This is a genomic window from Pseudarthrobacter xylosi, assembly GCF_055412765.1.
The window spans coordinates 1-48,337 of record NZ_JBVAYT010000014.1; the positions used below are offsets into that span (position 1 = coordinate 1).

The following is a 48,337-nucleotide window of genomic DNA, read 5'->3' on the forward strand; positions in this document are numbered from 1 at the left end:
GAAATGAATCCACGCCGGGACATGCTCGAGACGAGCGGGGTGTTCTTGTTCATGACGATTCCTTCGCAATAGCTGAGGGTTGAAGAGAAGGCGCACCGACTCGTTGAATTACTTCGCTCAGGTAGTGATAACTCTTCGTGGCCGCGTCCAAGGACCCGCATTCCACGGATAGAACCACGTCGTGGTCGGCGGCGGCGAGCGTCCTCACGATCCGCTCCCAGTCGATGACTCCCTCACCGCAGGCGCACCCAAGCATTCCGCGAACCTTGCCGCGGTACTTGGCGGCGTCCTGCGCCGAGATGTCTTTGGCATGCAGGTGGGTGACATTGCCGACGATAGCTTCAAGCCATTTGTGCGGATCGTTTTCACTCAGGAAACTGTTGCCGGTGTCCAGATTCACTGTGAGCGCAGGCGAGTCGACCAGCTTCAACAACCGGTCAAGGCCGGCCGGGGTCGCCGTATATGGACCGTGGGTTTCTATCGCAATGGCAATCCCACGGCGTTCGGCGACGAAGGCAGCCTCCTGCAGGGTGTACCGCATCAGGCTGTAGTTTTCTTCCTCGGTCGTCCATGTGGGGACCGGCCCGTCGTCGACCATGATCATGGGCGCTCCGCATTCCGCGGCGTAGCGGATCGATTGCTTGAGGTAGTCAACCGCAATGTCCGGTTTCGCTAGGGGCGCGTGGCTGGATAGCGACGAGATCCGCAGACCTCGGCTTTCGGCGGCGTCCTTGAGGATGAGGGGGTCATCGAGCATCGATCGGCTGTGAAAGTACCCTGCTTCGCTCAGCAGTTCACGGCCCCAGTGGACCATCGGCTCGACGTATTTGTATCCGATTTCCGCCGCACGGTCCATGGCCCAGTTAAAAGAGCCGTTTTCGTATCGTGCGAACTCGAGATTGAGCCCTAGTTTAACCTCGCCCATGACTTTTTTCTCCTGCTTAGAATCCGCGTTTGGCGACGTACTCGTCGCGGGTGTCCCCGTGGTAGGCGGGTACGGCGATGTCCCACCAGCCCGTGGGGTGCATTTCTGTCCACGGGAGCTCGGTTGCGCTCATGGCTTCGATGACGACCGGCCCTTCGGTGGCGAAGGCGCGCTCAATGGCTTCAACGAGCCTTGAGGGGTCCTCCACACGTTCAGCGGTGCAGCCCAAGGATCGGGCAAACTCGGTGATGTTGGCGAAGTACGGTTTGCCGTCGGGGGTGGTCCAGTTGGTTATGAGTTTGCGGTCCGACCCGAACAGGCTGATCTGGAGGTCCTTGATCGCTTCCCATCCACCGTTGTTAAGGACAACCACAACGAGCGGGGTTCCCAACATTACGGCCGTGGAGAGTTCGGTACCGGTCTGGAGGAAGCTTCCGTCGCCGACCAGGGCAAGCACGGGTGTTTCGGGTACGGCGATCTGGGCGCCGATGGCGGCGGGGAGACCGAAGCCGATCCCGGACATGCCTCCGGCGACGATGTTGGTTTTCGGACCATAAATCGGGAATTCGTTGAAGGCCTGGTTGGCGGGGTTACTGGAGTCCGTGACCAGGATTCCTTCCCGGGGCAGCGCCTTGCGGATTTCGACCATGGCCCGGGAGTTGGTCATGGGGAGGTAGTCCGTTTCGCGCATCGGGCGCAGGTGGTTCTCCCAGCGTTCCTTGTACTCCTGGAGCTCTTCGAAGTACTCGGTGCCGTGGTAGTCGGGGCCTTCGCCAAGGGATTCCCGCAGCAAGGCCAGCGAGCTCTTTGCGTCGCCGACGATGCCCACTTCGACCGGGTAATTGCGTCCGATTTCGAAGCCGTCGATGTCGATCTGGACCAGTTTGGTCTTGGACGGAATGTTGAAGGTTATGCCCTCTTTGTAGGAGGAGGTGATGCGGTCACTGAAGCGGCAGCCCACGGCAAGGATGACGTCAGCTTTAGTCGTCATGCTGTTGCCCGGGATTGAGCCCATGTCTCCGCACGGCCAAGCGTAGAGGTCGTGATCTGCAGGGAAGGCGCCCTTGCCCATGAAGGAGTGGGTGACGGGGGCTCCGAGCCGCTCTGCGATGGCCAGGAGTTCTGCGCTGGCTTCGGCGGCGATAACGCCGCCGCCCGCGAGAATCACGGGGCGCTTTGCTGTGGCAAGCAGGGCCGCAGCTTCAGCCATGGACGTTGCGTCACCGGTGGGACGCATGCGGGGGCGCCGGGCTCCGGGGATGTGCTCGTAGTTCCCGTACTCAGCCTGGAGGTCCTGAGGCACATCGACGAGTACCGGACCCTTTCGGCCTTCGTTCATGGTGTTGAATGCCTGGGCCATGACCATGGGAATCTGCTCCAGGCGGCTCGGCTGCCACCAGCGCTTGACCACGGGTTCTGCCATGCGCGGGAAGTTGTTCCCGTGCGGCCGGTCGATCTCCTGAAGTACGCCGCGGTTTTCCATGTACGTGTGCACCGCGCCGGTGATAAGAATGAACGGCTGCGAATCAGCGAATGCTGTGGTCAGCCCGGTAAGCGTGTTGGTGGCGCCGGGCCCAATGGAGGTACAAACGGCAGCGATTTTGCCGGACGCCCGGTAGTAGCCGTCGGCCATATGCGCCGCGCCCTGCTCGTGCATGGCGGGAATGACTTCGATTTCGTCTGCTCGGTCCACGAACGCGTCCAGAAGGGCGGTGTTTCCGTGGCCGGGAACGGCGAAGACGCGGTCGACGCCCTCTCGGATGAGGCAGTCGACAATCATCTGTCCACCGGTCAGTTGCTGATCTGTCATTGTTCTTTACTTCCTGTAAGGGCTTACTGACTAAGAGCTTCCGAGCTTGGAAGCCCGCGAATAGGAGGGATCTTTGGCGCTGAGGGCGACCTGTTCTGCGACGCGGAAGGCGTTCGCAGCGATAGTCAATGCTGGATTCATCACGGGGAGGGACGGGAAGAACGAGGAGTCAACCACAAAGAGGTTGTTGACATCGTGGGAGCGGCAGTTGGGGTCAAGTACCGACGTGTTGGGGTCCTCGCCGGCGCAAATGGTGCCGGCCTGGTGCGAGTTGACCTCAATCCCTGTCGTTTCGCTGAACACCAGGGGGTAACCCAGCTTGTGGAGGATCCGTTTCATTTCGCGGACCAACACCTTGTGAGCCCGGACGTTGTTCGGTACCCACCGAATCTGGATTCCCTTGTCGGATCGCAGAGTTACCTGGTTCTTCGGATCGGGAAGGTCTTCGGTGAAGAGCCACCAGTCCACGCTGTGCTTTGCGGCCTCGTTTAATGCCCATTTTGGTATCAGGGGCTTCTGGCCGACGAGCATGGCGCCTTGCAGTTTGCCGATGAGCTGTACGTGTCCGAGGGGGTAGGGAAAGTCCTTTGTGCCCTTGGTGTAGTAATCGTTGATGTACAGGGTCTTCTGGAATTCGACCTTGTTTCGTTTCGGGTGTATCGCGATCATGATGCTGTTGTTGTGCACCATGTAGTTGCGGCCCACCATTCCGGATGAGTTGGCCAGGCCCTCTGGGTGTTGCCCGTTGGCTGACCTCAGCAGCAATGCGGCGGAGTTAACTGCGCCGCATGCGACCACAACCGTGGCAGCGCCGATGACGAAGTCCGAGCCGTTTTGAACGATTTTCACGCCGGTCGCGCGCTGTCCGGTCTCGTTTGTGAACACCTGGTCCACATATGCGCCAGTGATGAGTTCGACTGTGCCTGCTGCTACCGCGGGGCGCACGCATGCGACGTCGGCGTCCATTTTGGCGAGCACCCTGCAAGGAAAACCGTCGCACGTGCGGCATCGGATACAGGTTCCGCCCTGACGCAGGTCTATGCCGAGGGGAATATTTGAGGGGGTTAATCCTGCTTTGCGCAGGCCGTCAGCGACCCACTGGACCTCGGGCTCGTGACCAATTGCAGGGTAGGGAAATGGTTCTTCCCTGGGGAGCGTCGGGTCATCCTCCTGGTCGCCATGGACCCGGTACACCTGTTCAGCAAGGGTGTAGTAGGGCGCCATCTCGTCGTACCCAAACGGCCAGGCAGGTGAAGTGCCCTCTTCGTGTTCAGTTGCCAAGAAGTCCTCACGCCGGAACCGGACGAGCGAGGAGCCGTAGAACTTGGTGTTTCCGCCCACGTAGTAGTACGTACCCGGGCTAAAGGGTTCCCCCGCTTGCGAATACCAATTTTCGGCATTCTTGTAGCGGCCTTTTTCGAAAACGGCTTCCGGACTCCAGTTCTGCTTCTCCTGAGGGACAAACCCTCCCCGTTCCACGAGCAGAACGCTGCAGCCGGAGTCCTTCAGGGCATAGGCGAGAGTTCCCCCACCCATGCCGCTGCCGATAATGACAACGTCATAGGTGGTCTTGGTCGGCCCCTGATGGCGGATTGGGGTCTCAACGGTCATTTCTAATACCTCTCGGTTGCAGCCAGGCGGGGTGAATGGTCCAGCAACTGCGTACTTGCTTCGGAAAGAGGCTGAGTAGCTCAGTGAGAGCCGCATCACCTATAAGTAAGAGTACACAGATTATTGATTTACTCAAGCCTGGACTTTGGGTAACGTTAGAACTGCGGAGCGATTGGGGCGAGGGGGCCAGCCATATACTTTGTGACCCTTCTCATTTCCTCTGCCTCTAGTGTACGATCGTACGCATCGAAGGTAAAGAGTGTACGACCGTACATTACGATCAGCTCTCTTAGCCTCTGAAAGGGCTCGGTGACAAGTGCTGACGCATCTCTCGCGAGACCATCCCCACCTAGGCAGTAAGGGAAGGAGGCGGCCCGTGAGTACCCGCCGCTTTGATCCATCCCGGAGGGATCGAATAATCGAGGCCACTTTAGGCCTTATCGCCGAGCAAGGAGTAGCCGGGGCAACGTATCGAAAGATAGCGATCAAAGCAGACATTCCACTGGGATCGCTGACGTACCACTTTTCCGGCGTTGATAACCTGCTCGATGCTGTCTTCTCAAGATTCATCGAACGGTCGGCCGCCAGTTATCTGGATCGATTCAGCGAGGTTCACGAGGGCGAGCCTGCCGGCCCAGTCATCTTAGAGATGATCGGGGCAGGAGGATTGGCTGGACACCCCCACCAGCTTGTCCTGTCCGCCGAACTTCAGGCCCTGGCAATGAGAAAGCCCGAGTGGCGAAGGCTCTATCAATCGTTGATGGCCACAAAAGCCCGGTCGCTTGAGAAGCACTACGACCCTCTAACAGCAGCTCTCATCGAAGTTGTCATGGATGGCCTCGCGTCCCGTATGGCTCTGGATCCTTCATTCACAACCGGTCAATTAGCGGTCGAAGCCCTTCAGCGGCTGATACCCCCACGACCTGGCTCCGGCCCGGCAGGCTCAGGAAAAGCCAGTGCTCCGAGGCATTCAGAGGCGTAGGGCCCGCCGGGCACCAACACCCCGCGCCCAGTGTCCGCTGTCGGTACTCATTGAAAGGAGTAGCCAAGTATGGAGCCACTGCTCCGGCACCCAACCACTAACAACCGCCACGCCTTCGACACTCCTTTTCATCGATCCGTTTGCCGAGCCGGCGGCGGTGATGCCTGCTGGCCGCCCCGTTACGCCTCGAAAGGTACAAAAGGCAAAGCCTCGCCGGGACTCAAAGGCAAACAGACTTGAAGCAATTAATGCTGTCAGTCTGGAACTTGAGCGAATGGCACGGGAACGCACGTCAATGTCGAATAGGGCCCAGCCCTGCGGTCTACCTTCCGGGCATCCGTAGATTTAGGAAAGCGAGCCACCGCTGCTGCTGGCAGAAGGATCGTCGGAGAACTGCAATTCATTTACCGGTTCACCGTGAACCCCTTTTGGGACGGCCGGCTGACCGTCAGCCGAGTTCTCAACGGCAACGTTAACTACCCTGCTTTTGGCCAACAGATTTTCTACCGCTTCCGCCACGAGTGGTCGGTCATATCCGCCGGGCTCAAAAGCACGATGAATGGATAGACCTTCCACAAGTGCGTCGAGTTGTCGCGATACCGTTGGATCGAAGTGACGTTCAAAAGCCTCGCGGCTGCGCAGCATCCAATCATGGGTCAGGTGGCGGAACTTCTCTTGACGTGCAGCCAACGTGTAAAGCTCCAGAGTCAACACGAGTGAGTCCGTGTCCTCATACGTGTCTTGGACAATCATTTCCACGATAGCGTCCCTCACTTCGCTCACGCTCCGTGCTTCTCGCATTCTGCGCTCGAAGCGATCGCTGATCCTGGTGGCAAAACGTGTAAATGCTTCGTGTAAGAGGTCGTCCATGCCGTCGAAATGGTAGGTCATAGATCCCAAGGGAACGTCAGCCTTCGCGGCTATTTTCCGATGGGATGTTCCTGCCACTCCTTCTGCCGCTATAAGCTTCAGGGTCGCGTCAATGATGCGATCCCTCCGGTCAGGGTCAAAGCGTCGTGCAGGCATTCTTCGCTACTCCCCAATGACCCTGGCAACTCGCGCAGGGTTGCCCATCGCGACGACATTAGGCGGCACGTCCCTAGTGACGACAGAACCGGCGCCAACCACGCTGTTTTCTCCGATCGAAACCCCGGGTAGGACGATTACTCCACCTCCCAGCCACACGTTGTCGCCAATGACGATGGGCCGGGCCGCTTCCAATTTGTCGCGCCTTGGACCAGGTTCCACCGGATGAGTGGGTGTCAGCAGCTGAACGTTTGGGCCAATCTGGCAGTCCCTGCCCACTGTTATCGCCGCAACATCCAGAGCGACGAGGCCGTAGTTCACGAAGGTTCCCTCCCCGATTGAGATTTGGCTCCCATAGTCTACGAACAGGGGCGGACGGATGTGTGCCCCGCTACCCAAACTGCCGATGAGCTCCCGGATAATAGGCTGCGCTTCATCGATGTCCTCAAGGTATGCGGCGAGGTACTCCCCGGCTAACCTGATAGCCCGCTGCTGCTGCTCAAGAATCAGGGGGTCATCCGAGACATATAAGTCACCCGCGAGCATCCGTTCGTGGTTGCTTCGGTCATCTCCCGCGAAGTAGTCCGTGGCCATGTGTACAAGTGTACATATGTAGGCGCCCACTGATACTCCAAATATTACTGATCGGGCACTATGCAAAGGGTGCGTCAAGCGCTGAGGCGCTTTGCACCCGAATTGCGGACTCTAAGTACCATGCTGTTGCCACTGCCAGATCTGCATCATTTGAATTCTGCATCGTGCCCCACGACTCGATTCGATCTAACTTTGGACCATACCTTGGTCCATTCCCGGTCGCCGTCCAAGGCCCGGGCGGTTAGAACTACCGCTTGCCCTTTTTGCGTGAGCCCTTGCCTCGGCCCTTGTCCGGATTCGGGGCGTAGCGCTGGGCCACCTTTGGCTTCTTGACGGCTGGGCCGCGCCGGTCCGGCTTCGGTTCCTTCTTGGGCTTCTCCTGCTGGGCCGAGGGCTGCCGGGAACTCGCCGCGGTGCGGCCGCGGACAATCCCGATGAACTCCTCGATGATGTCGTCCGTGGAATCACTGGGCCAGGCCAGTGCGATCTCCGTGCTTGGCGCGCCTGTCAGCCGGCGGGCCACGGTGTCCTTGACATTGAAATGCCGGGCCACGGACATGGGCAAGATCACCAGGCCTGCGCCGGACGCCACCACCTGCATGGCCGCTTCCGGGCCACCCATTTCAGCGACATCCAGGAAAGTCTCTGCCGACAGGTCGGCCAGTGCCACTTCCTCAAACACTGAAATCTCGTGCCCCTTGGGCGCCACCACCACGGGCTGCTCCTCATACAGGGGAATCACGTTCAGGCCCTCGCGCTCCACCGGAAGCCGGACAAAGCTGAGGTCCGCAGAACCGTCGCCTAATACGGAAAGCTGGGCGCCGTCGTCGGACATAAACGACTCCAGCGGGATGTCCAGCACGCGCTCTTCCCAGCGGCGGATCCACTTGCCCGGGGTCACGCCGGCCACATAGGCGAAGCGGAGCACGCGAGGCGCCTCCTGCGCGGCATCGTCGGACGGGGCCGAGTGGTCGGGACTTGCGTTCTGCGGGGATTCATTGTCTGCGGGCACGTCTTCACAGTACCGCCCGCGCGGCCCCGCGATGCCGGAACGGGTGCGGGGTTGATGCGGGACTGGTACTGAGATGGTGCTGGACTGGTGCTGTTTTGGTGCCTTTCAGGCGGGCAGCCAGATACCCTTGAACCATGACCTCTGCAAACTCCCAGTCCATGAAACCGGCCACCGTTGCCAAGAAGCTTGGCATCTACCTGCCGGCAACACCGCAGGAGTTCCAGGATTCAACCATCAGCCGCGCCGATTTCGCCGAACTCCAGGCCAACCCGCCGGAGTGGCTCGCGGAGCTCCGCCGCAACGGCCCGCACCCCCGCCCGGTGGTGGCCCAGAAGCTGAACGTCTCCATCAGCGGCCTGGCCCGCGGCGGTGTTGAGGAAGCGCTGACGACGGCGGAAATCACCGCGCTGCTGCAGGCTCCCCCGGCGTGGCTGGTCACCGAGCGCTCCACCCACGCCGCCGTCCGCACCGAAGCCCAGCGGGTCAAGGACGAGGCAGCCAAGAAGGACGCCAAGAAGGCCCGCGCCCAGGCCGAGTAGCCTCCGCATTTCATAGGCTGGCAGTCAGTCCTGGTGCAGCTGCACGAAGTTGCCGCAGCCGTCGTCGAACACTGCGCTGATCCCGGACGGATCCTCTGACGGTTCGCCCTGGAACGTCACGCCGGCAGCCACCAACCGGCGGTACTCGGCCTGCACATCCGGAACCCCGAACGTGATGGCCGCGATCCCGGCGTCGTGCAGTGCGTTCATGTAGTTCGCACCGATCGGGTTGTCACTGGGCTCCAGCAGCAGCCCCACAGACCCGGCATCGGCGCCGGGATCCTTGATGATGAAAAGGTTGTACTCGGGCATCGCCATCAGGGTCTCGAACCCGAGGGTCCCGGTGTAGAACGTGTGGGCCGCGGCCGGATCCTGGACATGGATGCTGCACATTTTCAGTCTCATGGTCCCAAGCTACCCGGCAAGCAGCCAGCGCGGGAACCTCCAATCCGACGCCCCGCCGGTGCGAGAGGTCCCCCCATTGACCCCCGCGTCCGGAGGGGTTGCAATGGAAGTAGCAACCCGGAATCCTGGGCCGGGCCTGACGCGGGGAGGTGCCGCAGTGCCGGCATTCGCAGAATCCGTCCTGTTTGGAGCGTTGCAACTGGGTTTCTGGGGTGCAGTGCTGGTGTGCGCGGTGACTGCCACCGTCCTGGCTGTCCGCCGGCATTCCACACCGGACCCTGCCGTCCACGCCCCGGACCCCGTGTTCTGGGACGTCTTTATGGGATCCGCTGTAGCACTTCCAGCAATCCTCATTCCCACGCTCGCATCACCCTTGTCCGGCGCGGCTCTCGCCGTTCTGGGGACAGGGACGGGCGTGGCCGCCTACCGGGGCAGTCCACAGATCCTCGCCTGGCAGGAACGCCGCCGGCAGCAGCGGCAGGACCGGCCCGTTCACCACGCGGCGCAGGCTGAACATGACGCACTCCTGACCCGGTGGAGCCGCTACGAACTGGACCCTGCCAGCTGCATCGACTATCCCGCCATGACGGACGTCCGGATGCCCGAAACCTCCGCCCTGATCCGGGCCATGAGGGAGGCAGAGCAGCTGCGGGCGGTGCCGCACGAAGGGTACGCTCCCGCCGTCGTCCGCTTTAGTGTTGCCCTCGCCGCAGCGGAACGGGCTGCCGGGATCCCTGCCGGAATTACCGCCGGCGGACATTAACTGCCGTGTCGCCCCCACTGGAGTCCGGCGGCCGGGCACCGTAGCATCCGAGGATGGAACCCACAGAAGCGGAAATCCGTGACCAGTTCGGCAGGCGCCTGGAGGACAAAGGCGCCTGGCGGCAGGCCATCACCCTTGCAGCCGCCGGGGAACTGACGGCGCGCTGGCTGGAGGGCAAGAGCGAGTACCAGGCCGCCACCTTCACCGCCCGCTACGACGCCGAAACAGAACCCATCGCGGCGGAGCTGTCCGCCCTGAACAGGAGCGGGCTGTTCACCAAGGAATCCCAGCCCGGCCTGCGGACCGAAAACTCCGCCCAGCGGCAGTACGTGACCGGCTTCTGCAGTGCAGAGGCGGCCGTGGAACTCCTGGCCCTTTCCACCCGGACTGAGCTGGTGACTGTGGCGCACGCCCCGGGCGAGGCCAGCAGCGCCGCCATTCCGGTAACGCTCGACGGCGACGAGGTAGTGACCGTCCTCGGCTCCAGTGAGACTCCGGTGGAGGAAGAGCAGATCCGGGACTGGGCGGACGAAACCAACGAAACGCTGGCGCTCCTGCTCGCCGACTCCTGGTACGTGGAAATCCTCGATCCGGTCTGGGGCCGGAACGATGTGCTGCTGCCGGCCGTCCTCGCCGCACTTGCTGCCCGGCAATAGCTGCTGGAAGAAACCGACGCTTTAACCAGAGGACGGGCCGACCGCTTACGCGGCCGGCCCGTCCTCTACCGCTCCAATTCCTAAAGCTCTACCGTGCCGCTGTCGCCCACACTCATCCGGCTGTGCGTCACTTTGGACTTCACCCACTGGAAGACCGTGGCCGCGGTCCCGCCAGGGCTGGTCCAGTATTCCGCGGAGTCCGAGTCGACGCGAAGCAGGCACACCTCAGGAGTGTCCGGCCCGTCCGGGAACCAGGCTTCAACAGTCTGGTTCCACATTTCGTGGATCTTGGCGCGGTCGGTGACCACCTCGGCCGTGCCGGCCACCGATACCCACTCGGTGCGTTTGCCGAAGGAAACATTCACCCGCGGGTTGGCCTGTACGTGAGCTACCTGCGAGGTGCCAACGCTCGTGAAGAACCACAGGTCACCGTCCTCCTCCACGTCCTGGACGGCGAGGGGACGGCTGACCAGGGCGCCTTCTTCGTTGATGGTGGTCATCATCCCGATGTGGGAATCGTTGATGATGCCCGTAACTTTGCTGATGTTCTCAGTGTCCGTCATGCTCACCTCGTTCTGATCGAAAGGGAAGTTCCCGCGTCCAGCCTATTGGTAAGCATGCTTCTTTTCTAGTGACGGTGAGCGCGCCGGCCTATGCGTGAGCCGCCGCCTTGACGGCCAGCACCGGCCGGTCCGCCTGCATCAGGATCCGTTGCGCGTGGCTGCCGAGGATGAATTTGCCCACCTGCGTGCGGTGGCGCAGGCCGATGACAATCAGCGACGCATCGGCCTCCCGGGCGAATTCCAGGAACTCGTCAGCAAGATCATTCAGGTACGGCGGCTGGATAGCGGTGGCCTTCACACCGGCTTCGGTGGCCCGCTGGGCTGCCTGTGCGAGGACGTCATCGGGCGCCACTGACTTGTCCACCAGTGCGCCTTCCCTTGCGGAGTTGACGATCACCAGGTCCTCGTTGCGCAGCTTGGCTTCCGCGATGCCTGCCGTCAGAGCGGCTTCCCCTGCGGGTGTTGGGACGAATCCGACAACGATGCTCATACCTTCTCCTTGATTTCTGAGGTTGACGGGCCGGCCTGGATGGAGGCCTTGCGCTTGGCTGCGGCATCGCCAATAACCGGCAGCACGGCTACCAGGACGAACACCCCATTGGAACTCCTCGTTGAGATTCGGGGCGAGGCCGGGTCTTCGCGTGTGAACCGAATCCCGGGGCGAGGCCCGGTCTTCGCGTGTGAACCGAATCACTTCTGGCTCGCCCAACGACCATAGTGAGGCCTTATGATGCATGTCTAAGCCCCAATAAGCATCAGGTGATACCCGGAAGGCATCATGTTTACGTTTGACCAACTGGCCGGATTCATTGCCGTGGCGGAGGAACTCCACTTCGGACGGGCAGCCGAAAAGCTGAATATGACCCAGCCGCCGCTCAGCCGCCAGATCCAGAAACTGGAAAAGAGCATCGGCACGGAACTGCTGGAACGCGACAACCGCAAAGTGCAGCTCACGCCAGCCGGGAGCGCGTTCCTGGACGAAGCCAAGCGGCTCATGGCTCTGGCCAACCGCGCACCGGTGACCGCCCGCCGGATCGCCACCGGCCGTTCCGGGGTGCTGCGGGTGGGTTTCACCGCCGCCAGCGGGTTCAGCATTTTGGGTCCCCTCCTGGAAGAGATCGCCTCCATACTTCCCGACGTGGACATCGACCTGCAGGAGCTCGTGACCGGAGAACAGATCCAGGGCCTGCTGACGGGCGAGCTGGATCTGGGACTGGCCCGGCCACCCTTCGACCGCGACGTCTTTGATTCGCATCTGCTGTACCGGGAGTCCATGGTGCTGGCCGTGCCCACGGGCCACCGCTTGGCCGAGCTGTCCCGCCCCGTGGAGGACGAAGACATACGGGACGAAGCGCTCATCATGCATTCGCCCACCAAAGCCGCCTACTTCTACGACCTGGTCATCCGTAAGCACTCCATCCAACACGGGAACGTCCTGCATACCGTGAGCCAGATCCTCACCATGGTCTCCCTGGTCGCTGCCAAGCGAGGCGTAGCCTTTGTCCCGCATTCAGCCACGCTCCTGGCGATCAAGGGCGTCGAATTCCTGCCGCTGGCCGGCAGCAGCAGCGACGAACCGGTTGAACTGCACGCCATCTGGAACCGCAAGGTGACCAACCCCGCCCTGCGGCGGCTCCTGCAGAACCTGGAGTTCCGGACGGAGTAGTGGCCGCCGTCGGAAGTTCAATACCCTTTTGGTATCAACGCATACACAAAAACACTTAGACAGGCATCACGCCGCCTGCCTACTCTGGACAGGAATCAGCATCCGGCCGCCCGCGGCATTCATCTGGCGGCATTCAGACAGAGGACAACATCGTGGCAAAATACACTCCGCAGGAACTGGCAGACACCCTCAAGGAAGGCCTGCTGTCGTTCCCGGTGACGTCATTCGATGCCCAGCTGCAGTTCGATGAGGAAAACTACCGCAAGCACCTCGCCTGGCAGGCAAGCTTTCCGGTAGCCGGCCTGTTCGCGGCAGGCGGCACCGGCGAGGGTTTCTCCCTTACCCCTGCAGAATCCGAGCGCGTGGTCCGCGCCGCCGTCGATGAAGTCGGCAGCATCGTCCCGGTACTCGCCTCTGCAGGCGGCTCCACGGCCCAGGCAATCGAGAACGCCCAGGCAGCCGAAGCCGCCGGCGCCGACGGCCTCCTGCTCCTCCCGCCGTACCTGACCGAAGCAGACCAGGCCGGGCTCATTGACCACGTCAGCGCCATCTGCCGCTCCACCTCGCTGGGCGTCATCATCTACAACCGCGCCAACGCCATCTACAAAGACACCACGGTGGCCACCCTCGCGGACCGCCACGAAAACCTCATCGGCTTCAAGGACGGCGTGGGCGACCTCGAACACGACGCCCGTGTCTACGCCAAGCTCGGCGACCGCCTGTTCTACCTGGGCGGCCTGCCCACAGCCGAAACGTTTGCCCTCCCGCTGCTGCAGCTGGGCATGAGCACCTACTCCAGCGCCATGTACAACTTCGTTCCGCAGTTCGCCCTGGACTTCTACCAGGACGTCCGCAATAACGACCGCGTCGCCGTCAACAAGAAGCTCAACGAGTTCGTGATCCCCTACCTGGACATCCGCGACCGCGTGAAGGGCTACTCCGTGTCCATCGTCAAGGGCGGTCTGGATGCAATCGGCCGCTCCGCAGGCGGTGTCCGCCCGCCGCTGCAGAACCTGGCACAAAAGGACCTCGCAGACCTCAAGGCGCTCATCGCCACCGTCTCCTGATCAACGCCTCTCCTAAGGAGTCAGCACTATGACACTCACCGGACATTCCCTGATCGCCGGACAGCCGATCGTCGGCGGCGGCAAAACTGCCTTCGGTTTCAACCCCGCCACCAACGAACAGCTCCCTCCCGCGTATTCGCTGATCACCGAGGAACAGCTGACGACGGCGACCTCCGCCGCCGCGGCCGCCTACCCTTCCTTCAGTACCCTGGATCCCGAGACGCACGCCGGCTTCCTTGACGCCATCGCCGACAACATCGAGGCCATCGGCGATGAACTGATCACCCGGGCCGGCCAGGAAACAGGCCTCCCAGCCGCCCGCCTCACCGGCGAACGCGCCCGCACCACCGGCCAGCTGCGACTCTTCGCCACAGTGGTCCGGCAGGGCGACTTCCGCGGCGTCCGCATCGACCCAGCCCTACCGGAACGCACGCCCATGCCGCGCGCCGACATCCGCCAGCGCCAGATCCCGCTCGGACCCGTGGCCGTGTTCGGTGCCAGCAACTTCCCACTGGCCTTTTCGACGGCCGGTGGAGACACCGCGTCCGCCCTCGCCGCCGGCTGCCCCGTCGTCTTCAAGGCCCATAACGCGCACCCCGGCACCAGTGAACTCGTGGGCCAGGCCATCGTCAAAGCCGTCAAGGACTTCGGTCTGCACCCCGGCGTGTTCTCCCTGATCTACGGCCCCGGCGCCAGCATCGGCCAATCCCTCGTGGCCGACCCCGCGATCAAAGCCGTCGGCTTCACCGGCTCCCAGGCCGCCGGCATCGCCCTGATGCGCACCGCAGCCACCCGCCCCGAACCCATCCCCGTCTACGCCGAAATGTCCTCCCTGAACCCGGTGTTTGTGTTCGACGGCGCCCTCAAGGGCTCCGCCGAACAAATTGACGCCCTCGCTGCCGCCTACGTCACCGCAGTGACCGGAAGCTCAGGCCAGCTCTGCACCTCCCCCGGGCTCCTCTTCGCCCCGGCAGGTGAGCTGGGCGATAAACTCGCTGCCGCCGTCGGCCGCGCCATCGCCACCTGCGCCGGGCAGACGATGCTCACGGAAGGCATCGCCGGATCCTGGAACGCCGGCGCTGAGGCGCTGGGCTCCGCGGACGGCGTCACCGTCGTCGGACAGGGCACCGCAGGCCCCACCCAAAACGCCCCCGCCCCCACCATCTTCGGCACCCAGGTCAGGGACTTCGTCACCAACCACGTCCTCCACCAGGAAATCTTCGGCGCCGCGTCGCTGGTGATCCGCTACTCCTCCACCGAGGAACTCCTCGAAGCCATCGGCCGGCTCGAAGGCCAGCTCACCGCTTCCCTGCAGCTCACCGAAGCGGACTACCCGACGGCGGCGCCCCTGATCCCCGCACTCGAACAGAAAGTGGGCCGCATCATCGTCAACGGCTGGCCCACCGGCGTCGAAGTAGGCCACGCCATGGTCCACGGCGGACCCTTCCCCGCCACCTCCGATACCCGCACCACCTCCGTGGGAACCCTCGCCATCAACCGGTTCCTGCGGCCCGTCGCCTACCAGAACCTGCCCCACGAGCTCCTGCCCACAGCACTGCAGGACACCAACCCCTGGCAGCTCAACCGCCGCATCGACGGCACCGTTGTTGCTGCAGATGCAGAGGTCAGCGCATGAGCACACAGCCCACCATCGCCCGCGTGGAAGTGGTGCCGGTGGCCGGCCACGACAGCATGCAGACTGGTCCTTCGATCCGAAGCGGCCCTGCCTGGTTCGCTAACCGCCGCTACTTCATCGAACTATTTCAAGCACTTCCGCACGGCCGGACCTCCTCGCGCAACAGGAGACGGCCGTGCGGATTCCCAACAGTTAAATAGAAGGGCGCACAGTGGGCGGCGTTGTCTCCGGAATCCTGATCGTCTCCGTCGTCATTTTTGTGGGCTACCTTGCTGCCCGGCTGGGGATCCTGGGACCGGAAGTCCAAGGTGCGCTGACCCGCACTGCCTACTACGTCACCAATCCCGCCCTGCTGTTCACGGTGGTTGCCGGCAGCGACATCCGCGCCGCCCTCGGAACCGATGCCCCGCTGGCGCTGCTCTCTGCGGCGATAGTGGGGCTCCTTTATGCTTCTGCGAGCTTCCTGTTCTTCCGGCGTCCGGTGGCGGAGACCGCCGTTGGGGCCATGGCCAGCAGCTACGCCAATGCCAACAACATCGGCATCCCCGTCTCGCTGTACGCCGTGGGGACGGCGCAGCATGTGGCGCCCGTATTGCTGGTGCAACTCCTGGTGATGGCGCCGTTTTACCTGACCGTGATGGGGCTGGCCTCCGGGTCCAAAGTTTCGTGGAAGAAAATGCTGCTCACGCCGTTCGCGAATCCCATGATCATCGCCTCAGCACTGGGAGTCGTCGTCGCGCTGACGGGCTGGAACGCTCCGGACCTGCTGCAGAAACCGATCGACATGCTCGCCGCGGGGGCCGTGCCCATGGTCCTGCTGGCTTTCGGGCTGTCCCTCGCGGGCCGGGCGCCGCTGCAAAAGGGCGATGGCCGCACCGAAACGTTCGTGGCCACGTTCCTCAAAATTGCCGGTATGCCGCTGATTGTGTGGGTTCTTGGGCGCTATGTGTTCGGGCTCGAGGGGCAGCATCTGCTCGCCAGCGTGATCATGGCCGCGCTGCCCACAGCCCAGAACGTCTTCCTCTTCGCGTCGCCCTACGGCCGTGGCATGACCGTGGCCCGCGACGTCATCCTGTGCACCACGGTGCTGAGTGTGGGCGCACTGGTGGTCGTTGCCTGGCTGGTGGGATAGGGCTCAGCACTCGATCACGTTGACGGCGAGACCCCCGCGGGAGGTCTCCTTGTATTTGGTTTTCATGTCCGCTCCTGTCTCGCGCATGGTTTTGATGGCTTTGTCGAGGGATACCTTGTGGCTGCCGTCCCCGTGCAGGGAAAGACGGGCGGCATTGATTGCCTTCACGCTCGCAATGGCGTTCCGTTCGATACAGGGGATCTGCACCAGGCCGCCCACGGGATCACAGGTCAGCCCGAGGTTGTGTTCGATCCCCACTTCCGCGGCGTTCTCCACCTGGGCCGGGGATCCGCCCAGCACCTCGCAGAGCCCGGCGGCCGCCATGGAACAGGCGGAGCCCACCTCGCCCTGGCAGCCCACTTCGGCGCCGGAGATGGAGGCGTTGATCTTGAACAGGATTCCGACGGCGGCTGCGGCCAGCAGGAAGCGGACCACACCGTCGTCGTCAGCTCCGGGAACGAACTTGATGTAGTAGTGCAGGACGGCGGGGACGATTCCGGCCGCGCCGTTGGTGGGTGCGGTGACGATGCGCCCGCCGGCGGCGTTTTCCTCGTTGACGGCGAGGGCGAACAGGTTCACCCATTCCATCGCCCGCAGGGGGTCGGTGACCCCTGTGTCCGCGGTCAGGGTCTGGAATAACGACGGCGCGCGGCGCTTCACGTTCAGCCCGCCGGGAAGGATCCCTTCCGCGGCGCAGCCGTTGTCCACGCATTCGCGCATGACCGCCCAGAGTGCCAGCAGCTTTTCGCGAAGCTCCGCCTCGCTGCGCCACACGAGCTCGTTGGCGAGCATAACGTCGGAGATGGACATGCCCTCGCGTTTGCAGATCGCCAGGAGTTCGTCGGCGGTGGTGAACGGGTAGGGCAGGACGGTGGCGTCGGCCACCACGCGGTCGCCGGCATCGGCGTCGCCGTCCACCACGAAGCCGCCGCCGATGGAGTAGAAGCTCCGTTCACTGAGGGTGGCCCCGGTGTGGTCCAGGGCGCGGAAGGTCATGCCGTTGGGGTGGGCCGGGAGGGACTTGCGCCGGTGCAGCACCACGTCCTCGTCCCAGTTGAAGTCCACCCGGTGGTGCCCGCCGATCAGGAGTTCGGCGTCGAGGGCTGCGGCGGCCACCTGGTCGTCTGCCGTGGCGGTGTCCACGGTTTCGGGGTCCAGTCCTTTGAAGCCCAGGACAACGGCCTTGTCGGAGCCGTGGCCCCGGCCGGTGGCACCCAGCGAGCCGAACAGTTCGGCTTGGACGCGTCTGGTGGAGCTCAGGTGTCCGTCGCCTTTGAGTCCGTCAGCGAACAGCTTCGCTGCCCGCATCGGGCCGACCGTGTGTGAGGACGACGGCCCGATGCCAACGGAGAACAGGTCCAGGACGCTGAGGGCCACTTAGGGGACCTCGGGCGAGGCGTACTCGCGCATGGCATCGAGGAGCCAGCGGCCCAGGAAGTCCGCGAACGAGGCGCGGGGGAAGATCCGGTAGCTCTCCCCGCCGGTCTTCCACAGGATCACGGGGATGTTGCCCACCTCGGTGGACACTGCCGTTCCCGGGGTAAAGCTGCGGGGGTGCAGGTCCAGGGCGCAGCCCTTTTCCAGAACGGCCCGTGCGCGGGGACCCGTGAGGTCGAAGGTGGTGCGGTTGGCGGACAGGTCCACCATCTGGCCCTCGCCGTCGGCGAGGGCTTCCCGCAGCGCCTGGATGAGGTCGCCGCCGAGGGACTCGTGGGCTTCCTGGGGTGCCACCACCAGGAATTCTTCGGGTCCGAGCCAAAGCACGGTGGTGTCGCCGGTGCCGCTGACGGCGCCGCACACTGCGGGCAGCCCGCCGGTGACGGACGCGACCCGCTGCCCAGCTTCGGTATTTCGGTCCACTCTCAGGCCGAGCATGGTCAGGAAGGTGATTTCACTCAGTTCCACGGTCCCGCAGACGGAGCCGGTCTCAAATGCTGCCCTGAGCAGCGCAGCGGGGCTGGTGCGGAGTGACAGGTTCGTCTCGGAGGAGGCTTTGGGTGCTGCGGAGTTAGCCATCTTTGCGGGTCCCTTCGGGGTCAAAAAGTACGGTTTCTGCCACAACAACGTCAACCAGCTGGTCGCCGGCGGCGGCCACGAGGGTCTCGCCGATGCGGTTGCGGCCATTCTTGATCAGGGCCAGTCCAAACGATCTGCCCAGTGCGGCGCTGTGGTAGCTCGAAGTCACGAAGCCCTGCATGGCGACGGGGCCGTAGGCGGGGTTCGTTGAAATCCCCTTTTCCACGAGCTGGGTGCCTTCCGGCAACCGGAAGGTGCCGTCAACAGGCAGGACGCTGACCAGGTGCTTGCGGTCCTCTCGCCGGGCATCGGCCCGGACGTAGGAGCGCTTGCCGATGAAGTCCTTGGCCTTGGAAACCACCCATTCCATCCCCGCGTCCTGCGGGGTGACGGTGCCGTCGGTGTCCTGCCCGACGATCGGGTAGCCCTTTTCGGCGCGGAGCACGTGCATGGTTTCGGTGCCGTAAGGGGTGATATTGAATTCGGCCCCCGCCGCGGCCACGGCTTCCCAGGTGGTCAGCCCGTACCAGGCAGGCACGTTGATCTCGTACGCCAGCTCGCCGGAGAAGGAGATCCGGCAGACCCGGGCGCGGACCCCGGAGGCGAGGGTGGTTTCGCGGAAGGTCATGAACGGGAAGGCTTCGGTTTCCAGTCCGCCGTTGGCGGCCAGCTCCGGCGCCACCTTGGCGAGGACCGCCCGGGATTTGGGCCCGACGACGGCAATGGTGGTCCACTGTTCGGTCACCGAGGTGCAGTGCACGTCCAATTCCGGCCACTCGGTCTGCAGCCATTCCTCCAGCCAGTCCAGCACCTTCGCGGCGCCGCCGGTGGTGGTGGTCATGAAGAAGCGGTCCTCGTCGAGGCGGAGCGTCACACCGTCGTCGAAAATCATGCCGTCCGCCATGCACATCACACCGTAGCGGGCGGAACCCGGGGCGAGCTTCTTGAACGCGTTGGTGTAGATCCGGTTGAGGAACTCACCTGCGTCCTTGCCCCGGATTTCGATCTTGCCCAAGGTGGTGGCGTCCATAAAACCCACGGATTCGCGGACGGCGGCGCATTCACGCAGCACTGCCTCGTCCATGTCCTCGCTGCCCTGCGGGTAGTACCAGGGACGCTTCCACTGCCCCACGTCCTCGAACAGCGCACCCTTGGCCTCGTGCCACGGGTGGATGGAGGTTTTGCGGGCGGGATCGAACAGTTCGCCACGCTGGCGTCCGGCGAGTGCCGCGAAAGCCACCGGCGTGAACGGTGCCCGGTAGGTGGTGGTGCCGATGTCGCCGATGCCGCGGGAGGCTTCGCCTGCCTGACGGAGTGCCGCGGCGATGACGCCGATCGCATTGACGCCGGAGGTCTTGCCCTGGTCGTTCGCGGTGCTGATGGAGGTGTACCGCTTGATGTGCTCCACGGACCGCATCCCGGCTCCGGTGGAGCGCAGGACATCTGCCACGGACTGGTCTCGCTGGAAGTCCACGAAGTGGTGGTGCCAGTCATCCGGCGTGCCGGCCTGGCCGGGGACCAGCCAGAGCTGGCGGGTCGGGCCGGAGGCCTTCGGTGCGCTGATGGCGGACGGCTTTGTGCCGGATTCGAAGCCAGCCGCAATGGCAGCTGCGGCACCGGCGGAGATGCCCTCGGCCACGCAGTCCTCGAGTTCGAAGCTGCCGCGGCCGGAGCCGATGCTCTGCTGGTTCGGGACCACGGTGCTCGGCACAAAAGCGGCGAGCTCATCGTCCCAGCGCAGCTTGCCCTGGCGCTGGGAGTGGAGGTGGACCAGCGGGCTCCAGCCACCGGAAACTGCCAGCAGGTCGCAGGCGATCTCTTCGACGCCGGAGGTGAGCTCGCCGTCGTCGTTAATGCTGCGGACGGTCACGGCGTTCAGCCGGCCTGCGTTTGTTCCGGCCGGGCCGGCGGCGGTGTTGGCAACCGCGCTGCCGATCAGTACCCGGGTGCCGGCTTCGACGGCGGCCGCTGCCATCCTCGAGAGCTGCGGGCGGGCGTCGATGACCGCCGCTACCTTGACGCCGGCGGCGCGCAGGTCCGCGGCGAGGGCGTAGGCGCTGTCGTTGGTGGTGCTGATGACCACCCGCTGCCCGGCGGCCACAGCGTAGCGGTTGAGGTAGCTACGGACGGCAGAGGCGAGCATAATGCCGGGGCGGTCGTTGTTCTCGAAGACCAGGGGCCGTTCGTGGGCGCCGGGAGCCAGCACCACCTGATTAGCACGCACGTGCCAAATCCGCTGCCGGGAAACGCCGGGGGCGGCCGGGCTGGACAGGTGGTCGGTGCGGCTCTGGACCGCGATCACGTAGTTCGCGTCATACGCGCCGAAGGCCGTGGTGCGGTTCAGGACCGTGCTTTCGGCTCCCGAAATGAGTTCGGCTTCCACGTCCGCTACCCATTCCAGGGCCGGTTTGCCTTCGATGGTCTCGGCCAGCTCGGGGGCGGTGGAGCCGGACAGGAGGGAGCCGCCCAACTCGGGCTGGTCATCCATGAGGATCACGCGGGCGCCGGTGCGGACTGCCTCGCGGGCGGCGGCGAGGCCGGCGGGGCCACCGCCGATCACCAGGACGTCAGCGTGGACATACTTCTTGTCGTACTCGGCGCGGTCCTCCTCCGGGTCCAGCTTGCCCAGGCCGTTGAGCAGTTCCGCCTTCAGGCCGTCCACCAGGGTGACGGTGGTGGCGGGGAGCATGGACTCGGCAACGTCGCCGGGGAAACGCGGTGAGATCTTGACCATCGCGTTGGATTCCTCCACGCCGGCGGACATGATGCCCCGGGCGCGGTCCTCGTACAGCGAGTTGCCGGCGGCGATCCTGCCGTTGGCAATCAGGGCCGAGGCGAGCGTGTCGCCGGGGTGGCCCGTGAACTCCTCACCGTCCACGGTGAAGCGCCAGGAGATGGTGCGGTCGATGCGTCCGCCGGCGGCGAGCCGGGCGTTCTGGGAAGTCACTTGGTTGCTCCTTTCGGGGCGGTGGTGCTGGCGGAGGCTGTGCTTGTGGCAGTGCTGGTCGCAGCGATGCTGGGAGCCGCGGTGCCAGTGGTGGTGCTGTCCGCAGCCAGGCTCGCTGTGCCGGATTCCGGGGCTGCTGGGGCCGACACATCAGGCCGGGGCGCGCCCATCGGGTAGACGGCCTGGATGTCGTACGTGACGGTGTCGCGGAGCATGTTGAACCACTGGCGGCAGCCGGTGCTGTGCAGCCAGCGTTCGGCGAAGGCGCCCTTGGTGTTGTCGCGGTAGAACAGGTACTCGGCCCATTCGCGGTCGTTCAGTTCGTTAGGGTTCTCCGGATAGGGCACGTGGGCCTGGCCGCCGTAGTGGAACTCGGTCTCGTCGCGGGAGCCGCAGTTGGGGCATGAAATGAGGAGCATGTCCGGACTCTCTTCTAGTGGGCCACGGCGGCTGCGCCGTGTTCATCGATCAGGGCGCCGGTTTCGAAGCGTTCCAGCGCAAACGGCTTATTCAGCTTGTGAGGGGTCCCGGTGGCGATGGTGTGCGCGAAGGTCAGCCCAGCGGCGGGGGTGCCCTTGAAGCCGCCGGTGCCCCAGCCACAGTTCACGAACATGTTCTCCACCGGGGTGGTGCCCACGATGGGGGAGGCGTCCAGGGTTGTGTCCACAATCCCGCCCCACGTTCTGAGCACGTGCGCCCGGGCAAAGATGGGGAAGAGCTCGACGGCGGCAGCCATCTGGTGCTCGATCACGTGGAAGGAGCCGCGCTGGCCGTAGCCGTTGTAGGAGTCCACGCCGGCGCCCATGACCAGTTCGCCCTTGTGGGCCTGGGAGACGTAGACGTGCACATGGTTGGACATCACCACGGTGGGGTGGACCGGTTCATGCAGTTCGGAGACCAGTGCCTGGAGCGGGTGTGACTGGATGGGGAGCCGGAAGCCTGCCATTTCCGCCAGGACCGAGCTATGCCCGGCGGCGCACAGGCCCACCTTTTCGGTGTTGATGGTGCCCTGGTTGGTCTTCACGCCCACCACGCGGTTACCGTCCTTGACGAAGCCCGTGACTTCGCAGTTCTGGATGATGTCCACGCCGAGTTCGTCGCATTTGCGGGCGAAAGCCCAGGCCACGTGGTCGTGCTTGGCGATGCCGGCGCGCGGCTGGTACGTGGCTCCCATCACGGGGTAGCGGATGTTGTCGTTGATGTTCAGGATGGGGCAGAGTTCCTTGACCTGTTTCGGGTCCAGCCATTCAGCGTCCACGCCGTTGAGCTTGTTGGCGCCGACTCGCCGGATGCTTTCGCGGACGTCGCCCAGGGTGTGGGCGAGGTTCATCACGCCGCGCTGGCTGAACAGGAAGTCGTATTCGAGCTCCTCCGGCAGGATTTCCCAGAGCTTGAGGGCGTGCTCGTAGATGGCCGCGCTCTCGTCCCAAAGGTAGTTAGAACGGATGATGGTGGTGTTCCGGGCCATGTTGCCGCCGGCGAGCCAGCCCTTTTCCAGGACGGCGATGTTGGTCATCCCGTGGTTTTTGGCCAGGAAGTAGGCCGTTGCCAGGCCGTGCCCGCCGCCGCCCACAATCACGGCGTCGTAGGAGGACTTGGGCTCCGGGTTCCGCCAGAGGAAATCCGGGTGCTCCGGGAGCTGATCGGCCATCATGCCACCTCGGTCGTGTCAGAGGAGAGGTTGGGGTAGAGGGGGAACTTTCCGGCCAGGATTTCAACCCGCTGCCGGAGTTCCACCACGGTCTCGTCGCTGAACTCGCGCTTGAGTGCTGCGGCGATGATGTCCGCAACCTCGGTGAATTCCGCCTTCCCGAACCCACGTGTGGCCAGTGCCGGCGTGCCGATACGAAGACCGGAAGAGACCATGGGCGGACGCGGGTCGAAGGGCACGGCATTGCGGTTGACCGTGATGCCGATCCGGTGCAGGCGGTCTTCGCCCTGCTGACCGTCCAGTTCCGAATTGCGCAGATCCACCAGGACCAGGTGCACGTCGGTGCCACCGCTGACTACGGTCACGCCGGACTCTGCAACGTCGGCGGACAGCATGCGTTCTGCGATGATGCGGGCGCCTTCCAGGGTGCGTTCCTGGCGGTCGCGGAACTCCGGCTCAGCAGCGAGCTTGAACGCAACTGCCTTCGCGGCAATGACGTGCTCCAGCGGGCCACCCTGCTGTCCGGGGAACACCGCGGAGTTGACCTTTTTGGCGATGTCGGCGTCGTTGGACAGGATCACACCACCGCGCGGGCCGCCAAGGGTCTTGTGGGTGGTGCTCGTGACGATGTGGGCGTGAGGCACGGGGTTGGGGTGCAGCCCAGCGGCCACCAGGCCGGCGAAATGCGCCATGTCCACCATCAGGTAGGCACCTACCAGGTCCGCGATACGGCGGAACTCGGCGAAGTCCAACTGCCGGGAGTAAGCGGACCAGCCGGCGACGATCAGCTTCGGCTTGTTCTCAACCGCAAGGCGCTCGACTTCAGCCATGTCGATCAGCATGGTGTCTTCGCGGACTCCGTACGGGACCACTTTGTAGAGCTTGCCGGAAAAGTTGATTCGCATCCCGTGGGTCAGGTGGCCACCGTGTGCGAGGTTCAGCCCCAGGATGGTGTCGCCGGGCTGGATGAGGGCGAACATCGCCGCTGCGTTGGCCTGGGCGCCGGAGTGGGGCTGCACATTGGCGAATTCGGCGCCGAACAATGACTTAAGACGGTCGATGGCCAGCTGCTCGACCACGTCAACGTGTTCGCAGCCGCCGTAGTAACGCTTGCCCGGGTAGCCTTCGGCGTACTTGTTGGTCAGGACGGATCCCTGCGCCTCCATGACTGCAGTCGGCGCGAAGTTTTCGGAGGCGATCATCTCCAGGGTGTCCTGCTGGCGCAAAAGTTCCTGCTGCACGGCGGCGTGGATCACAGGATCGGTCTCTGCAAGCGAGCGGGTCAGAACGTCGACCATTATTTCTCCTAAGTCTGCCATCTAATATCCTGTTGATATATTAGTTTCGTGACTCAAGTATGCTATCGGCTCCGGAGGGTGTCAACAGATTTCTGAGGGTTTCGCCGGCAGAGCCAAGAGTGGCCGCGCAACAGACGGAAGGCTTAAACGCCTGAGGCGCAGCCCTTCCGGGCTGCGCCTCACTCCCGGCGTGCAGACCTGGGCTAGGCGGCGAAAAGAGCTTCGCGCACAGCGTGCTCAAAGCCACTGACGTGGATCCGCGCGAGCTCCGCGGCCCGGGCCTCATCTCCGTCGATAACGGCACGGAGCAGGTCCACATGCTCATGCACGTGACGGGAGAGGTCGGGAAGGCGATCCAGGACCATGCACCAGATTCTTGTCGCGAGATTGTCGTAGCGAATCAGGACATCTTCGAGGTGGGGATTGGCGGCGGCCGCGTAAATGCCTTGGTGCACACGGGCATCAAGGCGCAGGGTTTCAACGACGGAGGCCGCACTTGCGTCGAAAGACTCCACAGCGTGCATAACGGCCCGCAGTTGCTCTCGCATCGACTCCGTGGCCACCCGCGCCGCCCGGGAGGCGGCAAGAGGCTCAAGCTGGGTGCGGATTTCGGAAATGAACGCAAGATCAGTGACCTCCACCCGCGTCGCGAAGGTACCCCTCCGCGGATAGGAAACCACCAGGCGATCCAGCTCAAGCCGCTTCAGGGCTTCACGCACCGGAGTCCGCCCGACGCCAAGGTCCTTGGCAAGGTCGCCGTCATTGAGGAGGTCGCCAGGCTTGATGTCAAGCATCAGCAGCCGGTCGCGGATGCGCTCGTAGGCTACGTCAGCCAGCGACCTCTTTGCCGCATCATCAATTGCCAGAACTTCAAATGCCATAGCGTGGACCCCTTTTTCACTCAAGCCTAGAAGGCTATTGACCTCCACCACTGACCAGTATACGCTAATTGCCAGTCCTAATATATCAGTTCTAAATCTTGGAATATATCTAAAGGAGGAGACATGACCCTAGTGGCGACAAACTCATCTACCAGCACGCTGCCTCAGTCGGAGGCCCGCGTGAAAGACCAGACGCAGAAGTTCGTGCTCACACTGTCGTGCGGCGAACGCGCGGGCATCGTCCAGGCGGTCACCACCTTTCTCTTTGAGCGTGGCTTTAACATCGACGAACACCAGCAGTTCGACGACGGCCTCCGCCAGACACTGCATCTGCGCACCGCCATCTCCGGCTCGTCCACCTACACCCCGGAGAGGCTCCAGGAAGAATTCCGTTCGATCGCTGACCGCTTCGACATGAAGTTCAGCTTCCATGACCAGACCAAGCAACGCATCCTCGTGATGGTGTCCAAGTTCGGCCACTGCCTGAACGACCTGCTCTTCCGCTGGCGCGGGGGAAGCCTCGGCGGCGACATCGCCCTTATTGTTTCCAACCATGAAACCCACCGGGCCATGGCCGAGGCCGCCGGCCTCCCCTTTATCTATCTCCCGGTGACCCCTGGGACAAAGTCAGATGCTGAACGGCGCCTGCTGGAACTGGTGGACGAGCACAACATCGACCTCGTCGTGCTCGCCCGGTACATGCAGGTACTGTCCGACGACCTCTGCCGCTCCCTGGAAGGCCGGGCTATCAACATCCACCACTCCTTCCTCCCGGGATTCAAGGGTGCACGCCCTTACCACCAGGCGTACGACCGTGGAGTCAAGCTGGTGGGCGCAACGGCCCACTACGTAACCGCGGAACTGGATGAGGGGCCAATCATCGAACAGGAAGTCATCAGGGTCGACCACAGCTACGGACCTAACACCCTGTCAACAGTCGGACAGGACGCCGAAGCACTGGCGCTCTCCCGCGCCGTGCGGTGGCACTGCGAACACCGTGTGCTCCTGGACGAAACCAGCACCGTAGTGTTCCGCTAAGCACCCGCCACCCGCCCAGCAGAGACAACACACGAAAATCAGCAGGAGAAACCACATGGCATCGACGCCAAGCATTGTCATTATCGGAGCTGGAATCGTCGGCACAAACCTGGCCGATGAACTGGTTACCCGCGGTTGGAACAACATCACCGTCCTGGACCAGGGACCGCTGAACATGCCCGGGGGCTCCACGTCCCACGCCCCGGGCCTCGTCTTCCAAACGAACCCTTCAAAGACCATGGCTACCTTCGCCAAGTACACCGTTGAGAAGTTCTTGTCCCTGACCGAGGACGGCGTCAGTTGCTTCGACCAGGTCGGTGGCCTCGAAGTTGCCACCACCGAGACCCGCCTGGCGGATCTGAAGCGGAAACTCGGATACGCCGCCGCGTGGGGAATCGAAGGCAAGATCGTTTCCCGTGCTGAGTGCAAGGAGCTCTACCCGCTCCTGAACGAGGAAGACATCCTGGGAGGGCTCCACGTTCCCAGCGACGGCCTGGCACGTGCCGCCCGCGCCGTCCAGCTGCTGATCAAGCGCACGGAAGCCGCAGGCGTCAAGTACCTGGGCAACACCACGGTCACGGGCATTGAGCAGTCCGGCCGCCGCGTCACCGGTGTCGAGACCTCCGAAGGCGTCATCCCCGCAGACATCGTGGTCTCCTGCGCAGGCTTCTGGGGCGCCAAGATCGGCGAAATGATCGGGATGTCCGTCCCCCTTCTCCCCCTCGCCCACCAGTACGTCAAAACCACTCCGGTGCCGGCACAGAAGGGACGCAACGAACTTCCCAACGGGGCTTCCCTGCCGATTCTGCGGCACCAGGACCAGGACCTGTACTACCGCGAACACGGCGACCGCTACGGCATCGGCTCCTACGCGCACCGTCCCATGCCCGTGGACCTTGCGGACCTTGGCTCCTACGATGCCAACAGCATCAGCGAGCACAACATGCCCTCCCGCCTCGACTTCACCCTGGAGGACTTCCTCCCGGCATGGGAGGCCACCAAGCAGCTGCTTCCAGCGCTGCGGGAAAGCGAGATCGAGGACGGCTTCAACGGCATCTTCTCCTTCACTCCCGACGGCGGGCCCCTGGTGGGCGAGTCCAAGGAGCTCGATGGCTTCTTCGTCGCCGAAGCCGTTTGGGTGACCCACTCGGCCGGCATCGCCCGGGCTGTTGCCGAACTCCTGACCACCGGAAAATCCCAGACCGATCTTGGTGAATGCGATATCCACCGTTTCGAAGACGTCCAGCTGACCCCTGAGTATGTCAGCGAAACTTCCCAGCAGAACTTCGTGGAAATCTATGATGTCCTGCACCCCCTGCAGCCCAAGCTCTCCCCCCGCAACCTTCGCGTCACCCCTTTTCACGCCCGCCACAAGGCACTGGGCGGATTCTTCCTGGAGGGCGGCGGATGGGAACGCCCATACTGGTTCGAAGCCAACGCGGAACTGCTGAAGGAGATGCCGGCTGAGTGGCAGCCCCCGGCCCGTGATGCCTGGTCCGCGATGTTCAGCTCGCCCATTGCAGCCGCTGAAGCCTGGAAGACCCGCACCGCGGTGGCCATGTACGATATGACTCCGCTCAAGCGTCTCGAGATTTCCGGCCCGGGAGCACTGAAGCTGCTGCAGGAGCTCACCACGGCGGAGATGGACAAGAAGCCCGGGGCAGTCACCTACACCCTCCTGCTGGACCACGCCGGTGGCATCCGAAGCGACATCACCGTCGCCCGGCTGAGCGAAGACACCTTCCAGCTCGGTGCGAACGGAAACATCGACACCGCCTACTTTGAACGGGCGGCACGCCACCAGACGGAAAGCGGAACCGCCAGCGACTGGGTCCAGGTCCGCGACACGACTGGCGGCACCTGCTGCATCGGTTTGTGGGGGCCCCTCGCCCGGGACCTGATCAGCACCGTCAGTAGCGACGACTTCTCCAACGACGGTCTCCGCTACTTCAGGTCCAAGAAAGTCATCATCGGTGGCGTCAGCGTGACCGCGATGCGGTTGTCCTACGTCGGCGAGCTGGGCTGGGAGCTGTATGCGAGTGCAGACAACGGCCAGCGCCTCTGGGATGCCCTGTGGAAGGCCGGTCAGCCTCACGGCGTCATCGCCGCGGGCCGGGCCGCCTTCAGCTCGCTGCGTCTTGAAAAGGGTTACCGCTCATGGGGCACCGACATGACCACCGAGCACGACCCCTTGGAAGCCGGTCTCGGATTTGCCGTGAAGATGGCCAAGGCAGACTTCGTCGGAAAGGCCGCCTTGGAGGGCCGCACCGAGGAGAACTCCGCCCGCCGCCTGCGCTGCCTGACGGTCGACGACGGCCGGAGCATCGTGCTGGGCAAGGAACCGGTCTTCTACAAGGACCAGGCAGTCGGCTACGTCACCAGTGCCGCTTACGGTTACACCGTCGCCAAGCCGATCGCCTACGCGTACCTCCCCGCCGCTGTGTCCATCGGTGACTCGGTCGAGATCGAGTACTTCGGCCGGCGCATCCAGGCCACAGTCACCGCAGATCCGCTGTACGACCCGACGATGACCAGGCTCCGCGGCTAACCACCCGCCAGACCGTTCAAGGGCACGCGGCCCGGACTCTTCACCTCGCAACCAGAGTCCGGGCCGCTGCCCTTCATCACGTCTCAAACCCTGCCCAGTCGACTCAAGCTTCAGCCCAGGAAGACACATGATCAGCTCAGAAACAATCAACGAATACCTCGCCAAACTTGCCTCGCGGGAACCCACCCCAGGCGGCGGTGCGGCCGCCGCCCTCCACGCCGCCCAGGGGGCAGCGCTCGTCGCCATGGTTGCCAGATACACCACCGGCCTGAAATACGAGCAGCACGCCGAACTCGTCCAAAGGATCATCAGCTCCGCCGACGGACATGTCCACGAAGCCCTGTGCCTGGCGGACGCTGACCAACATGCGTTCCAAGGCGTCATCGACTCGTACAAACTTCCGTCCGGGACCGAAGACCTCAAAGCCGCACGGACGGCATCCATCCAGGATGCGCTCATCCTGGCCGCACACACCCCCGCGCAGCTCATCAGGCTCGCCGGCGCCATCCTGGATCTTGCCACGGAACTCTTCGAGGTCGCGAACGCCAATGTGATCAGCGACATCGCCGCTGCCGCCGACGCAGCCCGCGCAGCCGCAAGCACCGCCCGGGTGAACATCGACATTAACGTGGTGGCCATTAAAGACGCCGCGGCCCGTTCGAGGTTGGCTGATCAAACCGACGGGCTCGAGGAAAAGGTCATCCTGGCAGCAGACTCCCTCGTGGGGCGCGTACGTGGAAGGATTCTCGGTTGAGCGCCGTACTCCTCTCCGGAAAAGCACTGGCAAAGACCATTCAGCAGAGGGCCCACCACGAGGCGCGGGAGCTCGAAGCCGACGGGCTACGCCCCACACTCGCGGTGGTTGTGGCCACCGACGACGGCTCCACCCACTGGTATGTCCGGTCCATCGAACGGGCCGCAGAAAGCGCCGCCATCAGTTGCCGGATCGTGGACCTTGGGCCCGATGCCACCGGACAGGTCCTGGCCTCAGTCCTGAAGGAACTCAGCGAGGATCCATCCGTTAACGGCATCATTCTTCAGACGCCCCTGCCTCCAGGCGTTGGAACAGATGAGCTGGTAGGGCACATTGCCCCGGAGAAGGACGTCGATGGCGCGAACCCGTTGAGCCTTGGCCGTCTGGCCGTTGGCCAGCCCTCGTTCGCACCCGCCACGGCTCGCGCCGTAATCGAGATCCTAGACCACTTCGACACCCCGCTGGCAGGCCGGAATGTGGTCGTCATTGGCCGTTCCGCCGTAGTGGGAAAGCCGCTGTCCCTGCTGCTGCTGGAGCGCGACGCCGCGGTCACCGTCTGCCACTCCCGGTCAGGTCCGTTGGAGAAATACACCAAGGCCGCCGACGTCGTGGTGGTGGCAGCCGGGCGGACCGGCCTGTTGACCGGCAGCCATGTCTCGTCCGAGGCGGTGGTGATTGACGTCGGCACCAACGTTCTTCCTGACGGCTCACTCGTGGGGGATGTCGACGAGGCCAGCGTGCGGGGCATCGCCGCGGCGCTGACTCCGGTCCCGGGCGGCGTCGGGTCCGTCACCACATCCCTGCTTCTTCTGCACACAACCGAGGCCGCGCGGAAACAGTCACGGGCCTTGGTCCCGGGAACCGCCGGATGATCCACCGCGGGCCTATTCGGGTGAATTTACAGGACTGCCCTGATCAGATTTTCGAAGTCGGCGACGTGCTGTGTGGTCAGCCGTGCAGCTGCTTCGGAGTCGCCCTCCGCGATGCACTCAAGAAGCTCTATGTGCTGGGCGATATGCTCCGACACCGGCGGGAGCTTTTCCAGCACCAGGCTCCAAATCCGCGTTGCCAGGTTGTCATACCGAATCAGGATATCTTCAAGGTGCCGGCTTCCAGTGGCTCGGTAGATCATCCGGTGGACCCGCATGTCCAGGCGCATAAGATCCCGTTGCGAGTGCATTCCGGGCAGAAGCTGGCCGACTTCCCGGGCAAAGTCCCTCAGCTCCTGCCGGCGCTGCGGCGATGCCATGCGGGCAGCCCGCGCTGCTGCTGCCGGCTCCAAGAGCTGGCGTATCTCGGAGATTTCAGCCAGGTCAGTTATGTCAACGCCCGCGGCAAATGTTCCACGCCGGGGATAGGCCACCACTAAATGGTCGCTTTCGAGCCGCTTCATAGCTTCCCGGATGGGCGTTCTGCCAACACCGAGGCGCCTTGAAATGACTTCATCGTTGAGCGGCTCGCCCGGTTTGATGTCCAGAACAATCAACTCATCGCACAAGACCCTATAGGCGAAGTCGGCGAAGGACTCGTCGTCGTGCCTCAGCGGCACTAACGAAACCCCCGCCTCCGCCGGTAATCCGCCAGAGTGTGCCATGTCCAAGTCTCCTTCTGTGTGCGTCCGAGCCTTGACGCCCCGGCTCACAATACATAGTATTCCTATAACTGATATATCAATACGTATGCATAAGAATGTCAAGGGGCCCAGTGCCTACCAAGATAGACCCTCGACTGAAAGCCTGTGTCCAGGGGAGCACGCCTCGGTGTGGGCCGCTCGCTCAACCCGGCCCGCAGGTTCAGGCATGGACCACCTTGAAGCCATCAAGCAACCCAAGCCCCCTGCTTCCTGCCCAGATCTGAAGGAACCGTCACATGGCTTCAAAAGCCCCCCTGCATAACATCGACGAGTCAAAGCTGACTGTCACCAAACCCAAGACCAAAGCCGTCGGAATCCCCGCGGTGGTGAACTCGCTGAAAATCTCCCTCGAGCAGATGGGTCCGCTGCGCAGTGTCCAAACGCTGCTGGCAGTCAACCAGGTCGACGGGTTCGACTGCATGGGCTGCGCGTGGCCCGAACACGAAAAGCGCAACGCAGCCGAGTTCTGCGAAAATGGCGCGAAGGCAGTGGCCGAGGAGGGCACCCGCCGCCGCGTCACCCCCGAGTTCTTCGCCGCACACTCCATCGAGGACCTGAAAACGCGGGACGACTACTGGCTGGGTCAGCAGGGCCGGCTGACCCACCCCATGCTTTTGGCCGAAGGAGCCACGCACTACACACCTATCGAATGGGACGCAGCCTATGAGCTGATCGCCCAGGAGATGAAAGAGATGGACCATCCCGGCCAGGCAGTTTTTTACACTTCCGGGCGGACTTCGAATGAAGCCGCCTTCCTTTACCAGCTGCTCGTGCGGGGACTGGGCACAAATAATCTCCCCGATTGCTCCAACATGTGCCACGAGTCCACGGGTTCAGCCCTCGTTGAAACGATAGGCATCGGCAAGGGCTCGGTCAGCCTCGTCGACCTGGAGACAGCCTCGCTGATCTTCGTTGCCGGGCAGAATCCGGGTACAAACCACCCGCGCATGCTCAGCGCCCTGGAAAAGGCGAAGAAGAACGGCGCCGTCATCATCTCCGTCAACCCGCTTCCCGAGGCCGGGCTCCTCCGGTTCGAGAATCCACAGACGATCTCCGGAACGCTGGTGGGCACGCAACTGACCGACGACTTCCTGCAGATCCGGGCCGGCGGGGATCAGGCCCTTTTCCAGGGGCTTGGCAAATACCTCCTCGAGGCGGAGGCGCAGGGGAGGAGGACCCCGGGACTGGCTACGGTCCTGGACCACGAATTCATCAATAACCACACCGTGGGGATCAACGAATACCTGCGGCACCTCGAGAAAGTCCAGTGGAGTGAAATAGTCGAAGCCACGGGCCTGAGCTTGGAGCAGATCAAGGCCACGGGCGAACGCCTGCTGGCCTCCAATGCCACCATCGTCTGCTGGGCCATGGGCCTAACCCAGCACAAGCACTCAGTTCCCACGCTCCGGGACGTCGTGAACGTGCTGCTTCTCCAAGGCAACATCGGTAAGCCCGGAGCAGGAGTATGCCCCGTCCGCGGCCACTCGAACGTCCAGGGCGACCGCACCATGGGCATCTTCGAAAAGATGCCAGAGGCGTTCCACGACAGGCTAGACCAGGAGTTCGAGTTCCTCTCCCCTCGCGAGCACGGCTACGACACCGTTGCGGCGATTCGTGCCATGCGGGACGGCAAAGTCCGCGTCTTCATTGGAATGGGTGGAAACTTCGTCCGGGCGGCCCCGGATTCCGAGGTCACGGAGCGGGCATTGGCCAACACAGACCTGACGGTACAGATCTCCACGAAGCTGAACCATTCCCATGTGTCCACGGGCCGACGCGCGCTGATCCTCCCGACGCTGGGTCGGACCGAAAAGGACGCGCAGCGCACCGGGGACCAGAGGGTGACCGTGGAAGACTCGATGAGCGCCGTCCACGCGTCCCGCGGACGCATTAAGCCGGCCAGCGAGCACCTCCACTCAGAGGTGGCCATAGTGTGCAACCTCGCCCATAAGCTCTTCACCGACAGTGACAGCCTCCCACTGCCCAACACGCCTAAAGCTGCCTGGCTCTCGATGAAAGACGATTACTCCCTGGTCCGGAAACACATCGAGGCGGTCGTCGAGGGCTTCGAAAATTTTGAGGAGCGGATCCAGCACCCTGGCGGCTTTGTCCTCCCCCACCCTCCGCGGGACGCCAGACAGTTCAAGACCGCGTCGGGCAAGGCCCACTTCACCGGCAATGAGCTGGAATTCATCAAAGTACCGGAGGGGCGGCTGGTCCTTCAGACCCTGCGCTCACATGACCAGTACAACACCACCATCTATGGCAAGGATGACCGCTACCGCGGTATCCACGGTGGGCGTCGGGTGGTTCTTGTCAACGAGGCTGACATCGCTGAGCTGGGCTTTCGGGACGGTGACATGGTTCATTTGATTTCCGAGTTCCGCGGGACAGAGCGGCGGGCGGACAACTTCCGGATCGTTTCGTACTCGACGCCGAAGGGCTGTGCGGCAGCATACTACCCAGAGACCAACGTGCTCGTGCCGCTCGATTCGGTAGCTGACACCAGCGGTACACCGACATCCAAGTCCGTCATCGTGCGGCTGGAACGGGCCGACGCGTGAGCGCCGACATGACGACGGCAACAGCCTCCAAGGGTGTGGACGGGCCGCGGGTTGAGCAGGCCGTCCGCGAATATCTGCTTGCGATCGGAGAGGACCCGGACAGGCCAGGGCTTATGGATACGCCCGCGCGGGTGGCCCGGTCGGCTGCGGAGATATTTGGCGGGCTTCATGAGGACCCCCTGGCCGTGCTGGATAAGACCTTTGACCTTGGGCACGGAGAGATGGTCATCGTCAAGGACATCCCCTTCTACTCCACCTGCGAGCACCACCTGGTGCCATTCCACGGCGTAGCCCACGTTGGCTACATCCCATCGGCTGAGGGTCTCGTCACGGGACTGAGCAAGCTGGCCCGGCTCGTCGATGTCTTTGCACGCAGGCCCCAGGTCCAGGAAAGACTTACAACCCAGGTCGTTGATGCACTGGTCAGTTCGCTGCGGCCCCTGGGGGCCATTGTGGTCGTCGAGTGCGAGCATCTCTGCATGTCTATGCGCGGTGTCCGCAAGCCCGGGGCCAAGACCATCACTTCAGCCGTCCGCGGGGAGCTCCGCCTGCCGGCGGCCCGGGCTGAGGCACTCAGCCTGATACACGGCCGCTAAGAAATCTCTGGACACACAACCAGTCCTGCAATACGATGTAACTGATATATCTTTACTGACCATTAAAGCATATCAGTAGTTGATTTGGAGGGAAGCTATGTCTGACCTCACCCAGGCCCATGCCGACCCCTTTCTGAGCGCAGCTCGAAAGAGGTGCCCCACGCACAAGCCTGCCCGCCCAGTGAACTCGCTGCACCTCCGGCCAAACTGCGGGTACGCACCCACGGAATGCAAATCGTAGACGGCACCATCATGATCATCGAATCGGACGAGGCCCCCAACCTTCCGCCCGGTCTGACTCCCGAGGGCCATATTTGATACAGGCCCATGCCTCACCGAGCAAAGGACCCGCTCATGACTTTTAATAGTGACCTAAAATCCCATACACCCGAGGAGTTGCCTGCTGGCAACTGGGTGGCAAAGGCTCCGCCTAACGAACAACCTGGACGTGGGGAGAAGAGCAAACCAGTCTTCCCTGTCTCCGTGGATATAGAGACAAACCCCGCTGTCCTCGATCCGGCGGAAGGAGGCACAACCAACTTGCCGGACGTCGAAGAGCACGAGCAGATCCTCGAAGAGCTGCGTCATGCCAAGACAGTGCAAGCAGTTGCGGATCGCCGTAACCATAAGCTCATTCTCGACAAGGTCACGTTCGGGATCACGGGCGCCATCGCCATTGCCTTTGTTATCTGGGGCTTTGTCGGCCGGGACAGCCTCGCCTCGTCCTCTACGGTTGCCCTGAACTGGGTCATGGAGTACACCGGATGGCTGTTCATGCTCCTGGCCTCGCTCTTTGTGGTCTTTGTCCTGTGGCTGGCCCTGGGCAAGTTCGGCAACATCCCGCTGGGCAAGGATGGCGAAAAACCCGAATTCCGTACCGTCTCCTGGGTGTCCATGATGTTTGCCGCCGGCATGGGCATCGGGCTGATGTTCTACGGCGTGGCCGAACCGCTCTACCACTACATCTCTCCCCCGCCCGGCACCGTGGACGGACGGACACCCGAAGCCATCCAGACGGCCATGGCCACATCCATCTTCCACTGGACACTGCACCCGTGGGCCATGTACGCAGTGGTAGGCATCGCCATGGCCTACGGGACCTACCGCCTGGGCCGCAGGCAACTGATCTCTGTCGCCTTCACGTCGCTCTTCGGCGTCAGGAGGGTCGAAGGGCCAATCGGGAAGTTCATCAACATCCTGGCCATTTTCGCCACCTTGTTTGGTACCGCAGCATCGTTGGGCCTGGGCGCCCTGCAGATCGGCAGCGGCATGACCTCCAACGGCTGGTTCGGCGAAATCGGCACCCCCGTGCTCGTGGCGATCGTCGCGGTCCTGACCTTATGCTTCGTCGCTTCGGCCGTCTCCGGCATCAGCCGCGGCATCCAGTGGCTCTCCAACATCAACATGGTCCTGGCCGTCGTCCTCGCACTTATCGTCTTCATTGCCGGCCCCACCCTGTTCATCCTCAACCTGATCCCCTCCGCGGTTGGCGACTACGCCCGCGACCTGGCCGAAATGTCGTCCCGGACCGAAGCGGTCGGCGATGAGGCCCTTCGGAGCTGGATGACCAGCTGGACCATCTTCTACTGGGCCTGGTGGATCTCCTGGACGCCCTTCGTAGGACTTTTCATCGCCCGCATCAGCCGCGGCCGCACCATCCGCCAGTTCGTCACCGGAGTACTGCTGGTGCCCAGCGTCGTCAGCGTGATCTGGTTTGGTATCTTCGGCGGAGCCGCTTTCCATGTCCAGCAGGAAGCCGATAAGGCAGGCACGCCCGGGCTGGTAACCATGGTCAACGGGACACCGTCCGTCAACTTCGACGGTGCACTCTTCGACCTGGTCAAGAACCTTGGCATGCCCGGCTGGCTTACTGCTGGTGTCATCTTGCTGGCTATGGTCCTCGTGGCGATCTTCTTTATCACCGGCGCCGATGCCGCTTCCATCGTGATGGGATCGCTCAGCTCCAACGGCGCCGAGCACCCCCGCCGCGGAGTAGTGATCTTCTGGGGCAGTCTCACCGGCGCTGTGGCGGCGGTCATGCTGCTGGCCGGCGGCGACGAACCCTCGGAAGCCTTGGCCGGACTGCAACGCCTCACCATCGTCGCAGCGCTACCGTTCGTCATCGTTATGCTCCTGCTCTGCTTTGCCCTCGCCAAGGACCTGCGTCGCGATCCCCTGTCCCTGCGACGGCGCCTGGCCACATCCGTCGTCGAACGCGCCATCCGCACCGGCGTGGAACAGCACGGCGGCGTCCAATTCGACCTCGTCACGAGGCATGACTGCGCTGATTCATGCCCGGACCCTGACTCCCACCAGGGCGGCACGCATACGGGCAGCATCCCAGCCGTCGAGCCCCAGCATCGGCACCCGGACAGTAAATAGCTGCGCACCTTAAGTACCAACCCACCTCGGCGGCACGCGGCTTGTTCCGGCCCGTGCCGCCTGGGCACACCCACCCCCAACGCATAGCAAGGTTTTCTACATGTCCCAGCACCACGACCAAGAACAGACTCTCCGGGTTAGCAGCGAAGGGAAGGAGTTCGTGAATATCCAGTTGGAGTCCTCAAGTCCAGTGACTGTTCGGCTGCAGGTGGATGGGGGCTGCAATTGCCAACACGGCAACGGAAACCGCCCCGGCTCGTATGTTGACAGTGACCTCAGTCCCCGCTGACTGCGGGCGGCGTCGTGCGCCCGAGGGCAACGAATCGCGGCCATGCGATTTCAGAGGCCGTCTTCGGGCCGGGCGCTGAGGATCCGATTGGCACTGGCCTGCAGGATGGCGAGCGACTCCTGGATCAGGGGCGCTGCGATGCTGCCCCTGCGTACCGCAGCGACAATGCGGCGCGTGGGCTTCCCCTTGCCAGTAATGCGAAGTCGAACCACGTTTTCGGCACTGTGCAGGGGTGCCAGTCGTGGCAGCAGTCCCACGCCCAGCCCCGCACCCACAAAGGCGATTTGGGTTTCCCATTCAACGGCCTCATGGGCAATCCGCGGTGTCACCCCGACTGCCGTAAACGCCGCGGTGAAGAGGGAATGGTAGGTGGAACCAACTGCCTCTGTGATCCAGGGTTCGGACGCCAGCTCTTCGAGCGTCACCGTTTCCCGCGATGCCAAAGGATGGTCGGCGGGAATGATCACGTCCAGCGGATCGTCAAGCAGGACAGTCTGCTCGAAGCGCGGATCGTCCTCGCCATAGGTGTCGGACTGCATGGCAACGATGACCGCGAGATCGATTCGCTCGGCAACCAACAAGTCGAAGCAGCGGGCCGGGTTGGCCTCAAGCACCTGCACCTCCACCAGGGGGCGCGTTGAGCGCAGGGTTGCGGCCAGCGGCGCGAGCAGCTGGGCGGCCGCCGTGGAGAATCCGCCGAGGCCAAAATGGGACTGCACCTGGTCGCCGGCCTCCATGGCTGCGGCGCGCAGGCTCTCCCATTCGGCAATGAGGGTGTCCGAGCCCGCCACGAGAAAGCGGCCCGTGGCGGTCAGCCGCACCCCTCGTCCGTCCTTCGTCAGCAGCTGCATTCCAAGGATGCGCTGGAGCTCGCGCAATTGAGCGGAGACGGCGGACGGAGAATAGCCGGTGAGCTCCGCGGTTGCGCCAATGGTGCCGCACCGGGCAAACACTCGCAGTGTGATGAGCCTTGCATCGATCATGCACCTATTGTGCACGGTTATCTTCTAAATATTGCGCTTTTGTCGCAGGTCAATCATCCCTAATCTCATGATTACAAGGTTTTCTAAAACGCCCGGGTTGCGCCCCAACAACCTGGCCTCCACGAATCGCACACTTAACCACGCCTCCCGGGAGGAAACACATGACAGCTCCAGTCTTGCCCATCAATTCACGCGGAAAACTCGCTTCATCCTTGCCTGCAGCGCAGCTGGCAGAAATCAGCGAGCTGTTCGACTTCCGGCGCGTGGGATATTCCCTCGATGCGCCCTTCTACACCGATCCCACGATTTTCAACATCGATATGCAGGCCATTTTTGGCCAGCACTGGATCTTTGCCGCCAGCATCGCCGAAGTGCCGGAGCCGGGAGACTACGTCACCGTCGACTATGGTCCCTACTCCCTGATCCTGCTGCGCAACGATGACGGCGGCGTGAACGTCCTGCACAACGTGTGCCGCCACCGCGGCGCCCGCGTCCTGACCGAGCCCGCCGGGTCAACGGGAAACCTGGTATGCGGATATCACTCCTGGACCTACTCCCCGGAGGGCAATCTGATCCACGCCTCGGCCCCGGGGGAGACGAAGTTCGACAAGGGCTGCTTCGGCCTCAAGCGCGCCCACGGCCGCGTGGTGGCCGGACTCATCTTCGTCTGCATTGCGGACGAGCCGCCGGCGGATTTTGACGAAACCGCCAAGATCTTTGAGCCTTACCTGGCGCCCCACGATCTGTCGAAGACGAAAATCGCCTACCAGCAGAACATCGTCGAGGAGGGCAACTGGAAGCTCGTCATGGAGAACAACCGTGAGTGCTACCACTGTGACGGCCACCCGGAGCTCGCCTGTTCCCTCTTTCCCACCTGGGGCCTGACGGAGGGCCTGATCCCGGCCCACCTGGAAGAAGTCTGGGACCGCAACAAAGAAGCACAGTCCTCGCTCGAGGAGCGTTGCCGCCGCTATGGCCTTCCCTACGAGGTGGTGGAGGAGCTCGACACACGGGTAGCTGGTATCCGCATCTCACGGGAATCGCTCGACGGTGAAGGCGAATCGTTCTCGCCCGATGGGCGCCGGCTCTCCAAGAAGCTGCTCGGCGACTTGCGGGACTTCCGCCTTGGCCGCTGCTCAATGCACCTGCAGCCCAACAGCTGGTTCCACTTCCAGGGGGACCACGTCATCACGTTCGGCTGTTTCCCCATCAACGAACATCAGACACTCGTCCGCACCACCTGGCTGGTAGCTGACGACGCCGTGGAAGGCGTCGACTACGACCTGGACAAACTCACCTACACCTGGAAGCAGACCAACCTCCAGGACAAGGCATTCGTAGAGCTGTGCCAGAAGGGCGCCGGCAGCCCCGCCTACGAGCCCGGCCCGTACATGAAGAGCGAATACCAGGTGGAGGCGTTCATCAACTGGTACGTGCAGCGCGTGCAGGAGCACTTGGCATGATTGAACTCCTCACCGAGACCGCCATCCAGGAACCACAGCGCATCCGCGGTCTTGAGATGCCGTGGAACAGGGTGATGGGCAGCACGGAGGGACCCGCGGGCGCTGCCCGCGCGTTGGGGCCTTGGCATCCGCAGGAGTTCATGGCCGAATGTGTGGAGGTCGTTCCCGAGGTGGGCGGCATGATGACCTTCATCTTCCGCCGCTGCGACGGTGCGCCCCTGGCGTTCCGTGCGGGTCAGTACGTCAACGTCGCGTTCCCCGTGAACGGCGAGGACCAGGAAGCAGCGGACCGCAGCTACTCACTGTCCAGTTCGCCCACAGAGCCGTGGACCTTCAACATCACAGTCAAACGCGACTCCACTGGACTTGTCTCACCGTGGGTGCACCAGAACGTCACACCCGGCACGGTCCTCGAAATGCTCGGTCCGGTCGGGGCATTCCACCTGCCTGATGCCGACCGCCGGGCACGGTACCTTTTGCTGGCTGCTGGCGCAGGGATCACACCCATCATGTCGATGGTGCGGACCATCCACTCCCTGCCCGGTCAGGCCGATGTTGTGGTGCTTTATCACGGTGCGGAAGCCGGAGGCTTTGCCTTCCACAAGGAACTGGCCTACATCGCCTCCGTGGACTCGCGGGTCAAGGTGTTCTACTCCCTGGGCGACCGCGGCAAACCCGAGGGATGGGAAGGGCTCACCGGTAGGCTGACGGCGGCCATGCTCGACGAGGTGTCCCCCGATGCCAACGGCCGCCAGGTCTATGCCTGCGGCCCCGAGGGTTACCTGAACATCGCCACCGAGCTCCTCGAGAAGGTCGGCGTCGACGACACATCCATCCATATGGAATTCTTCTCGGGAGACCGCCAGACGATCCTTGAATACCAGGCGGAGCTCGCGCTTGCAGTGGACATTGCGGAGGAAATCGCCGAGGAAATCGCCGACTCCGCCGAGGACTACTACGAAAGCCAGCCCAGCGCGTTCGGCCTCTACGAGCCCGGCTACGACGCCGAGGGAACCCTTAGGGCCACGGGGCTGCCGCTGGAAACCGTCGACCCGGAGGCGCCCTCTTCCGAAGCCTCCGACGGCAGTTCGGACGTGGGGGCGGAGCCATTTTCCCCTGATGCGTCGCGCTTCGACACGGTGGGAACGGGAAGCCTCACCCTGTCCTTTATGCGCACCGGCATCAACGTGCGCATCGATCCCGCCGAACACATCCTCGGGGCGGCCCAGCGTGCGGGAGTCAGGATCGGCGCGAACTGCAAGGAAGGCATGTGCGGCTCCTGCAAGGTGGTCAAGCTTTCCGGGGAGGTCGAGATGAACCACCAGGGCGGGATCCGCGCTCGGGAAATCGATGCCGGCAAGTTCCTGCCCTGCTGCTCCACCGCACGCACCGATATGGTGATCGACGCGTAGCCGCCAGCGGAACGCCTTCGTTGCCCCGTAGCGATATGCGCTGCACGTATCAATTGACCCAGCTTCACAAAACTGACAACAACTTCCTCACAGACAATCTGATGCGACCAGCATCGCCGTGAGGGTTCGATCGCCAACCCATAGGAGCCAATCAATGTCAGGTAACAAAGCCGTTGCATACAAGGCGCCGGGGATCGTGGAAATCATCGATACCCCGTTTCCCACCTTTGAATTGCAGGCCGGCCCCGGCGTCAATCCCGTCAATGTCGGCCGGAAGGTCCCGCACGGGGTCATCCTGCGCACCGTGAGCACCAACATCTGCGGCTCGGACCAACACATGGTTCGTGGCCGCACAACCGCCCCGGCCGGTCTCGTCCTGGGGCACGAGATCACCGGGGAAGTCATCGAGACCGGGCCCGACGTCGAGTTCATCAAGGTCGGGGACATCGTCTCGGTCCCCTTCAACATCTCCTGCGGGCGCTGCCGGAACTGCAAGGAGGGCAAGACCGGGATCTGCCTGAACGTGAACCCGGACCGGCCCGGGTCCGCCTACGGCTACGTCGATATGGGCGGATGGGTCGGCGGGCAGGCGGAGTTCGTCCTGGTCCCCTACGCGGACTGGAACCTGTTGCGGTTCCCCGATCGGGACCAGGCCCTGGAGAAGATCATGGACCTGACCATGCTCTCGGACATCCTCCCGACCGGTTTCCACGGTGCCGTCACAGCAGGGGTCGGCGTCGGGTCCACCGTCTATGTTGCCGGAGCCGGTCCCGTGGGGCTTGCCGCGGCGGCCAGTGCCCAGCTGCTGGGGGCCGCGGTGGCATCGTGGGGGATCTCAATGAGGATCGCCTGGCCCAGGCCCGATCCTTTGGCTGCGAAACCGTCAATGTGGCCAACGGCGACCCGGCTGACCAGATCGAGCAGCTTCTCGGCGTCCGGGAGGTCGATGCCGGTATCGATGCGGTCGGTTTTGAGGCCCGCGGACACGGACACGGTGCCGGGGCCCAGGAGGCGCCGGCCGCCGTGCTTAATTCGCTGATGGATCTCACCGCCGCCGGTGGGTCCTTGGGCATTCCAGGCCTTTATGTCACCGGGGATCCGGGTGCCACGGACGAGGCGGCCCAGAAGGGCAGCCTGTCCCTGTCCCTTGGCACCGGCTGGGCGAAGTCCCTCTCCTTCACGACCGGCCAGTGCCCGGTGATGAAGTACAACCGGCAGCTGATGATGGCGATCCTGCATGACAGGATCCAGATCGCCAAGGCGGTCAACGCCACGGCCATTTCGCTCCAGGATGCCCCGCGGGGGTACGCGGAATTCGATGCCGGAGCAGCCACGAAGTATGTCCTGGACCCGAACGGCTACCTCAGCAACAACTAGTCCGACGTAAGAAGGGGTTCCCTACAGGCAGGCCAGAGGGGTCGTTGCACCACCCAGACCGTGAGGGTGGTGCAACGACCCCCGGTCAACAACTGGTAGCCCCAAAGAATAGCGCTTCTTGTAATACAAGTAGTCTACTTGTATCATAAGGCTTAGGGCACTGCAGCCCGGACAGCCTGCTTTCGAGGAGCATCAATGAGTACCGTCGACTTCATCCGGCACGTCAAACTTTCCACCGCTCGGCTCCCGCTGGCCGTCCCCATCAGTGACGCCAAGGTGTTCACCGGCCGCCAGAAGCCCATGACCGAAGTGGTGTTCCTGTTCGCCGAAATCACCACCGAACTGGGCCACAGCGGCATCGGCTTCAGCTACTCCAAGCGCGCCGGCGGCCCCGCGCAGTACGCGCACGCCAAGGAGGTGGCCGAGGGACTCATCGGCGAGGACCCCAACGACATCGGCAAGATCTACACCAAGCTGCTCTGGGCCGGCGCCTCCGTGGGCCGCTCGGGTGTGGCCACCCAGGCCCTCGCCGCGATCGACATCGCGCTGTACGACCTCAAAGCCAAGCGCGCCGGCCTCTCGTTGGCCAAGTTCCTTGGCGCCTACCGGGACTCCGTCCAGACCTACAACACCTCCGGCGGTTTCCTCAACGCCTCCCTCGACGAGGTCAAGGCCCGGGCAACTGTCCTCCTGGAGGAAGGCATCGGCGGCATCAAGATCAAGGTTGGCTTGCCCGATTCCGCCGAAGACCTCCGCCGCGTAGCCGGCATCCGCGAACACATCGGCTGGGATGTTCCCCTGATGGTGGACGCCAACCAGCAGTGGGACCGGGCCACCGCCCTGCGCATGGGCCGCCAGTTGGAGCAGTTCAACCTCATCTGGATCGAAGAGCCGCTGGATGCCTACGACTTCGAGGGCCACGCGCACCTGGCAAACGTCCTGGACACGCCCATCGCCACGGGCGAGATGCTGGCATCCGTTGCTGAACACAAGGGCCTCATCAACGCCAACGGCTGCGACATCATCCAGCCGGACGCACCGCGCGTCGGCGGCATCACCCAGTTCCTGCGCCTCGCGGCCCTCGCGGACGAGCGCGGATTGGGCCTGGCGCCGCACTTCGCCATGGAGATCCATCTGCACCTCGCCGCGGCGTACCCGCGGGAGCCGTGGGTGGAGCACTTCGACTGGCTCGACCCGTTGTTCAACGAACGCCTCGAAACCAAGAACGGCCGGATGATTGTGCCGGACCGTCCGGGCCTGGGCGTGACCCTCAGTGACCAGGCCCGCGCCTGGACCACCGAGTCCGTGGAGTTCGGCGCGTAACCTAGAACGCATGAGCCGGAACCTGACCGCGGACCTCGCCGCCGACCTTCGCACCCGCATCGTGGACGGCGTCATCCAGCCCGGCGACAAGCTTCCCAGCGAAAACACGCTGATGGGCGACTTCGGTGTCAGCCGCACCGTGGTGCGCTCGGCGCTGACGCGCCTCCAGGCCGAAGGGCTGGTGGAAACCGAACGCGGGCGGGGCAGCTTCGCGCTGACCCCGCCCGACGACGGACCCCAGCCAGTTCCGGGCAGCCGGCCGGTGGCCAGCGTCGAAGACCGCCTCCACCTCCTCGATTTCCGAATGGGTGTTGAGGCCGAGGCCGCCGCCCTCGCTGCCCGAAACCACTCCGACCGCCAACTCAGGGCAGTCACGGCCGCCCTGGAACAGTTCACCTCCAGCGCGGACCATCCCGGCCACGCCATGAAGGCCGACTTCGAGTTCCACCGCGCCATCGCGGCCGCCTCCGGCAACCCCTTCTACTCGGACTGCCTGGCAGCACTCGGCCAGACGATGATCGCGATGCCGCGCACACGGCTGCTCACCGGCGCCGAGCATTACGCCCGCGACCACTTCGACCAGGTGGTCCACGAGCACCGGTCCATCGCCGCCGCCATCGCGGACGGCGATGAAAGCGCAGCAGCAGCCGCCATGCGGAGTCACCTGGCAAATTCCCGACGTCGTTTCAAGGCTTCGGTTCGTCCACCCGCCTAGGCGGGACGTTCAGTTCCCGCGGGCCAGCACGTGCCCCTTGAAGAACTCGGGCCGCAACCGGGACATCACCAGCATGATCAGCACGCCCAGCAGGATCACACCCATGCCCAGGATAAACACCATCCCCAGCCCGCCCACCGATGATCCGGAGCCATACTCGGGGTCCATGGAATCGGACGCGGTCTTGAAGAACATCACCAGCAGGATGACTCCGCCCAGCAGCGGCGCGAGGAATTTGAAGAAGAAGGCGCGGCCAGTGCTGAACGCCTGTGCCCGGAAGAACCAGACGCAGGCCAGGGCTGTGATGCCGTAGTAGAAGCAGATCATCATGCCCAGTGCTGTGATGGTGTCCCAGAGCGCGTTCTCTGAGGTGGTCCGGGTGACGACGTAGAAGGCTGCAGCGGCAACGCCCGCGGCGATTGTGGCGTAGTTCGGGGATTTGAAACGCGGGCTGACCTTGCCGAAGCGGGCCGGAAGTGCCTTGTAGTGGCCCATCGCCAGCATGGTCCGCGCCGGGGAGACAAACGTGGACTGCAGCGAGGCGGCCGAACTGCTCAGGATGGCGAGGGACATCAGGATGGCGAACGGTCCCATCACCGGCCCGGCGAGGACCGCGAAGATGCTCGACTGGTTGTCCGGATTCCCGGCGCCCAGGCCGGTTTCGCCCACTCCCGCAAAGGAAAGGGTTGCCAGCGCAACGGTCATGTAGATCACCACAATCACCACCACGGTGACAGTTGCCGCCCGCCCCGGAGTCTTCTCCGGATTCCTGGTTTCCTCGTTCATGGTCAGGGTGACGTCCCAGCCCCAGTAAATGAAGATGGACAGCGAGACCCCGGCAGCAAAGGCTGAGAAGGATCCAACCGCGAACGGGTTGAACCAGTCCGGTGAAATAGCGGTCGCATCAAATGCCGAGCCGTTGGCCACGTGGCTGAAGGCTGCAACGGCAAACCAGCCCAGCACCAACAACTGGAACGCTACCAACACGTACTGCACGCCCTTGGTGGCCTCCATACCCCGATAGGAAATCCAGCAAGCAAGGGCGATGAACACGAGGGTGGTAGCAATGTTCAGCGGCAGGTTCTTGCTCAGCTCGCCCAGCTCCGGGTTTCCGAACAGCTGGGCCAGCATGAGATAGAAGAAATCGACGGCGACAGCTGCCAGGTTGGACAGCACAATGATGGTGGCCGCAATCAGCCCCCAGCCACCCATCCAGCCGATCCACGGACCAAAGGCACGCGATGCCCACGTGAACGAGGTACCGGCGTCGGGCATGGCGTTGTTCAACTCGCGGTAGCCGAACGCCACCAGGATCATGGGGATAAAGCCCACCAGGAAGACCGCCGGCAGCTGAACCCCCACTTCCGAAACCGTGGGCCCCAGCGCCGCCGTCAGCGTGTACGCCGGCGCGATGCAGGAAACCCCGATCACGACGGCGCCCACCAGCCCCACCGCTCCAGCCTTCAGGCCCTTCCCGCTCAGGCCCTTGTCGGCCAGGCCCTTGTCGACGCCGCTGGCTGGCTGTGCTGTCACTTCTTTGGGACTCATGGCATTGCCTCTCGTATATCATTCGACGCTGAATGGGCTGGAGCTGGTGCTGGTGCGCTCAGCCGACGGCGGCCGCGACCGCGACCGCGTTTGCGTCACTGGATGCGCCCGCTTTGGCTGCGACGCCCGTCGCAGCCACGATGCGCGCCGCCGTGCGCTGGCCCATGCGGACGGCTCCGTCAACATGCTGGTAGCCTTCGGCGGCGAGGTCTGAGGAGCACCAGTAGATCGGACCCACAGGGGCATGCTGGTCCTTGCCGTAGCGGTGCAGGCCGCCCAGATCGTAGCTGGCGGCGTACGCGCCCCGGGTCCATTCCTCGGAGCCCCAATCGGATTCGTAATAGACCTCTGGCTCCAGGGCCCTATCCCCCAGGAACCCGGCAATGGACTCCAGCACCACGCGCTTCCGTTCGGCGGCACTCAACTCGAAGACGGCGTCGGCCTTTTCGTCCGAGATGAAGCCCACCAGCGTGCCGCGCGAATCGCCGTGGTTGGTGTTGTCGTAGACCTCCTGGACCAGCGAGCCGGCGCCGAATCCGGTTCCGGAGAGTCCGTCTTCACGCCAGAACGGCGTGTTGTAGACGGCGTGCACCTTGATCACCAGGCCCAGCGACTGGTGCTGGTGCATCTGGTGCTGCCGCCGCGGAAGCGGTGGATCAAACGAAACGCGCGAGTAGAGGTTCGGGGGAACAGCCATGATCACAAAGCGCGCATTCACGGTTGCCCGCTCCGATACAACACTGACGCGGTGCCCGCCTTCACCGTCATCGTCCCAGTGGACGGTGCGCACCGGACTGTTAAGTACGACGTCGGCACCCAGTTCCGCTGCCTGGAGCAGGGACACCTGCTGCATCCCGCCGATGACCCGCTTGTCCAGGATGAAGTCCTCGTCGGTGAGGTGGCTGAAGGACCCGGCGGAAGCTGCCATCAGGACCGCTTGCAGCGCCGAGAAGGCGTGTGCGGGCTTGGTGAGCATGCCGCCAGCGATGAACAGGCCGATGTTGTTGCACGCCTCTTCGTCGGCAGAATTGGCGCGCAGCCAGTGGTGGAAGGAGATCGTGTCCAGTTCACGGGCCTTGGGGTGCGCCCAGGGTTCGGTGGCGCCGATTTCAGCGGCGAGGCCGTCCAGGATGCCGATCAGCTTGTCCATTTCCGCGCCGGTGGCTCCACTCACCGGGAAGGAATCACCGGTGTAGCGGGTCTTCTCGCCGTGGGCGCCGATATAGACGGATTCGCCCTCACGGTAGCGGGAGTATGTCTGCAGGCCAAGCTCGTCCAGAAGCTCCAGCAGTGCAGTCTGGTCCGGGGAGACCCACTGGCCGCCGATTTCCAGCATGGCCCCGTCAATGGTGTCGGTCCAGGTCCGGCCGCCCACTCGGTCCCGTGCCTCCAGCACTGCCACACTGAGCCCGGCCTTCTTCAGCTCGCGGGCAGCGGTGAGCCCGGACGGTCCAGCGCCGACGATAACGACGTCGCGGTCAAGATTCAGCATGATGTCCTCTCTGTGGCCATTCAGTGATGAATACCACTAAATGAATGCCATTCATTTATTAGAACTATAGCTGTTGCGCGGCCCGCGAGGAAGAGGCCGGTGGAATAATGCTGGGGATACTGCACGCAGAAAGGCCAGCAATGCCGGCATCACCCGCCGATTCACTCAGCACCAGGGAGCACGCAACCGCGCCGAAGACCGGTGTGGCACGGCGTCGCGCGGGGCGGCCCGCCGCTGCCGTCCTGGACCTTGCGGGCATCACGGCAGCGGCCCTGCACCTCATCGGGAGGAACGGCTACGACGGCCTCACCATGGCAGCACTGGCCCGCTCACTGCACGTGGCGCCGTCGGCCCTCTATAACCATGTGGAATCCAAGCGGGAGGTGCTCCTGCTCGTGGAAGACCACCTGACTGCCCTGGTGGACGTGACCGCGTTCGCGGCGGATCCCTGGGAGTCGGCGGTGCGGAAATGGGCCTGGAGTTACCGGGATGTCTTCGCGGAACACACGCCCCTGATTCCTGTCATCGCAGTACTTCCCGTGACGGACGCACCCCAGACCCTCGCCATGTATGAGACCGTCAGCGCCGGATTCCGGACGGCCGGATTCCCGGAAGAGCGGATCGTGTCCGCCATCGTGGCCCTGGAATCATTCATCTTCGGATCCGCTTACGACGTCACGGCCCCAGCCGACATATTCGAATCCGGCAGCATGGCGGAGTCGACGCCGAGCTTCACCGGAGCAGTCCGGAGCCTCGCCGCGCAAGGGCACGAGAAACCGGCGGACGTGGCTTTCAGCTTGGGGCTTGAGGCACTTATTGCGGGTTTCGGGGCGTTACGGGCGTAGTCGCAGGACCTATTGGCGGCCTGACAACAATTCGGCCCCAGGGTTAAAAGAAAAGAACCCCGGTCCGAAGACCGGGGTTCCTTTGATTGCGTGCGCGAGGGGGTGTCTAGTTTCACGACATAGTTCACAGGTGAGTCGGGACATCGTTCACAGTTGACACTTCACCGGTGAGTCGGGACATCGTTCACACTTTGG

40 protein-coding genes and 1 pseudogene are annotated in these 48,337 nt (G+C 63.5%); 21 read left to right on the forward strand and 20 right to left on the reverse strand.

All coding sequences use genetic code 11. The features are described 5' to 3' along the window. Positions 1 to 49: 49 nt before the first annotated feature. Genes ACZY1F_RS20290 through ACZY1F_RS20300 form a run of 3 tightly spaced genes read right to left on the reverse strand, consistent with a single transcriptional unit; the run spans position 50 to position 4,346 of the window. Positions 50 to 925: a sugar phosphate isomerase/epimerase family protein gene (locus ACZY1F_RS20290; protein WP_463944232.1), complete on the reverse strand. Its 876-nt coding sequence runs from the start codon at positions 923 to 925 to the stop codon at positions 50 to 52. Between the two features lie 16 nt (positions 926 to 941). Beyond that, positions 942 to 2,735 (reverse strand): thiamine pyrophosphate-binding protein, encoded by a 1,794-nt coding sequence (locus ACZY1F_RS20295; RefSeq protein WP_463944233.1) that lies wholly within the window; start codon positions 2,733 to 2,735, stop codon positions 942 to 944. A gap of 30 nt (positions 2,736 to 2,765) precedes the next feature. After that, a complete protein-coding gene (locus ACZY1F_RS20300; RefSeq protein WP_463944234.1) occupies positions 2,766 to 4,346 on the reverse strand; it encodes a GMC family oxidoreductase in 1,581 nt (526 codons plus the stop codon). A 376-nt stretch (positions 4,347 to 4,722) separates the two neighbouring features. Between ACZY1F_RS20300 and ACZY1F_RS20305 the strand changes: the two genes are divergently transcribed. Beyond that, a complete protein-coding gene (locus ACZY1F_RS20305; protein WP_463944235.1) occupies positions 4,723 to 5,328 on the forward strand; it encodes a TetR/AcrR family transcriptional regulator in 606 nt (201 codons plus the stop codon). Positions 5,329 to 5,673: 345 nt separating this feature from the next. On the opposite strand, the gene ACZY1F_RS20310 is transcribed toward ACZY1F_RS20305, so the two are convergent. The 3 genes from ACZY1F_RS20310 to ACZY1F_RS20320 all read right to left on the reverse strand — a co-directional run bounded on the left by ACZY1F_RS20310 (position 5,674) and on the right by ACZY1F_RS20320 (position 7,960). After that, positions 5,674 to 6,354, reverse strand: a complete 681-nt coding sequence (locus tag ACZY1F_RS20310) for a TetR/AcrR family transcriptional regulator (protein WP_463944236.1) — start codon at positions 6,352 to 6,354, stop codon at positions 5,674 to 5,676. Positions 6,355 to 6,360: 6 nt separating this feature from the next. Beyond that, on the reverse strand, positions 6,361 to 6,948 hold the full coding sequence (locus tag ACZY1F_RS20315; protein WP_463944237.1) for a sugar O-acetyltransferase: 588 nt from the start codon (positions 6,946 to 6,948) through the stop codon (positions 6,361 to 6,363). Positions 6,949 to 7,195: 247 nt separating this feature from the next. Beyond that, positions 7,196 to 7,960: a LysR substrate-binding domain-containing protein gene (locus ACZY1F_RS20320; RefSeq protein WP_463944238.1), complete on the reverse strand. Its 765-nt coding sequence runs from the start codon at positions 7,958 to 7,960 to the stop codon at positions 7,196 to 7,198. A 134-nt stretch (positions 7,961 to 8,094) separates the two neighbouring features. Between ACZY1F_RS20320 and ACZY1F_RS20325 the strand changes: the two genes are divergently transcribed. Continuing rightward, entirely contained in the window at positions 8,095 to 8,499 is a 405-nt protein-coding gene (locus ACZY1F_RS20325; RefSeq protein WP_463944239.1) for a DUF5997 family protein, read from the forward strand. A gap of 24 nt (positions 8,500 to 8,523) precedes the next feature. On the opposite strand, the gene ACZY1F_RS20330 is transcribed toward ACZY1F_RS20325, so the two are convergent. Further along, positions 8,524 to 8,904 (reverse strand): VOC family protein, encoded by a 381-nt coding sequence (locus tag ACZY1F_RS20330; protein ID WP_463944240.1) that lies wholly within the window; start codon positions 8,902 to 8,904, stop codon positions 8,524 to 8,526. A gap of 103 nt (positions 8,905 to 9,007) precedes the next feature. Here ACZY1F_RS20330 and ACZY1F_RS20335 point away from each other — a divergent pair, with 103 nt between their 5' ends. Further along, positions 9,008 to 9,667, forward strand: coding sequence for a hypothetical protein (locus tag ACZY1F_RS20335; RefSeq protein WP_463944241.1), 660 nt, complete (start codon positions 9,008 to 9,010; stop codon positions 9,665 to 9,667). Between the two features lie 53 nt (positions 9,668 to 9,720). Further along, entirely contained in the window at positions 9,721 to 10,323 is a 603-nt protein-coding gene (locus ACZY1F_RS20340; RefSeq protein WP_463944242.1) for a DUF6919 domain-containing protein, read from the forward strand. A gap of 80 nt (positions 10,324 to 10,403) precedes the next feature. On the opposite strand, the gene ACZY1F_RS20345 is transcribed toward ACZY1F_RS20340, so the two are convergent. Both ACZY1F_RS20345 and ACZY1F_RS20350 read right to left on the reverse strand, forming a co-directional pair. Then, complete coding sequence (locus ACZY1F_RS20345; protein ID WP_463944243.1) at positions 10,404 to 10,886, reverse strand: pyridoxamine 5'-phosphate oxidase family protein; 483 nt, start codon at positions 10,884 to 10,886, stop codon at positions 10,404 to 10,406. An 88-nt stretch (positions 10,887 to 10,974) separates the two neighbouring features. After that, complete coding sequence (locus ACZY1F_RS20350; RefSeq protein WP_463944244.1) at positions 10,975 to 11,376, reverse strand: universal stress protein; 402 nt, start codon at positions 11,374 to 11,376, stop codon at positions 10,975 to 10,977. A 288-nt stretch (positions 11,377 to 11,664) separates the two neighbouring features. Here ACZY1F_RS20350 and ACZY1F_RS20355 point away from each other — a divergent pair, with 288 nt between their 5' ends. From ACZY1F_RS20355 to ACZY1F_RS20370, 4 genes are all read left to right on the forward strand, one after another. After that, positions 11,665 to 12,552: a LysR family transcriptional regulator gene (locus ACZY1F_RS20355; RefSeq protein WP_463944245.1), complete on the forward strand. Its 888-nt coding sequence runs from the start codon at positions 11,665 to 11,667 to the stop codon at positions 12,550 to 12,552. 152 nt (positions 12,553 to 12,704) lie between these two features. Next, positions 12,705 to 13,619 (forward strand): 5-dehydro-4-deoxyglucarate dehydratase, encoded by a 915-nt coding sequence (kdgD, locus tag ACZY1F_RS20360; protein ID WP_463944246.1) that lies wholly within the window; start codon positions 12,705 to 12,707, stop codon positions 13,617 to 13,619. A gap of 28 nt (positions 13,620 to 13,647) precedes the next feature. Continuing rightward, positions 13,648 to 15,255: an aldehyde dehydrogenase (NADP(+)) gene (locus tag ACZY1F_RS20365; protein WP_463944247.1), complete on the forward strand. Its 1,608-nt coding sequence runs from the start codon at positions 13,648 to 13,650 to the stop codon at positions 15,253 to 15,255. Positions 15,256 to 15,466: 211 nt separating this feature from the next. Further along, positions 15,467 to 16,387 carry an AEC family transporter gene (locus ACZY1F_RS20370; RefSeq protein ID WP_463944248.1) on the forward strand — a complete coding sequence of 307 codons (921 nt, stop codon included), beginning with the start codon at positions 15,467 to 15,469 and terminating at the stop codon, positions 16,385 to 16,387. A 3-nt stretch (positions 16,388 to 16,390) separates the two neighbouring features. Here ACZY1F_RS20370 and ACZY1F_RS20375 read toward each other — a convergent pair whose 3' ends face one another. The 7 genes from ACZY1F_RS20375 to ACZY1F_RS20405 all read right to left on the reverse strand — a co-directional run bounded on the left by ACZY1F_RS20375 (position 16,391) and on the right by ACZY1F_RS20405 (position 25,180). Beyond that, positions 16,391 to 17,764, reverse strand: coding sequence for an L-serine ammonia-lyase (locus ACZY1F_RS20375; RefSeq protein WP_463944249.1), 1,374 nt, complete (start codon positions 17,762 to 17,764; stop codon positions 16,391 to 16,393). Then, positions 17,765 to 18,403 carry a sarcosine oxidase subunit gamma gene (locus ACZY1F_RS20380; RefSeq protein WP_463944250.1) on the reverse strand — a complete coding sequence of 213 codons (639 nt, stop codon included), beginning with the start codon at positions 18,401 to 18,403 and terminating at the stop codon, positions 17,765 to 17,767. Next, positions 18,396 to 21,350 (reverse strand): sarcosine oxidase subunit alpha family protein, encoded by a 2,955-nt coding sequence (locus ACZY1F_RS20385; RefSeq protein WP_463944251.1) that lies wholly within the window; start codon positions 21,348 to 21,350, stop codon positions 18,396 to 18,398. The genes ACZY1F_RS20380 and ACZY1F_RS20385 overlap by 8 nt, the downstream gene beginning before the upstream one ends. Continuing rightward, positions 21,347 to 21,769: a sarcosine oxidase subunit delta gene (locus ACZY1F_RS20390; protein ID WP_463944252.1), complete on the reverse strand. Its 423-nt coding sequence runs from the start codon at positions 21,767 to 21,769 to the stop codon at positions 21,347 to 21,349. The genes ACZY1F_RS20385 and ACZY1F_RS20390 overlap by 4 nt, the downstream gene beginning before the upstream one ends. A gap of 14 nt (positions 21,770 to 21,783) precedes the next feature. Next, positions 21,784 to 23,004, reverse strand: a complete 1,221-nt coding sequence (locus tag ACZY1F_RS20395; RefSeq protein WP_463944253.1) for a sarcosine oxidase subunit beta family protein — start codon at positions 23,002 to 23,004, stop codon at positions 21,784 to 21,786. Further along, positions 23,001 to 24,299, reverse strand: coding sequence for a serine hydroxymethyltransferase (gene glyA / locus ACZY1F_RS20400; protein ID WP_463944254.1), 1,299 nt, complete (start codon positions 24,297 to 24,299; stop codon positions 23,001 to 23,003). Before glyA ends, ACZY1F_RS20395 begins: the two co-directional genes overlap by 4 nt. 203 nt (positions 24,300 to 24,502) lie before the next feature. Further along, a complete protein-coding gene (locus ACZY1F_RS20405) occupies positions 24,503 to 25,180 on the reverse strand; it encodes a GntR family transcriptional regulator (protein WP_463944255.1) in 678 nt (225 codons plus the stop codon). A 123-nt stretch (positions 25,181 to 25,303) separates the two neighbouring features. On the opposite strand from ACZY1F_RS20405, the gene purU reads away from it, so the two are divergent. The 4 genes from purU (at position 25,304) to ACZY1F_RS20425 (ending at position 30,392) form a co-directional block, all read left to right on the forward strand. After that, the gene (gene purU / locus ACZY1F_RS20410; protein WP_463944256.1) at positions 25,304 to 26,218 is read left to right on the forward strand and encodes a formyltetrahydrofolate deformylase; all 915 of its coding nucleotides are present in this window, start codon (positions 25,304 to 25,306) and stop codon (positions 26,216 to 26,218) included. A 55-nt stretch (positions 26,219 to 26,273) separates the two neighbouring features. Next, a complete protein-coding gene (locus ACZY1F_RS20415; protein WP_463944257.1) occupies positions 26,274 to 28,766 on the forward strand; it encodes a GcvT family protein in 2,493 nt (830 codons plus the stop codon). A 127-nt stretch (positions 28,767 to 28,893) separates the two neighbouring features. After that, positions 28,894 to 29,520 carry a cyclodeaminase/cyclohydrolase family protein gene (locus ACZY1F_RS20420; protein ID WP_463944258.1) on the forward strand — a complete coding sequence of 209 codons (627 nt, stop codon included), beginning with the start codon at positions 28,894 to 28,896 and terminating at the stop codon, positions 29,518 to 29,520. After that, positions 29,517 to 30,392, forward strand: coding sequence for a bifunctional 5,10-methylenetetrahydrofolate dehydrogenase/5,10-methenyltetrahydrofolate cyclohydrolase (locus ACZY1F_RS20425; protein ID WP_463944259.1), 876 nt, complete (start codon positions 29,517 to 29,519; stop codon positions 30,390 to 30,392). Before ACZY1F_RS20420 ends, ACZY1F_RS20425 begins: the two co-directional genes overlap by 4 nt. Before the next feature lie 26 nt (positions 30,393 to 30,418). Here the strand turns inward: ACZY1F_RS20425 and ACZY1F_RS20430 are convergent, their stop codons facing one another. Continuing rightward, positions 30,419 to 31,114 carry a GntR family transcriptional regulator gene (locus tag ACZY1F_RS20430; RefSeq protein WP_463944260.1) on the reverse strand — a complete coding sequence of 232 codons (696 nt, stop codon included), beginning with the start codon at positions 31,112 to 31,114 and terminating at the stop codon, positions 30,419 to 30,421. 275 nt (positions 31,115 to 31,389) lie between these two features. On the opposite strand from ACZY1F_RS20430, the gene ACZY1F_RS20435 reads away from it, so the two are divergent. From ACZY1F_RS20435 to ACZY1F_RS20445, 3 genes are all read left to right on the forward strand, one after another. Then, positions 31,390 to 33,717, forward strand: coding sequence for an FdhF/YdeP family oxidoreductase (locus tag ACZY1F_RS20435; RefSeq protein ID WP_463944261.1), 2,328 nt, complete (start codon positions 31,390 to 31,392; stop codon positions 33,715 to 33,717). An 8-nt stretch (positions 33,718 to 33,725) separates the two neighbouring features. Then, a complete protein-coding gene (gene folE, locus ACZY1F_RS20440) occupies positions 33,726 to 34,313 on the forward strand; it encodes a GTP cyclohydrolase I FolE (RefSeq protein ID WP_463944270.1) in 588 nt (195 codons plus the stop codon). Between the two features lie 489 nt (positions 34,314 to 34,802). After that, complete coding sequence (locus ACZY1F_RS20445; protein WP_463944271.1) at positions 34,803 to 36,695, forward strand: BCCT family transporter; 1,893 nt, start codon at positions 34,803 to 34,805, stop codon at positions 36,693 to 36,695. Between the two features lie 339 nt (positions 36,696 to 37,034). Here ACZY1F_RS20445 and ACZY1F_RS20450 read toward each other — a convergent pair whose 3' ends face one another. After that, positions 37,035 to 37,967 (reverse strand): LysR family transcriptional regulator, encoded by a 933-nt coding sequence (locus ACZY1F_RS20450; RefSeq protein ID WP_463944262.1) that lies wholly within the window; start codon positions 37,965 to 37,967, stop codon positions 37,035 to 37,037. Positions 37,968 to 38,128: 161 nt separating this feature from the next. On the opposite strand from ACZY1F_RS20450, the gene ACZY1F_RS20455 reads away from it, so the two are divergent. The 5 genes and pseudogenes from ACZY1F_RS20455 to ACZY1F_RS20475 all read left to right on the forward strand — a co-directional run bounded on the left by ACZY1F_RS20455 (position 38,129) and on the right by ACZY1F_RS20475 (position 44,257). After that, positions 38,129 to 39,430: an aromatic ring-hydroxylating oxygenase subunit alpha gene (locus ACZY1F_RS20455; RefSeq protein WP_463944263.1), complete on the forward strand. Its 1,302-nt coding sequence runs from the start codon at positions 38,129 to 38,131 to the stop codon at positions 39,428 to 39,430. Then, complete coding sequence (locus ACZY1F_RS20460) at positions 39,427 to 40,842, forward strand: ferredoxin reductase (RefSeq protein ID WP_463944264.1); 1,416 nt, start codon at positions 39,427 to 39,429, stop codon at positions 40,840 to 40,842. The genes ACZY1F_RS20455 and ACZY1F_RS20460 overlap by 4 nt, the downstream gene beginning before the upstream one ends. A gap of 154 nt (positions 40,843 to 40,996) precedes the next feature. Then, positions 40,997 to 42,219, forward strand: a pseudogene (gene fdhA, locus ACZY1F_RS20465) (formaldehyde dehydrogenase, glutathione-independent). Positions 42,220 to 42,414: 195 nt separating this feature from the next. Further along, a complete protein-coding gene (locus tag ACZY1F_RS20470) occupies positions 42,415 to 43,542 on the forward strand; it encodes an L-talarate/galactarate dehydratase (RefSeq protein ID WP_463944265.1) in 1,128 nt (375 codons plus the stop codon). Positions 43,543 to 43,552: 10 nt separating this feature from the next. Next, the gene (locus tag ACZY1F_RS20475) at positions 43,553 to 44,257 is read left to right on the forward strand and encodes a FadR/GntR family transcriptional regulator (RefSeq protein ID WP_463944266.1); all 705 of its coding nucleotides are present in this window, start codon (positions 43,553 to 43,555) and stop codon (positions 44,255 to 44,257) included. A 9-nt stretch (positions 44,258 to 44,266) separates the two neighbouring features. Here ACZY1F_RS20475 and ACZY1F_RS20480 read toward each other — a convergent pair whose 3' ends face one another. Together ACZY1F_RS20480 and ACZY1F_RS20485 are read right to left on the reverse strand one after the other, a co-directional pair. Further along, a complete protein-coding gene (locus ACZY1F_RS20480) occupies positions 44,267 to 45,805 on the reverse strand; it encodes an APC family permease (protein ID WP_463944267.1) in 1,539 nt (512 codons plus the stop codon). Between the two features lie 58 nt (positions 45,806 to 45,863). Further along, positions 45,864 to 47,297 (reverse strand): flavin monoamine oxidase family protein, encoded by a 1,434-nt coding sequence (locus ACZY1F_RS20485; protein ID WP_463944268.1) that lies wholly within the window; start codon positions 47,295 to 47,297, stop codon positions 45,864 to 45,866. Positions 47,298 to 47,404: 107 nt separating this feature from the next. Here ACZY1F_RS20485 and ACZY1F_RS20490 point away from each other — a divergent pair, with 107 nt between their 5' ends. After that, the gene (locus tag ACZY1F_RS20490) at positions 47,405 to 48,142 is read left to right on the forward strand and encodes a TetR/AcrR family transcriptional regulator (RefSeq protein ID WP_463944269.1); all 738 of its coding nucleotides are present in this window, start codon (positions 47,405 to 47,407) and stop codon (positions 48,140 to 48,142) included. Positions 48,143 to 48,337: the final 195 nt, after the last annotated feature.

What these genes read in the sequence shown, in the direction of transcription:
- ACZY1F_RS20315 (WP_463944237.1), bottom strand. Translation starts at nt 6,948, where the DNA reads ATGGCCACGGACTACTTCGCGGGAGATGACCGAAGCAACCACGAACGG.
- ACZY1F_RS20295 (WP_463944233.1), bottom strand. Translation starts at nt 2,735, where the DNA reads ATGACAGATCAGCAACTGACCGGTGGACAGATGATTGTCGACTGCCTC.
- ACZY1F_RS20420 (WP_463944258.1), top strand. Translation starts at nt 28,894, where the DNA reads ATGATCAGCTCAGAAACAATCAACGAATACCTCGCCAAACTTGCCTCG.
- ACZY1F_RS20300 (WP_463944234.1), bottom strand. Translation starts at nt 4,346, where the DNA reads ATGACCGTTGAGACCCCAATCCGCCATCAGGGGCCGACCAAGACCACC.
- ACZY1F_RS20430 (WP_463944260.1), bottom strand. Translation starts at nt 31,114, where the DNA reads ATGGCACACTCTGGCGGATTACCGGCGGAGGCGGGGGTTTCGTTAGTG.
- ACZY1F_RS20485 (WP_463944268.1), bottom strand. Translation starts at nt 47,297, where the DNA reads ATGCTGAATCTTGACCGCGACGTCGTTATCGTCGGCGCTGGACCGTCC.
- ACZY1F_RS20350 (WP_463944244.1), bottom strand. Translation starts at nt 11,376, where the DNA reads ATGAGCATCGTTGTCGGATTCGTCCCAACACCCGCAGGGGAAGCCGCT.
- ACZY1F_RS20480 (WP_463944267.1), bottom strand. Translation starts at nt 45,805, where the DNA reads ATGAGTCCCAAAGAAGTGACAGCACAGCCAGCCAGCGGCGTCGACAAG.
- ACZY1F_RS20345 (WP_463944243.1), bottom strand. Translation starts at nt 10,886, where the DNA reads ATGACGGACACTGAGAACATCAGCAAAGTTACGGGCATCATCAACGAT.
- ACZY1F_RS20455 (WP_463944263.1), top strand. Translation starts at nt 38,129, where the DNA reads ATGACAGCTCCAGTCTTGCCCATCAATTCACGCGGAAAACTCGCTTCA.
- ACZY1F_RS20330 (WP_463944240.1), bottom strand. Translation starts at nt 8,904, where the DNA reads ATGAGACTGAAAATGTGCAGCATCCATGTCCAGGATCCGGCCGCGGCC.
- glyA (WP_463944254.1), bottom strand. Translation starts at nt 24,299, where the DNA reads ATGGTCGACGTTCTGACCCGCTCGCTTGCAGAGACCGATCCTGTGATC.
- ACZY1F_RS20435 (WP_463944261.1), top strand. Translation starts at nt 31,390, where the DNA reads ATGGCTTCAAAAGCCCCCCTGCATAACATCGACGAGTCAAAGCTGACT.
- ACZY1F_RS20415 (WP_463944257.1), top strand. Translation starts at nt 26,274, where the DNA reads ATGGCATCGACGCCAAGCATTGTCATTATCGGAGCTGGAATCGTCGGC.
- folE (WP_463944270.1), top strand. Translation starts at nt 33,726, where the DNA reads ATGACGACGGCAACAGCCTCCAAGGGTGTGGACGGGCCGCGGGTTGAG.
- ACZY1F_RS20335 (WP_463944241.1), top strand. Translation starts at nt 9,008, where the DNA reads ATGGAAGTAGCAACCCGGAATCCTGGGCCGGGCCTGACGCGGGGAGGT.
- ACZY1F_RS20310 (WP_463944236.1), bottom strand. Translation starts at nt 6,354, where the DNA reads ATGCCTGCACGACGCTTTGACCCTGACCGGAGGGATCGCATCATTGAC.
- ACZY1F_RS20490 (WP_463944269.1), top strand. Translation starts at nt 47,405, where the DNA reads ATGCTGGGGATACTGCACGCAGAAAGGCCAGCAATGCCGGCATCACCC.
- ACZY1F_RS20405 (WP_463944255.1), bottom strand. Translation starts at nt 25,180, where the DNA reads ATGGCATTTGAAGTTCTGGCAATTGATGATGCGGCAAAGAGGTCGCTG.
- ACZY1F_RS20380 (WP_463944250.1), bottom strand. Translation starts at nt 18,403, where the DNA reads ATGGCTAACTCCGCAGCACCCAAAGCCTCCTCCGAGACGAACCTGTCA.
- ACZY1F_RS20365 (WP_463944247.1), top strand. Translation starts at nt 13,648, where the DNA reads ATGACACTCACCGGACATTCCCTGATCGCCGGACAGCCGATCGTCGGC.
- ACZY1F_RS20390 (WP_463944252.1), bottom strand. Translation starts at nt 21,769, where the DNA reads ATGCTCCTCATTTCATGCCCCAACTGCGGCTCCCGCGACGAGACCGAG.
- ACZY1F_RS20340 (WP_463944242.1), top strand. Translation starts at nt 9,721, where the DNA reads ATGGAACCCACAGAAGCGGAAATCCGTGACCAGTTCGGCAGGCGCCTG.
- ACZY1F_RS20450 (WP_463944262.1), bottom strand. Translation starts at nt 37,967, where the DNA reads ATGATCGATGCAAGGCTCATCACACTGCGAGTGTTTGCCCGGTGCGGC.
- ACZY1F_RS20355 (WP_463944245.1), top strand. Translation starts at nt 11,665, where the DNA reads ATGTTTACGTTTGACCAACTGGCCGGATTCATTGCCGTGGCGGAGGAA.
- ACZY1F_RS20470 (WP_463944265.1), top strand. Translation starts at nt 42,415, where the DNA reads ATGAGTACCGTCGACTTCATCCGGCACGTCAAACTTTCCACCGCTCGG.
- purU (WP_463944256.1), top strand. Translation starts at nt 25,304, where the DNA reads ATGACCCTAGTGGCGACAAACTCATCTACCAGCACGCTGCCTCAGTCG.
- ACZY1F_RS20460 (WP_463944264.1), top strand. Translation starts at nt 39,427, where the DNA reads ATGATTGAACTCCTCACCGAGACCGCCATCCAGGAACCACAGCGCATC.
- ACZY1F_RS20290 (WP_463944232.1), bottom strand. Translation starts at nt 925, where the DNA reads ATGGGCGAGGTTAAACTAGGGCTCAATCTCGAGTTCGCACGATACGAA.
- ACZY1F_RS20475 (WP_463944266.1), top strand. Translation starts at nt 43,553, where the DNA reads ATGAGCCGGAACCTGACCGCGGACCTCGCCGCCGACCTTCGCACCCGC.
- ACZY1F_RS20395 (WP_463944253.1), bottom strand. Translation starts at nt 23,004, where the DNA reads ATGATGGCCGATCAGCTCCCGGAGCACCCGGATTTCCTCTGGCGGAAC.
- ACZY1F_RS20325 (WP_463944239.1), top strand. Translation starts at nt 8,095, where the DNA reads ATGACCTCTGCAAACTCCCAGTCCATGAAACCGGCCACCGTTGCCAAG.